At 70.1% G+C, this 55,641-nt stretch carries 52 protein-coding genes and 4 tRNA genes (1 of these 56 cut by a window edge); 31 read left to right on the top strand and 25 right to left on the bottom strand.

Annotated features, from left to right (window positions below):
* Nucleotides 1-33: 33 nt before the first annotated feature.
* Nucleotides 34-975, bottom strand: a complete 942-nt coding sequence (gene ligD, locus ACZK5D_RS10660; protein WP_458994077.1) for a non-homologous end-joining DNA ligase — start codon at nt 973-975, stop codon at nt 34-36.
* Nucleotides 976-1,055: 80 nt separating this feature from the next.
* On the opposite strand from ligD, the gene ACZK5D_RS10655 reads away from it, so the two are divergent.
* Genes ACZK5D_RS10655 through nudC form a run of 3 tightly spaced genes read left to right on the top strand, consistent with a single transcriptional unit; the run spans nt 1,056 to nt 8,154 of the window.
* Nucleotides 1,056-4,151 (top strand): PD-(D/E)XK nuclease family protein, encoded by a 3,096-nt coding sequence (locus ACZK5D_RS10655; protein WP_463665270.1) that lies wholly within the window; start codon nt 1,056-1,058, stop codon nt 4,149-4,151.
* Nucleotides 4,148-7,324 (top strand): ATP-dependent helicase, encoded by a 3,177-nt coding sequence (locus ACZK5D_RS10650; protein WP_463665269.1) that lies wholly within the window; start codon nt 4,148-4,150, stop codon nt 7,322-7,324. Before ACZK5D_RS10655 ends, ACZK5D_RS10650 begins: the two co-directional genes overlap by 4 nt.
* Nucleotides 7,321-8,154, top strand: a complete 834-nt coding sequence (gene nudC / locus ACZK5D_RS10645) for an NAD(+) diphosphatase (RefSeq protein ID WP_463665268.1) — start codon at nt 7,321-7,323, stop codon at nt 8,152-8,154. The genes ACZK5D_RS10650 and nudC overlap by 4 nt, the downstream gene beginning before the upstream one ends.
* Here nudC and ACZK5D_RS10640 read toward each other — a convergent pair.
* Nucleotides 8,144-8,341 (bottom strand): DUF7455 domain-containing protein, encoded by a 198-nt coding sequence (locus tag ACZK5D_RS10640; RefSeq protein ID WP_458994073.1) that lies wholly within the window; start codon nt 8,339-8,341, stop codon nt 8,144-8,146. The two genes, nudC and ACZK5D_RS10640, sit on opposite strands and share 11 nt — an antisense overlap.
* 87 nt (nt 8,342-8,428) lie before the next feature.
* On the opposite strand from ACZK5D_RS10640, the gene ACZK5D_RS10635 reads away from it, so the two are divergent.
* On the top strand, nt 8,429-10,507 hold the full coding sequence (locus ACZK5D_RS10635) for a DNA gyrase/topoisomerase IV subunit B (protein WP_463665267.1): 2,079 nt from the start codon (nt 8,429-8,431) through the stop codon (nt 10,505-10,507).
* Between the two features lie 9 nt (nt 10,508-10,516).
* Here the strand turns inward: ACZK5D_RS10635 and ACZK5D_RS10630 are convergent, their stop codons facing one another.
* From ACZK5D_RS10630 to ACZK5D_RS10615, 4 genes are read right to left on the bottom strand one after another with little or no spacing between them, the layout of a single operon-like run.
* Complete coding sequence (locus ACZK5D_RS10630; protein WP_463665266.1) at nt 10,517-11,200, bottom strand: LutC/YkgG family protein; 684 nt, start codon at nt 11,198-11,200, stop codon at nt 10,517-10,519.
* Nucleotides 11,164-12,639: a LutB/LldF family L-lactate oxidation iron-sulfur protein gene (locus tag ACZK5D_RS10625; protein ID WP_463665265.1), complete on the bottom strand. Its 1,476-nt coding sequence runs from the start codon at nt 12,637-12,639 to the stop codon at nt 11,164-11,166. Before ACZK5D_RS10625 ends, ACZK5D_RS10630 begins: the two co-directional genes overlap by 37 nt.
* Complete coding sequence (locus ACZK5D_RS10620) at nt 12,636-13,388, bottom strand: (Fe-S)-binding protein (RefSeq protein ID WP_463665264.1); 753 nt, start codon at nt 13,386-13,388, stop codon at nt 12,636-12,638. Before ACZK5D_RS10620 ends, ACZK5D_RS10625 begins: the two co-directional genes overlap by 4 nt.
* A gap of 15 nt (nt 13,389-13,403) precedes the next feature.
* Nucleotides 13,404-15,119, bottom strand: coding sequence for an L-lactate permease (locus ACZK5D_RS10615; RefSeq protein WP_463665263.1), 1,716 nt, complete (start codon nt 15,117-15,119; stop codon nt 13,404-13,406).
* A gap of 83 nt (nt 15,120-15,202) precedes the next feature.
* Between ACZK5D_RS10615 and ACZK5D_RS10610 the strand changes: the two genes are divergently transcribed.
* On the top strand, nt 15,203-15,886 hold the full coding sequence (locus ACZK5D_RS10610; RefSeq protein WP_463665262.1) for a FadR/GntR family transcriptional regulator: 684 nt from the start codon (nt 15,203-15,205) through the stop codon (nt 15,884-15,886).
* A 72-nt stretch (nt 15,887-15,958) separates the two neighbouring features.
* Here the strand turns inward: ACZK5D_RS10610 and ACZK5D_RS10605 are convergent, their stop codons facing one another.
* The 3 genes from ACZK5D_RS10605 to ACZK5D_RS10595 are packed head-to-tail and all read right to left on the bottom strand — an operon-like array spanning nt 15,959 to nt 19,980.
* Entirely contained in the window at nt 15,959-16,450 is a 492-nt protein-coding gene (locus tag ACZK5D_RS10605; protein ID WP_458994066.1) for a beta-class carbonic anhydrase, read from the bottom strand.
* Nucleotides 16,451-16,477: 27 nt separating this feature from the next.
* Nucleotides 16,478-18,925 (bottom strand): DNA gyrase/topoisomerase IV subunit A, encoded by a 2,448-nt coding sequence (locus ACZK5D_RS10600; protein ID WP_463665261.1) that lies wholly within the window; start codon nt 18,923-18,925, stop codon nt 16,478-16,480.
* A 26-nt stretch (nt 18,926-18,951) separates the two neighbouring features.
* A complete protein-coding gene (locus ACZK5D_RS10595) occupies nt 18,952-19,980 on the bottom strand; it encodes an App1 family protein phosphatidate phosphatase (protein WP_458994064.1) in 1,029 nt (342 codons plus the stop codon).
* A 36-nt stretch (nt 19,981-20,016) separates the two neighbouring features.
* Here ACZK5D_RS10595 and ACZK5D_RS10590 point away from each other — a divergent pair, with 36 nt between their 5' ends.
* The 4 genes from ACZK5D_RS10590 to ACZK5D_RS10575 are packed head-to-tail and all read left to right on the top strand — an operon-like array spanning nt 20,017 to nt 23,585.
* Nucleotides 20,017-20,580: a DUF5998 family protein gene (locus ACZK5D_RS10590; RefSeq protein ID WP_458994063.1), complete on the top strand. Its 564-nt coding sequence runs from the start codon at nt 20,017-20,019 to the stop codon at nt 20,578-20,580.
* Nucleotides 20,580-21,701 carry an alkaline phosphatase family protein gene (locus ACZK5D_RS10585; RefSeq protein ID WP_463665260.1) on the top strand — a complete coding sequence of 374 codons (1,122 nt, stop codon included), beginning with the start codon at nt 20,580-20,582 and terminating at the stop codon, nt 21,699-21,701. The genes ACZK5D_RS10590 and ACZK5D_RS10585 overlap by 1 nt, the downstream gene beginning before the upstream one ends.
* The gene (locus ACZK5D_RS10580) at nt 21,698-22,942 is read left to right on the top strand and encodes a glycosyltransferase (RefSeq protein WP_463665259.1); all 1,245 of its coding nucleotides are present in this window, start codon (nt 21,698-21,700) and stop codon (nt 22,940-22,942) included. The genes ACZK5D_RS10585 and ACZK5D_RS10580 overlap by 4 nt, the downstream gene beginning before the upstream one ends.
* Complete coding sequence (locus tag ACZK5D_RS10575; protein WP_458994060.1) at nt 22,935-23,585, top strand: thymidine kinase; 651 nt, start codon at nt 22,935-22,937, stop codon at nt 23,583-23,585. Before ACZK5D_RS10580 ends, ACZK5D_RS10575 begins: the two co-directional genes overlap by 8 nt.
* Before the next feature lie 7 nt (nt 23,586-23,592).
* Here ACZK5D_RS10575 and sepH read toward each other — a convergent pair whose 3' ends face one another.
* Nucleotides 23,593-24,477 carry a septation protein SepH gene (sepH, locus tag ACZK5D_RS10570; protein WP_463665258.1) on the bottom strand — a complete coding sequence of 295 codons (885 nt, stop codon included), beginning with the start codon at nt 24,475-24,477 and terminating at the stop codon, nt 23,593-23,595.
* Between the two features lie 180 nt (nt 24,478-24,657).
* On the opposite strand from sepH, the gene ACZK5D_RS10565 reads away from it, so the two are divergent.
* Nucleotides 24,658-24,954: a DUF4193 domain-containing protein gene (locus ACZK5D_RS10565; RefSeq protein ID WP_182782846.1), complete on the top strand. Its 297-nt coding sequence runs from the start codon at nt 24,658-24,660 to the stop codon at nt 24,952-24,954.
* A gap of 12 nt (nt 24,955-24,966) precedes the next feature.
* Here the strand turns inward: ACZK5D_RS10565 and ACZK5D_RS10560 are convergent, their stop codons facing one another.
* Nucleotides 24,967-25,260 carry a DUF4235 domain-containing protein gene (locus ACZK5D_RS10560; protein ID WP_458994058.1) on the bottom strand — a complete coding sequence of 98 codons (294 nt, stop codon included), beginning with the start codon at nt 25,258-25,260 and terminating at the stop codon, nt 24,967-24,969.
* Nucleotides 25,261-25,320: 60 nt separating this feature from the next.
* On the opposite strand from ACZK5D_RS10560, the gene ACZK5D_RS10555 reads away from it, so the two are divergent.
* Genes ACZK5D_RS10555 through ACZK5D_RS10540 form a run of 4 tightly spaced genes read left to right on the top strand, consistent with a single transcriptional unit; the run spans nt 25,321 to nt 27,290 of the window.
* The gene (locus ACZK5D_RS10555) at nt 25,321-25,770 is read left to right on the top strand and encodes a DUF3093 domain-containing protein (protein WP_463665257.1); all 450 of its coding nucleotides are present in this window, start codon (nt 25,321-25,323) and stop codon (nt 25,768-25,770) included.
* Nucleotides 25,767-26,207, top strand: coding sequence for a dUTP diphosphatase (dut, locus tag ACZK5D_RS10550; protein ID WP_463665256.1), 441 nt, complete (start codon nt 25,767-25,769; stop codon nt 26,205-26,207). Before ACZK5D_RS10555 ends, dut begins: the two co-directional genes overlap by 4 nt.
* A 24-nt stretch (nt 26,208-26,231) precedes the next feature.
* Nucleotides 26,232-26,921: a DUF3710 domain-containing protein gene (locus ACZK5D_RS10545; RefSeq protein WP_463665255.1), complete on the top strand. Its 690-nt coding sequence runs from the start codon at nt 26,232-26,234 to the stop codon at nt 26,919-26,921.
* A 3-nt stretch (nt 26,922-26,924) separates the two neighbouring features.
* On the top strand, nt 26,925-27,290 hold the full coding sequence (locus ACZK5D_RS10540) for an OB-fold nucleic acid binding domain-containing protein (protein ID WP_458994054.1): 366 nt from the start codon (nt 26,925-26,927) through the stop codon (nt 27,288-27,290).
* Here ACZK5D_RS10540 and ACZK5D_RS10535 read toward each other — a convergent pair.
* Complete coding sequence (locus tag ACZK5D_RS10535; protein WP_458994053.1) at nt 27,278-27,949, bottom strand: potassium channel family protein; 672 nt, start codon at nt 27,947-27,949, stop codon at nt 27,278-27,280. The two genes, ACZK5D_RS10540 and ACZK5D_RS10535, sit on opposite strands and share 13 nt — an antisense overlap.
* Nucleotides 27,950-27,956: 7 nt before the next feature.
* Nucleotides 27,957-28,604 (bottom strand): potassium channel family protein, encoded by a 648-nt coding sequence (locus tag ACZK5D_RS10530; RefSeq protein ID WP_458996539.1) that lies wholly within the window; start codon nt 28,602-28,604, stop codon nt 27,957-27,959.
* 110 nt (nt 28,605-28,714) lie between these two features.
* Between ACZK5D_RS10530 and ACZK5D_RS10525 the strand changes: the two genes are divergently transcribed.
* From ACZK5D_RS10525 to dxs, 5 genes are all read left to right on the top strand, one after another.
* Complete coding sequence (locus tag ACZK5D_RS10525; protein ID WP_463665254.1) at nt 28,715-30,706, top strand: APC family permease; 1,992 nt, start codon at nt 28,715-28,717, stop codon at nt 30,704-30,706.
* Entirely contained in the window at nt 30,703-31,857 is a 1,155-nt protein-coding gene (locus ACZK5D_RS10520; RefSeq protein WP_458994051.1) for a class I SAM-dependent RNA methyltransferase, read from the top strand. The genes ACZK5D_RS10525 and ACZK5D_RS10520 overlap by 4 nt, the downstream gene beginning before the upstream one ends.
* Nucleotides 31,858-31,942: 85 nt before the next feature.
* Complete coding sequence (acnA, locus tag ACZK5D_RS10515) at nt 31,943-34,618, top strand: aconitate hydratase AcnA (RefSeq protein ID WP_458994050.1); 2,676 nt, start codon at nt 31,943-31,945, stop codon at nt 34,616-34,618.
* A gap of 90 nt (nt 34,619-34,708) precedes the next feature.
* Nucleotides 34,709-35,098 carry a hypothetical protein gene (locus tag ACZK5D_RS10510; protein WP_458994049.1) on the top strand — a complete coding sequence of 130 codons (390 nt, stop codon included), beginning with the start codon at nt 34,709-34,711 and terminating at the stop codon, nt 35,096-35,098.
* A 47-nt stretch (nt 35,099-35,145) separates the two neighbouring features.
* A complete protein-coding gene (gene dxs / locus ACZK5D_RS10505) occupies nt 35,146-37,065 on the top strand; it encodes a 1-deoxy-D-xylulose-5-phosphate synthase (protein WP_463665253.1) in 1,920 nt (639 codons plus the stop codon).
* On the opposite strand, the gene ACZK5D_RS10500 is transcribed toward dxs, so the two are convergent.
* From ACZK5D_RS10500 to ACZK5D_RS10480, 5 genes are all read right to left on the bottom strand, one after another.
* Entirely contained in the window at nt 37,062-38,267 is a 1,206-nt protein-coding gene (locus ACZK5D_RS10500; RefSeq protein WP_463665252.1) for an HRDC domain-containing protein, read from the bottom strand. The two genes, dxs and ACZK5D_RS10500, sit on opposite strands and share 4 nt — an antisense overlap.
* Nucleotides 38,264-38,845, bottom strand: a complete 582-nt coding sequence (locus ACZK5D_RS10495) for a DUF3000 domain-containing protein (RefSeq protein ID WP_458994046.1) — start codon at nt 38,843-38,845, stop codon at nt 38,264-38,266. The genes ACZK5D_RS10500 and ACZK5D_RS10495 overlap by 4 nt, the downstream gene beginning before the upstream one ends.
* Before the next feature lie 55 nt (nt 38,846-38,900).
* Nucleotides 38,901-39,317, bottom strand: coding sequence for a peptide-methionine (R)-S-oxide reductase MsrB (msrB, locus tag ACZK5D_RS10490; protein WP_458994045.1), 417 nt, complete (start codon nt 39,315-39,317; stop codon nt 38,901-38,903).
* Between the two features lie 30 nt (nt 39,318-39,347).
* Nucleotides 39,348-40,118 carry a sirohydrochlorin chelatase gene (locus ACZK5D_RS10485; RefSeq protein ID WP_458994044.1) on the bottom strand — a complete coding sequence of 257 codons (771 nt, stop codon included), beginning with the start codon at nt 40,116-40,118 and terminating at the stop codon, nt 39,348-39,350.
* Nucleotides 40,119-40,166: 48 nt separating this feature from the next.
* Nucleotides 40,167-40,238: transfer RNA gene (locus tag ACZK5D_RS10480), tRNA-Val, on the bottom strand.
* A 58-nt stretch (nt 40,239-40,296) separates the two neighbouring features.
* Between ACZK5D_RS10480 and ACZK5D_RS10475 the strand changes: the two genes are divergently transcribed.
* The 4 genes from ACZK5D_RS10475 (at nt 40,297) to ACZK5D_RS10460 (ending at nt 41,261) form a co-directional block, all read left to right on the top strand.
* Complete coding sequence (locus ACZK5D_RS10475) at nt 40,297-40,884, top strand: alpha/beta hydrolase family protein (RefSeq protein ID WP_463665251.1); 588 nt, start codon at nt 40,297-40,299, stop codon at nt 40,882-40,884.
* 107 nt (nt 40,885-40,991) lie between these two features.
* Nucleotides 40,992-41,064, top strand: a tRNA-Gly gene (locus ACZK5D_RS10470).
* A gap of 50 nt (nt 41,065-41,114) precedes the next feature.
* Nucleotides 41,115-41,185 (top strand) — tRNA-Cys (locus ACZK5D_RS10465).
* A 1-nt stretch (nt 41,186) separates the two neighbouring features.
* A tRNA-Val gene (locus ACZK5D_RS10460) sits at nt 41,187-41,261 on the top strand.
* Between the two features lie 142 nt (nt 41,262-41,403).
* Here the strand turns inward: ACZK5D_RS10460 and ACZK5D_RS10455 are convergent.
* Nucleotides 41,404-42,411 carry a hypothetical protein gene (locus ACZK5D_RS10455; RefSeq protein ID WP_463665250.1) on the bottom strand — a complete coding sequence of 336 codons (1,008 nt, stop codon included), beginning with the start codon at nt 42,409-42,411 and terminating at the stop codon, nt 41,404-41,406.
* Between the two features lie 221 nt (nt 42,412-42,632).
* On the opposite strand from ACZK5D_RS10455, the gene ACZK5D_RS10450 reads away from it, so the two are divergent.
* Both ACZK5D_RS10450 and ACZK5D_RS10445 read left to right on the top strand, forming a co-directional pair.
* Nucleotides 42,633-42,971: a hypothetical protein gene (locus ACZK5D_RS10450; protein ID WP_463665249.1), complete on the top strand. Its 339-nt coding sequence runs from the start codon at nt 42,633-42,635 to the stop codon at nt 42,969-42,971.
* Nucleotides 42,972-43,083: 112 nt separating this feature from the next.
* The gene (locus tag ACZK5D_RS10445) at nt 43,084-43,890 is read left to right on the top strand and encodes a hypothetical protein (RefSeq protein WP_463665248.1); all 807 of its coding nucleotides are present in this window, start codon (nt 43,084-43,086) and stop codon (nt 43,888-43,890) included.
* A 304-nt stretch (nt 43,891-44,194) separates the two neighbouring features.
* Here ACZK5D_RS10445 and ACZK5D_RS10440 read toward each other — a convergent pair whose 3' ends face one another.
* On the bottom strand, nt 44,195-44,686 hold the full coding sequence (locus tag ACZK5D_RS10440) for a septum formation family protein (protein WP_463665247.1): 492 nt from the start codon (nt 44,684-44,686) through the stop codon (nt 44,195-44,197).
* Nucleotides 44,687-44,949: 263 nt separating this feature from the next.
* Here ACZK5D_RS10440 and ACZK5D_RS10435 point away from each other — a divergent pair, with 263 nt between their 5' ends.
* The 3 genes from ACZK5D_RS10435 (at nt 44,950) to ACZK5D_RS10425 (ending at nt 47,287) form a co-directional block, all read left to right on the top strand.
* Nucleotides 44,950-45,726 carry a DUF1801 domain-containing protein gene (locus ACZK5D_RS10435; RefSeq protein ID WP_463665246.1) on the top strand — a complete coding sequence of 259 codons (777 nt, stop codon included), beginning with the start codon at nt 44,950-44,952 and terminating at the stop codon, nt 45,724-45,726.
* Complete coding sequence (locus ACZK5D_RS10430) at nt 45,723-46,472, top strand: PIG-L deacetylase family protein (RefSeq protein ID WP_463665245.1); 750 nt, start codon at nt 45,723-45,725, stop codon at nt 46,470-46,472. Before ACZK5D_RS10435 ends, ACZK5D_RS10430 begins: the two co-directional genes overlap by 4 nt.
* Before the next feature lie 119 nt (nt 46,473-46,591).
* Nucleotides 46,592-47,287: a DUF937 domain-containing protein gene (locus tag ACZK5D_RS10425; protein ID WP_463665244.1), complete on the top strand. Its 696-nt coding sequence runs from the start codon at nt 46,592-46,594 to the stop codon at nt 47,285-47,287.
* 100 nt (nt 47,288-47,387) lie between these two features.
* Here ACZK5D_RS10425 and ACZK5D_RS10420 read toward each other — a convergent pair whose 3' ends face one another.
* Genes ACZK5D_RS10420 through ACZK5D_RS10405 form a run of 4 tightly spaced genes read right to left on the bottom strand, consistent with a single transcriptional unit; the run spans nt 47,388 to nt 49,722 of the window.
* Nucleotides 47,388-48,008, bottom strand: a complete 621-nt coding sequence (locus ACZK5D_RS10420; protein WP_458994037.1) for an L-threonylcarbamoyladenylate synthase — start codon at nt 48,006-48,008, stop codon at nt 47,388-47,390.
* 19 nt (nt 48,009-48,027) lie between these two features.
* The gene (locus ACZK5D_RS10415) at nt 48,028-48,918 is read right to left on the bottom strand and encodes an aldo/keto reductase (RefSeq protein ID WP_463665243.1); all 891 of its coding nucleotides are present in this window, start codon (nt 48,916-48,918) and stop codon (nt 48,028-48,030) included.
* 10 nt (nt 48,919-48,928) lie between these two features.
* Nucleotides 48,929-49,357, bottom strand: coding sequence for a TadE/TadG family type IV pilus assembly protein (locus ACZK5D_RS10410; protein ID WP_463665242.1), 429 nt, complete (start codon nt 49,355-49,357; stop codon nt 48,929-48,931).
* Nucleotides 49,354-49,722: a hypothetical protein gene (locus ACZK5D_RS10405; RefSeq protein ID WP_463665241.1), complete on the bottom strand. Its 369-nt coding sequence runs from the start codon at nt 49,720-49,722 to the stop codon at nt 49,354-49,356. The genes ACZK5D_RS10410 and ACZK5D_RS10405 overlap by 4 nt, the downstream gene beginning before the upstream one ends.
* 133 nt (nt 49,723-49,855) lie before the next feature.
* On the opposite strand from ACZK5D_RS10405, the gene ACZK5D_RS10400 reads away from it, so the two are divergent.
* The 3 genes from ACZK5D_RS10400 to ACZK5D_RS10390 all read left to right on the top strand — a co-directional run bounded on the left by ACZK5D_RS10400 (nt 49,856) and on the right by ACZK5D_RS10390 (nt 55,540).
* Entirely contained in the window at nt 49,856-51,100 is a 1,245-nt protein-coding gene (locus ACZK5D_RS10400) for a pyrophosphate--fructose-6-phosphate 1-phosphotransferase (RefSeq protein WP_463665240.1), read from the top strand.
* A 94-nt stretch (nt 51,101-51,194) separates the two neighbouring features.
* Nucleotides 51,195-53,231, top strand: coding sequence for a beta-galactosidase (locus ACZK5D_RS10395; protein ID WP_463665239.1), 2,037 nt, complete (start codon nt 51,195-51,197; stop codon nt 53,229-53,231).
* Nucleotides 53,228-55,540 (top strand): glycosyl hydrolase family 95 catalytic domain-containing protein, encoded by a 2,313-nt coding sequence (locus tag ACZK5D_RS10390; RefSeq protein ID WP_463665238.1) that lies wholly within the window; start codon nt 53,228-53,230, stop codon nt 55,538-55,540. Before ACZK5D_RS10395 ends, ACZK5D_RS10390 begins: the two co-directional genes overlap by 4 nt.
* Here the strand turns inward: ACZK5D_RS10390 and ACZK5D_RS10385 are convergent.
* On the bottom strand, nt 55,527-55,641 hold the final stretch of the coding sequence (locus ACZK5D_RS10385) for a YhjD/YihY/BrkB family envelope integrity protein (RefSeq protein WP_463665237.1). Its footprint extends 1,070 nt past the window's final position; 115 of the gene's 1,185 nt are visible here — the last part of the coding sequence; its start codon lies off the right edge, out of view; its stop codon occupies nt 55,527-55,529. The genes ACZK5D_RS10390 and ACZK5D_RS10385 overlap by 14 nt on opposite strands.

The following is a 55,641-nucleotide window of genomic DNA, read 5'->3' as shown; positions in this document are numbered from 1 at the left end:
CCTCCGTCCCGGCCTGAAGTTGGCACCATCTTGTCAGAACTGCGCGTCCGGCAGGGCCGGGGACCCGGCGGTGGGGAGCGCGCCGGCGAACAGGTCACCGTGTTCGGCCACCCGTTCGAGCATCTGGGAGGGGCTCACCCTCACCGGCGTCTCGGGGGTCAGCGCGGCCACCTCCTCCCAGGTGAGGGGGGTGGCCACCGACGGTGACTCGAGGCCCCGCACGGAGTACGCCGTCACAGTGTTGCGCGCGGCCAGGTTCTGGCCGTAGTCCACGAAGAGCAGATCCGCCCTGGCCTGCTTGCTCATGATCGCGACGAACTGCTTCGGATAGCGCTGGGCGAGGTGCTGGGCGAGGCCGGCGGCGAACGCGTGCACCTGAGAGGCGGGCGTGGGCTGGATGGGCACGCTCAACTGGAGGCCCTTGTTGCCGGAGCTCTTGGGGTGGGCCTCGAGCCCGAGCTCCGCCAGAGCCGTCGCCGCGAGGATCGCACCCCTGGCCGAGTCCGCAGGGGTGACCCCCGGGCCCGGATCGAGATCGACCACCAGCGTGGTGGCCCGCGGCTCGTCGTCCCCGGACAGGATGAGCCCCTCCGGGGAGGCGGTCGCGTCCTGGACGCGCCATTGGGGGGTGTGCAGCTCCACGGAGGCGAGGTTGGCCAACCAGGCGAGATCCGCGCGATGCCGGGCGGTGACGTAGCTGACGGTGCCGGCCGACGTGGCCACGTCCACCGTCGCCACCCATGAGGGGGCACCCGGGGGCAGATTCTTCTCGTAGAACGACCCTCCCGCGGTCCCGTCCGGGAACCGGACCCTGGTGATCGCGCGGTCCCGGAGGTGGGGCAGCATCGTCTCGGCGATGCCCACGTAGTAGGCGATGAGCTCGCCCTTGGTGAACCCGGATGGAAACAGCGGCTTGTCGAGGTTGCTCAGGGTCAGCACCAGGCCGTCGATCTCCGTGGCGATGCGCTCACTCATGCGGGCCTCCTCCCGGGCACGGGGCCAGCTTGCCACGGCGCGGTGTGGAATTGTCGCAGCCAGCTGGTTGCATAGGACCCATGCACTACCGGGTCCTCCAGTCACCGCCGGCCGAGACGTTCGCGCTGAGCAGCGAGCAGAGCGCGGCTGCCGCGCCCTCGCGCGGGGTCTCCGTGGTGATCGGGGGGCCGGGCACCGGCAAGACGGCCGTCCTCGCGGCCGCGGCCGCCAACCGCGTCGCGGCCGGCAGCAGCCTGGAGCGGATCATCGTCCTGTCGCACTCCCGCGCAGCGGCGCAGCTGGTCAGGCGCCAGATCAGCCGCCGGCTGGACCGGGCCCAGACCTCCCCGCAGGTGACCACCGTCCACGGGCTCTCGCTCGGCCTCCTCAGGCGCTACTGGCCGCACGAGTCCAGCCCTTGGCGGCTGCTGCGGGCCCCCGAGCAGGAGCGGCGCATCCGGGAGCTGCTCGCGGGCATGCCCCAGGAAGCCTGGCCGGAGGAGGTCAGGCCCGCCCTCGGCACCAGGGCCTTCTCGCGCCAGCTGCGCGAGGTGCTCGCCCGCACCCGGCAGCTGTCGATGGATCCCGAGCTGCTCGCCGCGCACGCCTCCGCCGCGGGCGACGAGCTCTTCGCGGCCACGGCCCGCTTCGTCGAGGAGTACCTCACCGTCGGGGACTTCTCGGGCACCCTGGACTACGCCGAGTTGGTGTACCGCAGCCGCCTGCTGCTCACCGAGCCCGGTGTCGCGGCAGGGGTCACCGCCGCGTTCGACGCGGTGCTCGTCGACGACGTGCACGAGGCGGATCCCGCCCAGATCGGCCTCCTGGCGGACCTGGCCGCCCTCGGCCTCCCCCTGCTCGCGCTGGGGGACCCGAGGCAGCGGATCGGCGGATTCCGCGGGGCCAGCCCGACGGCGCTGGCAGACCTGGCCGCCCTGCCGGGAGCCCGGATCACGGCGCTGGAGCGGGGCTTCCGCGCGTCGGTCTCCGTCGGCGCTTCCCTGGAGCTGCTGAGCGGGAGGATCGAGGCAAGGATGGCGCCCCCGTCGCCTGAGCCGCGGTCAGGTCAGGGGGAGGTGCGTGCCAGGGTCTTCGACGACGTGACCGCCGAGCTCGCGCATGTCGCGGCGGAGCTGCGCCAGGCCGTCGCCGTCGACGGATGCGCCTGGTCGGACCTCGCGGTCGTGGCGAGGGCCGGGCGTGCCCAGCTCAGCGCCGTCGCGAGCGAACTGGTCAGGCTGGGGGTTCCGGTGGACGTGTCGGGGGACGAGATCGCGCTCTCGGAGTACCCAGCCGTCGCCACTGTGCTGCTCGCCCTCGCGGTCTCCGCCCGGGCCACCGGGCCGGAGGCGGATGAGGCGCGCCTGCTCATGTCATCGCCGCTGTGCGGGCTCGACGGCGTGGCCCAGCGACGCCTGGGCCGGGCCCTGCTGGCCCGACATCGGAGCATGGGCACCTCCGTCGCGCTGCTCGGTCGCTGCCTCGCAGAGCCGGCGCTGCTCGACGGCATCGCGACGGAGGAGGCGGACGCTGGGCGGGCCCTGGCTGCGCTGCTGGCGGAGGTCCGTGCCGCCCTGGCCCGCGGCGCCGAGGTTCAGGAGGCGTTGTGGGCGCTGTGGGACGGCACGCCCTGGCCCGCCCGGCTCCGGGAGCGGGCCCTGCGCGGATCCAGAAGGGCGAACGCGGACCTGGACGCCATCGTCGAGATCTTCGACCTGGCGGCCAGGCATGAGGACCTCCGTGGGGCGGCCGGCGCCGAGACGTTTCTGCGGGAGGTGTCGGGGCAGGAGATCCCGGCAGACACCGGGCGGGAGCTCACGGTGGGGGGGCGCGGTGTCCGGGTCGTCACCGCCCACCGGACACGCGGACTGGAATGGGAGCGGGTCTGGGTGGTCGGCGCGCAGGAGGGCCTCTGGCCGCGGCTCACCCGCCCCGGGCTGCTGCTGGACGCGGAGCGCGTGCGGGCCGACGAGTTGGCCCCGGCGGGATCGGCTCCTCAGCTGGCGGCAGAGCGCCGGCTCTTCTACGTGGCCTGCTCCCGGGCACGCCGTTCACTCCACGTCAGCGGGGTGCAGGGGATCGAGGGCGAGGGGGGCCGGCCGTCGAGGTTCCTGGCCGAGCTCGGCGTCGAGGTGGAGCGGATCTACGGCCGGCCGGACAGGCTGCTCTCCGTCGCGGCGCTCGTCGGCGATCTGCGCCGGGCGCTGGAGGACGAGGCCACCTCTCCAGGGCTTCGTCGAGCCGCGGCGCTCCGTCTCGCGGACCTCGCGGCGGTCGTCCAGCCCGAGGGCGCCGCAGCCTTCCCCGCTGCGGACCCGTCGCGCTGGTGGGGGATCGCCGGCAGCAGCTCCGGCTCGGCGGCACCGTCCGGGCCGGTGGTCATCACCGGCTCGTCGCTGGAGACGCTCCTGCAGTGCCCGCGGCGGTGGTTCCTGTCCAGGCGGGCGAAGGCAGACACGGGCAGGGTCTCCAAGGCCTCCGTCGGCGATGTGGTGCACCTCCTCGCCAAGCATGCCGCCACCGAGCACCTCACGGCGGAACAGATGCGGGCCAAGCTCGACGACGTCTGGGCACGGATCCCGTTCGAGACCGAGTGGCTCTCGGCCACCGAGCGCACCGAGATCGACCAGGCCGTCGAGAGGTTCGCCGCCTACCACAGCCACAACCCCAACGTGCTGCTGGCGGTCGAGCGCCGGTTCCGGGTGCCGGTCGAGATCGCCGGCCGCGAGGTGGTCCTGGACGGCACGGTGGACCGGCTGGAACAGCAACCGGACGGGCGCCTCCGCGTCGTCGACGTGAAGACGGGGCGCCGGATCCTCCGGGAGGCGGAGGTCGCCGACCATGCGCAGCTCGGCATCTACCAGCTCGCCGCGTCCCTGGGCGCCTTCGACGACCTCGCTCCCGGCGCCCGGGCGGTGGCGCCTCCGGCCCTGTTGTTCCTCCGCGACGGGGAGGCTCTGCCCACCCTCGTGGCGCAGCCGTCCATCGACGACGTCCCGGCGCTCCCCGACGAGGACCTCTCTGTGGGACCCACCTGGGTGCACGACAGGATCGCCACCGGCGTGGACATCATCACCGACGGCAGGTTCGATGCCATGGAGTGCGACGCCTGCCGGTTCTGCGCCTTCGCCACGTCCTGCCCGGCGATGGGCCCGCGGACCGGAGCGCAGCGGTGAGCGTCGTTCCCCTCCGCCGGCGGCTGCTGTCCTCTCCTGAGCAGCTCATCGACGCGCTGCAGATCCCCTTCTCGCCGGAGCAGCTGGACGCGATCACCGCTCCGCTCGAGCCGGCCGTCATCATCGCCGGAGCAGGCAGCGGCAAGACCACGGTCATGGCGGCGCGTGTCGTGTGGCTGGTGGGCACCGGCCAGGTCCGCCCCGAGGAGGTCCTCGGGCTCACCTTCACCCGCAAGGCGGCCGCCGAGCTGGGCACGCGTGTCGCGGCGGCACTGGAGAGGGCGGGGGTGCTCGCCGGGCTGGAGGGCGAGGGGGCGGAGCTCGTGATGACCTACGACTCGTTCGCGGCCCGGCTGGTCAGCGAGTTCGGGTTGAGGATCGGCATCGACCGGGATCCCGTGATGGTCACCGGCGCGAGTCGCTTCCGGCTCGCCACCCGTGTGGTGGCCAACGCCCCGGGGCCGTTCCACAGCATCAGCCGGCTGAGCCACCACTCCATCCCGGAGCGCGTGCTCGCGCTGGACGCCGAGATGCAGTCGCACCTTGTGTCGCCCGAGGATGTGCTGGCCGAGTGCGAGCGCGCCGAGCGCCGCTTCGCGGAGGCTCCGCTGTACCGCGGCAAGACCATGCGTGACGTGGAGAAGGCGCTGGACGCCACCGCCGAGCGGAGGGAGCTCCTGCAGCTGGTCGGCGCGTACCAGGAGCTCAAGCAGGGTCTGGGCGTGGTGGAGTTCGCCGACCAGCTCCGGGAGGCCGTGCGCCTCGTCACGAGCGTTCGCTCCGTGGGCGAGGAGCTCCGCAGGCGGTTCAGGGTGGTGCTGCTCGACGAGTACCAGGACACCTCGTCGGCCCAGGCGCGCCTCCTCCGCGAGCTGTTCACCGGCTCCCCGTTCGGCGATGCCATGGGGTTTCCGGTGACGGCCGTCGGAGACCCGTATCAGGCCATCTACGGGTGGCGGGGTGCCGCCTCCGGCAACATCCTCGAGTTCCCGATGCAGTTCCGCCGCAGCGACGGCGCCCCCGCCGCCCGCTACACGCTGAGCGTCAACCGGCGCAGCGGGCAGCGGATCCTGGACGTCGGCAACGCGCTCGCACGGGACCTCGCCGCCGCTCCCGGCGAGAGTGGCGTCTCGCTGCGCGCCCCGGAGGGCGCCCCGCCGGGGATGGTGGCCGCAGCCACGTTCGACACGTTCCGCGACGAGGTGGACTGGATCGCCGAATCGGTGGTGGCCAGGCACGAGACGGGCACAGGCTGGGCCGAGCTGGCCATCCTGGTGCGCCGGAACGCTCTGCTCGCGCCGCTGTTCGAGGCGCTGCGCGAGCGCGACGTCCCCGTCGAGATCGTCGGGCTCGGGGGCCTGCTCGCGCTGCCGGAGATCGCCCCGATCGTGTCCACGCTCCGGGTGATCGACGATGTCGCGGCCAACCCGGCTGTCGCGGCCCTCCTGTCGGGGCCCCGCTGGCAGCTGGGACTCGCTGACCTGGAGCTGCTGGGGGAGCGGGCGAGGCGGCTGGCTGGATCCCCCACGCCGCCGTCGGACATGGGCGAGGCGCTGGTCCACGCCGTGACCCAGGCGGATCCCGGCGAGGCGGTGTGCCTGCTCGACGCGGTCGCCGACCCTGGCGACCTGCCGTTCAGCGAGGGCGCACGCGATCGCCTCAGGCGGTTCCACCAGGAGGTGGCCGAACTGAGGCGGCACTCGGCGGAGCCGGTGGCGGACCTGGTCACCCGGGTGATCGCAACCCTGGGCCTGGAGCCGGAGCTGATCGCCTCCGGTGCGGAGACGAGCCAGGTGGCCCGGTTCGTGGCAGAGGTGGCGGGCTACACCGATGTCGACGGAGACGGCAGCCTCAGCGGCCTCCTGGCATATCTCGACGCCGAGGAGGACTTCGGGGAGGGCCTTCAGCAGGCGGTGCCCAGCGAGGCGGACTCGGTCAAGCTCCTCACCGTCCACCGGGCCAAGGGACTCGAGTGGGACACCGTGTTCCTCCCGAGCCTGGTGGACAAGGTGTTCCCGTCCGAGCCTAGGTCCGGGATCTGGCCCACGCGGGCCGAGACCCTCCCCGCGACGCTGCGCGGGGACTCGTCGAGCATCCCGCAGCTGCGCGAGTACACCAGGAACGGCCTGGCCGCCTACCGGGAGGCCAGCCGTGCGGACCATCGGCTGGCGGAGGACCGCCTGGCCTACGTGGCGGTCACCAGGGCGAAGCTGCTGCTGGTGGCCTCCAGCCACGTCTGGACGCCGGGCAACATCCGGCCGAGAACCGAATCGCCCTACTTCACCGTGCTGCGCGAGGCGGCCGAATCCGCCCAGTGCTATCTCGACGAGGCAACGCGCGGGACCGACACCAACCCGGTGCCGGCCGTGCCCGCGCGGGCCGCGTGGCCGGCGGCGCTCGACGCGGACGTCGTCGCGTCCCGGGCCGCCGCCGCCGAACTGGTGGCGCAAGCGGGTGCCCTGGTCGGTGCCGGCGAGGAGGAGCGCACCGGGTGGGTGTGGGAGTCCGGGCTCCTCACCCCGGACGAGGAGGCGCGCATCTCGTCCTGGGACGAGAGCGCGCGGCACCTGGCCGCACTCGCGGGCAGGCGCGGGGGCCGAGAGGTGGCCCTGCCGGAGGGGCTCTCCGCCACGGCCCTGATGTCGCTGCGGCGGGACCCGTCGGGGTTCGCCGCCTCACTCCTGCGGCCCATGCCGCGGCCCCCGTCGATGGCGGCCAGGGTGGGCGACCGGTTCCATGCCTGGGTGCAGCAACGGTTCGAGCTCCCGGCGGCGCTGGACGAGGTCGAGGCTGAGCCCGCGGCGGACCCGGCCCAGCTGGGGCCGCTCATCGCCGCCTTCGAGGCCGGGCGTTTCGCCGATCTCGCGCCCGTCGGCATCGAGGTGCCGTTCGTCATGTCGTGGGGCACGCAGGTCCTCCGCGGCCGGATCGACGCCGTCTACGGCTGGGAGCGCGACGGGATGGACTACCTCGTCGTGGACTGGAAGACCTCCGACCGCCGGGCGGACCCGCTCCAGCTGGCCGTCTACCGCCAGGCCTGGGCACAGGCCCGGGGCGTGGACCCGTCGCGGGTTGGCGCGGCGTTCTACCATGTGCTGGCAGACCAGTTGCGCCTCGTGGAGGCCCCGGCCTCCCTGATCGACGATGCGCTGAAGGCGGGAGTGGAGACATGACGAACCACTGGAGCGTGCCGTCCGGGCTGGACCGCGCACCCGTCGCCCGCGCAGACGCGGACGTGGACGCCTCGTGGGCCGCCGCTGTGGTGCTCGAGGTGGACCCGGACGGCAACGTGTCGTCACGTGACGGGCGTCCCCTCCCGGTGCCCCGGCCGGGGCCCCGTCGCGCTGAGGACATCCTGCTCGGCTGGTTCCAGGGCCGGCCGTGGTTCGCCCGGCCCGCCGCGGTCATCGACGGCGAGACGCTCGGCTGGCGGGACGTGGACCCGGCGGACTACGACCCCCTCGCGGCCGCCGTCGCCCTCACCAGGTGGCACCTCCAGGCCCCGGCCTGCGAGCGCTGCGGGGCCACGACGCGCCCAGACCAGGCGGGAGCGCGGCGGGCATGCGACGCGTGCGGCGCCCTGGCCTTCCCCCGCATCGACCCGTGCGTCATCGTGGCCATCACCGACCCGCATGACCGGCTGCTCCTGGCCAGGCAGCGGCAGTGGCAGGCGCGGCGGGTCTCCATCGTCGCCGGGTTCATCGAGGCCGGCGAGTCGGCCGAGCAGGCGTGCCACCGCGAGGCCGGGGAGGAGGTCGGCGTGGTGCTGGAGCGGTTGGAGTACGTGTCCAGCCAGCCCTGGCCGATGCCGCGCTCGCTCATGCTCGGATTCAACGGGCGGGCGGCAGACTCCCGGATACGCGTCGACGGCGACGAGATCGCTGAGGGCGCGTACTACACCCGCGCGGATCTCGCCGCCGCCGTCGAGTCCGGTGACGTCATGCTCCCGGGGAGGGCGTCGATCGCCCGCCACCTGATCGAGCGGTGGTTGGCTACCGGCTGAGCCTGTCCGTCTCGTCCTGGATCCTGCTGGCCACTTCGGTCAGCTTCTCCCGGTGCTGCGTCGCGTGATGCGCGCAGAACAGCAACTCGCCACCGGAACGCAGGAAGACGCGGAGATATGCCTGCGCCCCGCAGCGATCGCAACGGTCGATCGCGGTGAGCGTCGGGTCCATGGTTACTTCAGTCATCGTGGGCTCCTCACCTTTCTGCTTCTTGGTAGTCAAACGTAGCGGGGCGTCACAATGTTCCCTCAACTGCGTGGGTAATCTGGGCCGGTGCAGACCCCGAAGAGCAAGCAGCCGCATTCCCGAGACTACGAGGCCAAGAATCTGCTGGTCCTCGAAGGGCTCGAGGCCGTACGCAAGCGCCCTGCCATGTACATCGGCTCGACGGACACCCGGGGGCTCATGCACTGCCTGTGGGAGATCATCGACAACGCGGTGGACGAGGCGCTGTCCGGATTCGGGGAAGCGATCCAGGTCACGCTGGGCGCGGACGGGTCCGTGGCGGTCACGGACCATGCCCGCGGCATCCCCGTCGACACGGAGCCGCGCACAGGCCTGTCCGGCGTCGAGGTGGTGTTCACCAAGCTCCACGCCGGGGGCAAGTTCGGCAACTCGTCCTACAACGCCACCGGAGGCCTGCACGGGGTGGGGGCGTCGGTGGTGAACGCCCTCAGCTCCAGGCTCGATGTGGACGTCGACCGCAACGGCGCCACCTGGTCGATGAGCTTCCGCCGCGGTGTCCCCGGGGTCTTCGACGGCGACGGCCCGGACGCGCCGTTCACGCCCGGGGGAGGCCTCCGCAAGTCGGGACGGGTGGCGAAGGGCACCACCGGCACCCGGGTCCGCTACTGGCCGGACCGGCAGATCTTCCTCGCAGACGCGGAACTCTCGCTCACGCACCTCCATGACCGCGCACGGCAGACGGCCTTCCTGGTGCCCGGGTTGCGCATCGACGTCGACGACTCGCGCGACGGCGAGCCTGCGCGGGAGTCCTTCGTGCACGTCGGCGGGATCACCGAGTTCGCCGACTTCCTGGCCACCGACGCCCCGCTGACCGATGTGATCCGGCTCCAGGGGCGGGACTCGTTCGTCGAGACGGTACCGATGCTCGACGAAGCCGGGGCCATGACGCCCACCGACGTGGAGCGTGATCTCGACGTCGACATCGCCGTCCGGTGGGGCACCGGCTACGACGCCCACGTCAAGTCGTTCGTCAACATCATCGCCACCCCGAAGGGCGGCACGCACGTCACCGGATTCGAGCGGGGCCTCACGCGCGCGTTCGTGAAGTCACTCGACGGCACCCGCCTCCTCAAGGCGGGCGAGGAGGTCCTCAAGGACGACTGCCTCGAGGGCCTCACCGCCGTCGTGACGGTGCGCCTGGCCGAGCCCCAGTTCGAGGGGCAGACCAAGGAGGTGCTCGGGACCCCGCCCGTGCAGAAGCTCGTGGCCGGGATCGTGGAGCGGGAGATGGGCGAGTTCCTCACCAGCACGAAGGCCGCCATCCGTCCCATCGCGCGCACTCTGATGGAGAAGGTCGTCAACGCCTCGCGCACGCGGGTGCAGGCGAGGGCGCACAAGGACAACCAGCGGCGCAAGAACGCACTGGAGTCCTCGGCCCTCCCGACGAAGCTGAAGGACTGCCGCTCCAACGCCGTGGACGCCACCGAGTTGTTCATCGTCGAGGGCGATTCCGCCCTCGGCACGGCCAACGTGGCCCGGAACTCGGAGTTCCAGGCGCTGCTGCCCATCCGCGGCAAGATCCTCAACGTGCAGAAGGCCTCGGTGGGCGCCATGCTCGAGAACGCCGAGTGCGCCTCCATCATCCAGGTCGTCGGCGCCGGGTCCGGCCGGACCTTCGACGTGGAGGCGGCCCGCTACGGCAAGGTGGTGTTCATGGCGGACGCGGACTCCGACGGGGCCCACATCCGCTGCCTGCTCGCCACCCTGTTCTTCCGCTACATGCGTCCCCTGGTGGAGGCAGGCCGGGTGTACTCGGCGGTGCCCCCTCTGCACCGGTTCGAGCTGATCAACCCGAAGCGGGGCTACGAGAAGTACATCTACACCTACTCGGACGCCGAGTACCAACGCAAGGCCGCTGAGTTGACCAAGCGCGGGCAGGCCTTCAAGGAGCCGCAGCGGTACAAGGGCCTGGGCGAGATGGACGCGGACCAGTTGGCGGACACCACGATGAGCCCCAGGCACCGGACCCTCCGGCGCCTCACCGTCGACGACGCGGCGGGCGCCGAGCGGGTGTTCGAGATGCTCATGGGCAACGAGGTGGCGCCCCGCAAGGAGTTCATCATCCAGGGTGCCTACGCCGTGGAGGCCGACCGCATCGACGCGTGACGCCCGGGCTCAGTCGACCAGCACCACCGACAGGTGGCGCGGGCCGTGCACCCCTTCGACCCGGCTGAGTTCGATGTCGCTCGTGGCGGATCCCCCGCTCAGCCAGGTCACAGGCCGGCGCGCCCGCAGGGCGGGGGTCAGCCGCGCGATCCCCTCCGGAACGTCGCTGACCACCTGATCCGCCCGCACCACGCAGATGTGACGGTCGGGGAGCAGCGTCAAGGCACGCCGGCCCTGGCCCTCGGAGTGGTCCAGGGCGATGGTTCCCGAGTCGGCCATGCCCACCGCGCAGGTCGTGACCACGGCGTCGATCGTGTTGAGCTCGGCGTGGGTGAGCTGGGGATCGTCGCGATGGAGGATCATGCCCGCCGCGACGAGCGCTTCAGCCCACGGTCGTGGGAGACCGTCCGGCCACGCGACGCTGGTGGCCCCGAGGTCCCTGAGGGCAGAGACGAGAGACTGACCCACCTGGGGTTCGGCGCACCGCACGACGACGGCCTTGTAGTCCTCCACCTTCTCCACGAAGTCCGCCAGGACGTCCGCGGTGGCCAGGGGCCTGCCGTAGGTCCAGTCCACGGGAACGTCGACCTCGGGTCTGGCCTCCGTCACGTCCGCGGTGGCCCTTCGTACCCGGCCGAGTACCTCGTCGCGCGCGCTCACTGCTCGTCTCCTTCGCGGTTCTGCTTCCACCATCGGCGGAAGGTCTGTGTGGGTGGCGCCTCGGTGTCGCGGGCGTCCAGCCAGCGGGAGGCGATCGGGATCGGCATCGGCCCGAGCCACCGCCCGTTGAACACCCGCCCGGCCAGGCGGCTGCCGGCCTGCGCTGCGGCGAGGTGGGACCCGTCGGACATCACCCAGCCGGCGCCCTTCATGAGCGCCTGCTCACCCGTCGGGTGCTTGGCCGTCTTGTGTTCGACCGCACGTCGGCGAAGGTGCACCAGGATGTCGGTGAAGGGGATGCGCACGGGGCACACGTCGTTGCAGGCCCCGCACAGGGTCGAGGCGAACGGAAGAGCGCGATCGTTGGCGCTGTCCATCCCGCGGAGCTGGGGGCCCAGCACAGCCCCGATCGGGCCAGGGTACGGGGACCCGTAGGCGTGACCCCCCACCCGCTCGTAGACGGGGCAGATGTTGAGGCAGGCGGAGCAGCGGATGCACCGCAGTGCGGCCCGGCCCTCGGGATCAGCCAGGGCGTTGGTGCGGCCGTTGTCGAGCAGGATCACGTGCAGGTCCTGGGGCCCGTCGCCCGGGGTGACGCCCGTCCAGAAGGAGGTGTAGGGATTCATGCGCTCGCCGGTGGAGGATCTGGGGAGGAGTTTGAGGAAGACCTCCAGGTCCTGCAGCGTCGGGAGGACCTTCTCGATGCCCACCACCGAGACGAACGTCTCGGGCAGCGTGAGGCACATGCGTCCGTTGCCCTCGGATTCGACGATGACCAGGGTGCCGGTGTCGGCGATGATGAAGTTGCCGCCGGAGACCCCCATCCTGGCGCGGAGGAACTTCTCCCGCAGGTGGGCTCGGGCGGCGTTGGTGAGTTCGGTCGGATCGTCCGAGATCCCCTCGGGCGCGGGGACGCCGTAGCGCCCCATCTCCTCGGTGAAGATCTCCCGGACCTCGGACCGGTTCCGGTGGATCGCGGGCACGAGGATGTGACTGGGAAGGTCGTGGCCGAGCTGGACGATCAGCTCGGCCAGATCGGTCTCCCATGCCGCGATGCCCTCCGCCTCGAGGTGCTCGTTGAGATCGATCTCCTGGGTGACCATCGACTTGATCTTCACCACCTCGTCCACGCCTTTGGCCTTGGCGAGGTCCGAGATGATCCGGTTCGCGTCGGCGGCGTCCCTGGCCCAGTGCACGGTGATCCCAGCCGCCGTCATGGCGGCCTCGGCCTGGAGGAGGTACTGCTCGAGGTGCCTGGCGACGCGGTCCTTGATCTGCGCGCCGGCGGTGCGCAGCTGTTCCCAGTTCTCCACCTCGGCCGCACGCAACACGCGCTTGTCTCGGATGGTTCCGGTGGCGTGGCGCAGGTTCTTGCGCTGCTCGGCGTTCTCCAACCCGGCCTTCGCGGCCTTCGGGAACGGCGGGATGCCGAGCCAGGAGCCGGGCTCCGGGGTGCGACGGATGGTGGTCATCGCTCTTCCTCCTCGGTGGTGGCCAGGATCTCGGCCAGGTGGATGGTCCTGATGCCCGCGCGCTGACGGTGCAGCACCCCGCCGATGTTCATCAGGCAGGCGTGATCCCCGGCCACCAGGTACTCGGCGTCTGTGGAGCGGACGTGCCGGGCCTTGTCGGAGGCCATCGCCACCGAGACCTCGGGGTTCTTGACCGAGAAGGTGCCGCCGAAGCCGCAACACTGGTCGGCCTTGGGAAGATCGACGAGGTCGATGCCGCGGACGTTGCGCAGCAGCCGGAGCGGCCTGTCGCCGACCCTGGCCACGCGCATGGAGTGGCAGGTGGGATGGTAGGTGACCCGGTGGGGGAAGTAGGCGCCCACGTCCGTGACGCCCAGGACATCGACGAGGAACTCGGACAGTTCGTAGGTGCGGGCGGCCACTGCTGACGCCTCCGCCTCGAGACCCTTGTCGCCGGCGTGGCGTGCCAGCATCGCGTGCTGTTCGCGCACGGACCCGACGCAGGAGCCCGACGGCGCCACGATGTAGTCGTAGCCGCCGAAGCTCGCGGCGTAGTTGCGCACCGTCGGGAGTGCCTCCTTCCAGTACCCGGTGTTGGTCATGATCTGTCCGCAGCAGGTCTGCCTGTCGGGGTAGGAGACCGTGCAGCCGAGCCTCTCGAGGAGCTTCACGGTGGCGATCGGGATCGACGGCTTCATCGTGTCTGTGATGCAGGTGGCGAACAGCGCGACATGGGGTGAGGTGGTCATCGTTAGGCCTTTCGATCAGGGGAGCAGCCAGCTGAGCACCGGCGTGGACATCAGGCCTGAGATCAGGCACAGGAGGGCGAGGAGGACGAAGCTCCACTTGATGATCCGACGCAGGATCACGGATTCGGCCCCGGGGATGCCGATCGAGGTGGCGGCGACGGTGAGCGACTGCGGTGAGATCATCTTGCCCACCACACCGCCGGCGGCGCTGGATCCGACGAGAAGCGCACGCATGTCGTCGGTCCCGAGGTGGCTGCCGGGCCCGATCTCGGCGCCGACGCCGGACTGCAGGCCGGAGAACAGGATGTTGGCCGAGGTGTCGGATCCGGTGACGTAGACGCCGATCCAACCCAGGACCGGGGCGACGAAGGGGTAGGCCATGCCCGCTCCGGCGAAGAAGAGCCCGAGGGCCAGCGTCTGGCCGGAGTCTCCCATGACGTAGGCGAGAGCGACGACCGAACCGATGGTCAGCATCGCGAAGCGCAGCTTCTTCACCTGTGCGGACAGGACGCCGAAGATCTGCGTGAGCGGCATGCGGTAGATGAGTCCGGTGGCGATCGCCACCAGTGCCAGCAGGATGCCGGGCGTGGAGGCCCAGGCGAGCGTGTAGGTCTGGTGAGAGGCCGGCTCGCCCGCGACGTTGAGCATCCCGGACAGGCCCGGCCAGGCGATCCTGACGTCGGTGGAGACGAGGGCGGCCTTGACGGCGGGGAGGGCGGCGACGGCGAACACGATGATGACCAGGATGTAGGGCACCAGGGCCATGAGGATCCGGCGACCGGTCAGCGGCATGGCGCCCTCGTCGGTGGCCATGGTGTGCGCCGCGTGGCCCTCGATCTCCGGATCGAGCGGGATCCCGATGCGGCCCGTGGCGCTCTCGCCGCCGGTGGGATGCCAGAAGCGGAGGAAGGCGATGGCCACGCCCACGCTGACGACGGCGGCGAACACCTCGGTGAGGTTGTAGAGCGGTGTGGCCGACACGATCCACTTCGTCACGCCGAAGCTGATCCCCACCACGAGCCCGAAGGGCCACACCTCCCTGAGGCCGCGCCGGCCGTCCATGACTGCGAGCAGGAGGAAGGGCACGACGAGGCACAGGATGGCGGTGAGGCGGCCGGTGATGGGGGAGATGGCCAGGACATCGTCGAAGCCGCCCGCCTTGGCGGCCATCAGGACCGGCAGGCCCACGGCGCCGAAGGCCACCGGAACGGTGTTGGCCAGCAGGGCGGTCAGCGCGGAGCGGATGGGGGAGAAACCGATGGCCACCAGCATCGCGGCGGTGATGGCGACGGGGGCACCGAAGCCCGCGAGCGCTTCGAGGAGTCCCCCGAACGAGAAGGCGATCAGCAGAGCGAGCACGCGCGGATCGTCGCTGATGAGGAAGAAGGTGCGGCGGAGGTCGTCGAAGCGGCCCGAGGCCACCGTGACCTCGTACATCCAGATGGCGGTCAGCAGGATCCACACGATGGGGAAGATGCCGTAGACGAAGCCGTGTGCGCTGGTGGCCAGGGCGGTGGTGACAGGCATGCCGAAGGCGGTGACCGCGACCAGGAACGCCAGCGCCCAGGAGAACGGGCCCGCGTGGTGCGCTCTCCAGCGAAGCAGCCCGAGGGTGACCAGCATCCCCGCGATCGGGACGGCCGCGACCAGGGCGGAGACCCATTGGGCGCCGAGAGGGTTCGTGTCGGGTTGGAAGGATTCCAAGAGCATGGGGTGAACTCCGTCGTTCATTTTGGTCAGACCTATTCGTCTGGTCTGACCATATGGAGTCCTCGGTTGAATGTCAATACGTTTCCATGCGACACAATGGGCCCATGACCACCGGAGGTTTCGAGACCGTGCTGGACTTCCTCACCGGCGAGATCCTCGCCGGACGGGTGGCCCGAGATTCGCGGCTGCCCAACGAGCGCGAACTCGCGGCCCAGCTGGGCGCCAGCCGCAGCGCCGTGCGGGAGGCCATCAAGGTCCTGCAGGCGCAGGGCGTCATCACGTCGAACACCGGTCCCGGGCGTGGCACCCGGGTGGCCGCCAGCCAGGGCGCGGCCCTCGGGCGGATGCTCAAGCTCCACGTGGCGCTGGACGCCATCTCGTTCGACGAGCTCACCGAGACCCGGGTGGTGCTGGAGCGCGCCGCCGCCGAGGCAGCGGCGATCCACGGTCAGGAGGCCGCGGTCGAGGAGCTGCGGGTCATGTCGGCAGGGATGGTCGAGGTGACCGATGCCGCACTGTTCAACGAGCTCGACACCGCGTTCCATGTGGCGATCGCCGGCCTGGGGGCGAACCGGCTGATCCGCGACATGACGATCGCGATCCGTGAGGCGGTGGCCGCCCCCATCCTGAGCGCGGAGGCCCGGCTGGCGGAGTGGGAGGTGTTGCGCCGACGGCTGGTCGACGAGCACGCGCGCATCCACCGGGCGATCGCCAACCACGACGGGCCGGGCGCCGCAGACCTCTGTGAGGCGCACATCCGTGGCGCGCACCGGGTGCTGCTCCCCTAGTGGGGGAACAGCCGATCACCCACGCTCTGCCGGCGACCGGGACTGATCGGTGCGGTCACCCGCGACGGCGGGTCAGATGACCTGGGTCAGCCTGCCGGTGTCCACGTCGTACATGAAGCCGCCGACCTCCGCGTAGCCCTTGATGAGGGGGTGGCTCGCCACCATGTCCACATCGGCCTGCAGCCGTGCCTGCTGGTCCGGGTGGGCGCCGAACGAGATCCACGACGTGTCGTGGCCGGTCCGCTCCGCGATGGTGCGGCGGATGTCCGCGTCGGTGCCGGAGGCCATGGCGCACCGGGTGTGGGGCACGATCATGATCCGGGTCACATTCAGGAGCTGAGCGCTCAGCACGCAGCCCGTGAGCACCGACGTCGAAACGCGACCCCCGGGGGAGCGCAGGATCTTCGCGTCACCCAGCCGCAGCCCCAGCATGGCCAGGGGCTCGATCCGGGAGTCCATGCAGGTCACCATGGCGATGCCCGCCTTGGCGATGCCGTCGAAGCCGCCGTCGGTGAACGCGTCGGCGTAACGCTTGTTGTTGGCCAGCAGATCCTCGAAGCTCATGGGGCCTCCCTTCCGTCGGCGATGCTACTAGCTGTCGGCGTCCGACCGGCCGCGTCCCGCCAGTGCGGACACCGGCTGCGTGAGCGGGGTGCCCGATCCGTCACGGCGGCCGTGCGCCGCCGGGAGCTCGACGGGGGACCCGCTCGCGGCGGCCGCGACCATGGGAGCGGGGCCGATGGCGGCCATCAGCAGCGTGTCCTCACCTCGGAGGAACCGGTGGGCGCGGACGCCCGCGGTGGCGCGTCCCTTGGCCGGGAACTCGCTCATGGCGGTCACCTTGGCCAGGCCCGTCTCGGTGCCTGGGAGGGAACTCGACGACCCGGAGATGGTGACCGCCTCGTCGGCTTCGGGATCCACGGCGCCGAACCAGATGACGCGCGCGCCGGCCGACAGCTTGATGCCCGCCATGCCTCCACCGGCTCGTCCCTGGGGCCGAACGCCGGAGGCGGGGAAGTGCAGCAGTTGGGCGTCGGAGGTGACGAACGCCAGGTGGGCGTGATCGTCGCCCAACTCCACCGCGCCCACCACCTCGTCTCCCGGCTTCAGCGCGATCACGTCCCAGGAGTCTTTGGCGAGATTCTCGGGGTTGACGCGCTTCACCACGCCCTGGGCGGTGCCCAGGGCAAGGCCCGGGGACCCGTCCGCGAGCGAGGTCAGCCCCAACGGCCGTTCCCCGGCCGCCAGCGGCCAGAGCTCGTGCGCAAGGCTGCCGCCCTGGAGGCTGGGTGCAGCCGCGGTGAGGGGAACTGTGGGGAGCTCGATCGCGCGGCACCGGATCAGCCGGCCGCGGTTGGTCAGCACCCCGAACTCGCCGTGGGCGGTGGTCCTCACCCGCGCCACCACCACGTCGTGCGCGGATCTGCCGTCGGCCGGCAGCGCGTGATCCGAGTCGGTCCGGGCCACGAGCCCCGAGCCGCTCAGCAGCACCCAGCAGGGATCGTCGGCCATCTCCAGTGGGGCACGCGCCGCGGTGGGTACGCCGGACGAGGCGAGCAGCACCGTTCGACGGGGCGTGCCGAACTGGCGCCCCACCTCAGCCAGCTCGCCGCTCACGACACGGCGCAGGACGGCGTCGTCGTCGATGATCTCGCGCAGCCCGGCGATGGTCTCGGCCAGACCGGCCGCCTCCTTCTCCAGTTCGATGGTGGAGAACTTCGTCAGCCTGCGCAGCTGCATGTCGAGGATGTAGGTGGCCTGGGTCTCGGTGAGGTCGAACGCCCCGATCAGCCTGGCCCGAGCCTCCGCGGCGTCCTCGGACGAGCGGATGATCGCGATGACGTCGTCGATGTCGGCGATGGCGATCATCAGCCCGCGCACCAGGTGCAGGCGGTCCTCAGCCTTCCTGAGCTGGAACTGCGATCGTCGAAGCGTCACGGTGAGGCGATGATCCAGGAAGACCTCGAGCATCTGCTTGAGGCTCAGGGTGCTGGGCTGCCCCTCCACGAGCGCCACCGCGTTGATGGCGAAGGTGTCCTCCAGCTTGGTCACCTTGAACAGCTGCTCCAGCAGCGCCTCGGGGTTGATGCCGTTCTTGACCTCGATGACGAGCCGGGTGCCGTTGGCGAGGTCCGTCAGGTCCTTGACATCGGCGATCCCGGTGAGCTTCTTGTCGTCGACGCCCTTCTTGATCTGCTCGATGATCTTCTCGGGACCCACCATGTAGGGCAGTTCGGTGCACACGATGCCCATCCGGCGGGGCGAGACCTTCTCGATCCGTGTGGTGGCCCTCAGCTTCAGGGTTCCTCTGCCGGTGGCGTAGGCGTCGCGGACGCCGTCGAGGCCGACGATCTTGCCGCCGGTGGGGAAGTCAGGGCCGGGGATGTGACGCATGAGGTCGTCGAGCCCGATGGCGGGGTTGCGGATCAGCTGCTGCAGCGCCGCGACCACCTCGACCAGGTTGTGGGGTGCGATGTTGGTGGCCATGCCCACCGCGATGCCGGCCGCGCCGTTGACCAGCAGGTTGGGGAACGCGGCGGGGAGGACCACCGGCTCCGACTCCTTGCCGTCGTAGTTGGGCTTGAAGTCGACGGTGTCCTCGTCGAGCCCCCTGGTCATGGCCACGGCCGGGGTGGCCATGCGGCACTCCGTGTAGCGCATGGCGGCGGGACCCGCGTCGAGCGAGCCGAAGTTGCCGTGCCCGTCGATGAGCGGCAGGCGCATCGACCACGGCTGCGCCACGCGCACCAGCGCGTCGTAGATGGCGGTGTCGCCGTGGGGGTGCAGCACGCCCATGACCTGCCCCACGACGCGGGCGCACTTGACGTGGCCACGGTCAGGACGGATGCCCATGTCGTCCATGGAGAACAGGATGCGCCGCTGGACGGGCTTCAGGCCGTCCCGGGCATCCGGGAGGGCCCTGGAGTAGATGACGGAGTAGGCGTACTCGAGGAAGCTGGTCTCCATCTCCTCGGTGACGTCGACGTCGAGGATGTGTTCCTCCTCGTTGACTTCGTCGTCGATCGTCGACCTGGCCATCCTGGCCGCCTCCTTGCTCGGGGTCCTTACAGCAACCCGCGCAGCTTATCGCCCAATCCGTCACCGTCAGGGGCACGCACCTCCACCGCCGTGTCCGGCTCCCACCGGTCCTCGGTGGCAGGGACCTCCATCGGCAGGCCGTGGGCGAGGGCGTGCTCGCCGGGCGTGAGCTGACGGATGGCCCGCGCCCGGACGTGCTCGGGCTGCAGGGAGGCGAACTCCGCGTAGAGGTCCGGGTCGTGCTGCCCGTCGTCGCCGACGAGCAGCCACTTGATGTGCGGGAGGTCGCGAGCCAGCTCGCGCAGGCAGCGCCGCTTGTGGTCGGTGCCGCTGCGGAACCAGCCGGTATTGGTCGGCCCCCAGTCGGTGAGAAGCATCGCGCCCTGGGGGACGCCGTGGCGTGCCGTGAAGCGCTGGATCATCGGGTAGGTGTTCCAGGCCCCCGTCGACACGAAGATGATGGGAGATCCCGGGTTGGCCGCCAGGAGCTGCTGGTAGAGCCGGGCCATTCCGGGCACGGCCTGGCGGGCCTGCTCGGTCAGGACGAACGAGTTCCACGCCGCCACGAGGGGCCGGGGCAGCCAGGTGGACAAGATGGTGTCGTCGATGTCGCTGACGATCCCGAAGTCCACGTCGTCGGCGATCACCTGGACGCTGGCGAGCGCGGACGATCCGCCCTCACCCTCCAGCGTCACCGAGTGCCATCCGGGTGGGAGCCCCGGATTGCGGACCCGCACGTCGATGTAGCCTCCGCGATCGGCGCGCACCGGGATCCGGACGTCCCCGATGACCACCGACACGCTGGCACCCACCCTGGGCGCGTTGAGGAAGTTGCGCCACCCCCGGCGGTAGATCAGGGCTGAGGCTGCCTGGATGATCCCGAGGTCCGCCGACGGCCTCAGGACCACCCTGCCGAGGATCCGCAGCTGCTCCGATGTGCCGTAGCCGGTGAACGCCAGGATGGACTCCTGCCATCCCCGGCGCTGCAGCGCGCGGTTGACCAACCAGTTGATCCGATCCTCGATGCGGGCGGCGATGAAGGGGCGGGAGGGCATGAGCCCAAACGTAGTGCAACGTGCCAGAATGGGCAGGTGCCTGAGTCTGTCGAGAGTGTGAAGACCCTGCCGCCGCGGCTCATGGCCGAGATCGCCGAATGCAGCTTCTATCCGAGCCTGGTGGCGGAGACCGTCGGCCTGGGGCTGGGGGAGCGGGAGGTGCTGGACCATCTGGTGCAGCACGAGGCCACCTTCGCCGGCCACGAGCTGCATCGGCACATGACGGTGCTGGTCCGCACCGAGCGGCAACTCCTCATCTGTCACATCGACGAAGGTGAGGGCAACCGCACCGAGGCCGTCGCCACCACCGAGATCGTGGCCCTCCGCGCGATCGACTCGGTGGTCCTGACGCGGGCCCTGCAGGATCCCGAGAACCGCTCGGGACTCAGCGAGGCCTGGCTGACGATCGTCTGGGGTGCGGCCCGCCGTGTCGATCTCGGCCCCGCCGGCTGCGACGACCCGGCCTGCGAGGCCGACCACGGCTACACGGGTGTCATCCAGCCCGACGACCTCACGGTGCGCATGAGCCCTCAGGCGGACGGCGACAACGCCAGGCGGCTCGTCGCCTTCGGCACGCGCCTCCAGGCGGTCGTCGGTTGATGCGGTCGGACTTCGTCGAGCCCCGGTACGAGGATCTCGCGCTGGCCAACCTCCTCCCCAGCGTCATGGCCGCGCTGGACGGCGGTGTGCCGGTGATCGGCCTGCCGTGCGCCTCGAAGTACGTCGTGCTGCTGGTCGACGGCCTGGGCTGGCATCAGCTCCTCGAGCACGCGGACCACGCCGACACCATGGGCGGGCTCACGCGCGGCGCGTCCCGGCTCACCTGCTCGGTGCCGTCCACCACGGCCACCTCGCTCACGTCCCTCGGCTGCGGCGTGCCCACCGGCGAGCACGGCATCACCGGCTACACCTTCTTCGAGCCCACCGTCTCCCGGGTCATCAATGCCCTCACCTGGGAGGGCGGCCCCGAGGATCTCGGCACCTTCGCGCAGACCCCGACGCTCTTCCAGAGGCTGGCCACGGCCGGTCGACCCTCGGCCGCGGTCACGCTCGGCCGGTTCGCCGGGAGCGCGCTGACCAACCTGGCCTTCAGCGGCAGCACCCTGTACCCGGTCGGCAGGGAGGGGGACCCCGACGAGTTCGCCGGCCTGGTGGTGGAGGCGCTCGGGCAGGCCGACGTCGTCTACTGCTACGAGCGGATGCTCGATCACGACGGGCACGGGCACGGCGTGGGGTCCTGGCAGTGGCTGGACCGCCTCGCCATGGTCGACGATCTCGTCGCGCACCTCGTCGAGCAGCTCCCGCGTGACACCTGCCTGATCGTCACGGGTGACCACGGCATGATCAACGTTCCGGGCGCGTCGCGCATCGTCGCGGAGGACGAGCCGCGCCTCTCGGGGTACTCGTTCCTGGGCGGGGAGCCCCGATTCCGGCACGTCTACGGCGACGACGCGCGAGCGTTGGCCTGGGCGTGGGAGAGCGTCCTGGGGGAGAGGGCGCACGTGCTGCGGCGCGAGGAGGCCGTCGAGGCCGGCTGGTTCGGGCCGCAGGTCACCGGGTTGAGCGCGGCCAGGATCGGCGACGTCGTGGCCGCGATGACCTCCGACTTCGCGGTGATGAGCCAGCGCACGCCCGGCGAGTTCTCGCTGGTCGGGATGCACGGATCCCTCACGGCGGCCGAGATGGAGGTCCCGCTCCTCATCCACGGCGGTGAGCGGTGAGGCTGCGGATCGCGATCCTCATCGACGACTTCTACCCCGCCTCCGGCGGCATCGGGCGCTCGGTCGAGACCCAGCTCGAGGAGCTCACCGCACTGGGTCACGAGGTCACCCTGATCGCGCCGGACCGCCACCTCCAGAAGCCGCGCCGTGGCCGCATCATCGAGTGCCCCACCGTCTACATGGAGGGACTGCCCGCTCATCTGAGCGTGCTCCACTGGTCGCTGCGGCGTGCGCGGTTGATCAGCGACATCGCCACGTTCGACGTCGTGCACACGCAGACCGAGCGCGGCGCGCTGATTCTGGGGGCAAAGATCGCCCGGCTGCAGGGGGTGCCGCACCTGCACACGTTCCACGCCAACATCGCCGGCACCCACCAGACGGTGCGCGGCTCGGTCTTCGGCACCCTCGGCTACCAGGCGCTGATCCTGCCGGCGCTGCGCCGCGTCCGTGGCGGGCCCCCAACCTCGGCCGGGCTCCCTGCCGCAGTGCGGGAGACCGGCGGGCTGGCTGCCCGGACGGACTGGATGTCCTTCGCGACGATCGCCCAGATGGTCGACGGGTACGCGGTGCCGTCGCCGTTCATGAGCGAGCTGATCGACGAGGCGGCCGGCCGGCACCTCAACGGGTACGTGGTGCCCACCGGCTACAACCGCCGGATGAAGCGCGCCATTGACGAGACGCCGCGCGAGCGCGACGACGACGCCGTCCGCTTCCTGTCGGTGGGCAGGCTGGCGAAGGAGAAGCGCCTCGACGTGCTCATCAAGGCGTTCCGTCGCGCCAACATCCCCAACGGGGAGCTGGTGATCGTCGGCGACGGGGATCAGAGGGACCAACTGCGGGCCCTGGCGAAGGGCTGCGACGCGATCGACTTCCGCTGGCACCTCGCCTCGACGAGTGCGCTGGCCTACGAGTTCCGCAACGCCGACGCCCTGGTGCTGAGCTCCTACCGCTTCGACTCGCAGGCGCTGGTCATCGCGGAGGCGGTCTCGGCCGGCCTGCCGGTCATGTACTGCGACGACCGGCTCACCGTAGGGCTGTCCCCGCAGAGCTCGCTGCTGACCGGCCCGGACGTCGCGTCGATGGCGGCGGGCCTGCGCACCCTGACGGATCCTCAGACCAGGGCCTCCATGGCCGCCGCGACGGCAGATCTCATGGCGGACCTGGCCCCGGAGCGCACAGCCGAGCGGTACGTGGCCGCCTATACCGACCTCATCGAGCGAAAGGCGGGGCGGCGTGGCTGAACTCGTGTTCCACACCGGGCCCATGGATTGCGGGAAGTCGACGCTGGCCCTGCAGCTGGACTACACCCAGTCCACGCACGGCAGGCAGGGGCGGGTGTTCACCTCCCAGGACCGCGCAGGGGAGGGCGTCATCGCCTCTCGCCTGGGGCTGAGCGCCCCGGCACTGGAGGTGGATGAGGGCTTCGACTTCTGGCGCTACATCATCGCCGAGCTCACCAGCGGCAAGCGTGTGGACTACATCATCTGCGACGAGGCCCAGTTCTACAGCTCCGGCCATATCGACCAGCTCGCCCGGATCGTCGACGAGCTGCAGCTCGACGTCTACGCCTTCGGGATCCTGTCGGACTTCCGCACCAGGCTCTTCCCGGGGTCGCAGCGGCTCATCGAGCTGGCCGACCGGGTGGAGTCGCTCCCTCTCGGGCCGCTCTGCTGGTGCGGGGCACGCGGAACCCACAACGCCCGCACGGTGGACGGCCTGATGGTCACCGAGGGATCGCAGGTGGTGGTCGGTGACACCGCGGAGGGTGGAGAGGTGCGCTACGAGGTGCTGTGCCGGGCGCACCACCGCCGCAGGGTGACCGCGCGCAAGGCCAAGGCGACCCTCTCCCCGGATCCCCTCCCCTTCGATCCGGCCGACTTCTAGCGCCGCTCTAGGGCGTGGGGGTGGGGCCGCCGAACATGATCTCGTCCCAGGTGGGGATCTTGGCCCGGCGCCTGCGTGGCCGCGGCTTCTTCGGCTCGTCCCCGGCCTCGACCAGGGGCTCCTGCGTGGGCTCGGCCACCTCGTCAGGGGTGGCGGCGACGCCGTCGGCCTGTTCCGCGGACACCGGGATCGCGGCGTCCTCCAGCTCCTCGTCCGCCGACTCGCTGCCCTGCGGCTCCGGCACCGCGTCCTCGTCGAGGATTCCGGTGTAGATCCGCACCGAGTCCTCGCTGATGCCGCTCAGCATGTCGTAGAGCCGGTCGAGTTGAGAGGTGTCCTCGTTGCCGTCGTGCATGAGCTCGGAGGCGGGGACGTCGTCGCCGGGGGCGCCGGGCTCGGGGGTAGAGATGGCCCGCACCAGCGCCATCTCGTCCTTGAAGTCGACGGTGTTTTCCTCGTCCGCGCGGCCGTCCGGCGACTCCTCGCCGATCATCCAGCGGGCGTCGGCGTTGTGGGCGACGGAGAAGCGCGCCTTCGGGTCGAAGATGAACTCGGCGGAACGGGTCTCGGCCTCGAGGGCGAGCAGGCCCAGGACCCGCCACTTGAGGTCCGGCTGACGCCAGGCGTCCCACTCGATCGAGTCGGCGTCGATCCCGCGGGACCGCAGCCGCTGCCCGATGAGGTCCCCCAGCCGGCGGTGGGTCCCGGCTTCACCACGCCGCCGGACCGTGGCGGTCTGGGCTGACTGCGCCATGTGCTCGCGCTCTGCCAGCACCGGCCCGGCGAACGCCTCGATGCGCTCGAGATCCATGCCCGTCTCCTCGGCGACCTCGGCGACGGAGGCGCCCGAGCGTATCCGTAGCTGGATCTCGCGGGGGGTCAGAGCATTCACGTTGTTCCTCGTCCGGTCGGGTTCCTTCGGGCAAACTTACCAGCGCGCCACCGCCGGGGGGTCCGTGACTTGCGTGGGCACGCACAATGGGGCCGAGAACGGCGGCAGGCCGGTGTACCGCCGCGGCCGATCATGTGATACACATAGGGCCGTTCGCGGCACAGGAAGGGACACTGACGGATGGCAACCGATTACGACGCACCCCGCAAGACCGACGAAGAGATGAGCGAGGACTCCATTGAGGAGTTGAAGACGCGTCGCAACGACAAGAACTCGGGCAAGGTCGACGAGGACGAGGTGGAGGCCGCGGAGTCCTTCGAACTCCCGGGCGCGGACCTGTCCCACGAGGAACTGACCGTTCGCGTGCTGCCGCGCCAGGCCAACGAGTTCACCTGCGCTTCGTGCTTCCTCGTGAAGTCCCAGAGCCAGCTGGCCGAGGTCAGGGGCGGGCAGAGCTACTGCGTCGACTGCGTCTGAGGCCCCTGGGCCTCAGAGGTCCAGCCGGCTGCGCAGCTTGCTCGGCCCCACGTGCGAGAACGTCGAGACCCAACGCCGCTGGATGAAGCGGTTGATGACGATCTGCGACATCCCCACGCCCAGGCCGCTGGCCGCCGCCCAGATGAAGGCCCGGGCCATCGGCGTCTCGGGGTCGTTGATGTCGGGGACGGGCTCGCCGGTGGAGGCCTCCCACACCTTGGTCACCAGCTTCTGGGCGATGAGCGTGGTCAGGGCGCCGAGCACCCCGGCATAGATCTTCCACATCAGCTTCTCGGTCAGGGCCATGGGGTTCCTTTCGCTGGGACCATCACCGCCACCTTAGGTGCTTCGGAGTAGTGTGGAAAGGTGACCTACCGCGAACGTCTGTACATCCCCTGGTGGTGGGTGGTGATCGCTCTGCTGTTCTGGCTCAGCCTCGCAGTGGCCGTCCTTGCCTACATCCCCGCCGGCCCTGCCATCGCGTTCTCGGCGCTGGCGGCGCTCGGGATCGGCCTGGCGCTGGTGGCCTACAGCCTCACGCTGGTCGGTGTGGACAACGGCACCCTCACCGCCGGACGCTGCAAGGTTGAGGGGGAGTACATCGCGGGGGCGGTGCCGCTGAGCGGGGAGGACGCACGCGTCGCGGCCGGCCCGGGGGCAGATCACCGGGCGTTCCTCTTCACACGCCCCTTCGTATCGGGGCTCGTCCGGGTGGATCTGGCGGATCCGGCCGATCCTCATCCGTACTGGCTCGTCAGCACGCGCAGGCCCCACGAGTTGGCGGCGGCGCTCGACTCGGTCAAGGGTCGCCCGTGATCATTCCCACCATCGCGGATGCGTCGCAGCTGCCCACGTACGCCCACCCGGGGGACGCGGGCGCGGATCTGCGCGCCACGCACGATGTCACCCTGCAGCCGGGCCAGCGCGCCCTCGTCGCCACCGGCGTGCGCGTGGCGCTGCCGGAGGGCCACGTCGGACTCATCACCCCACGCTCCGGCCTGGCCGCACGCCACGGGCTCAGCGTCGTCAACTCGCCCGGCATCATCGACTCGGGCTACCGGGGAGAGATCAAGGTGAGCCTGATCAACCTGGACCCGGCCGAGCCGCTCACCCTCCTCGCCGGGGACCGCATCGCCCAACTTGTGGTCCTGCCGTTCGTCTCGGCCACCTTCACCCAGGTGGACACCCTCGATGACACCTCGAGGGGCGCGGGTGGCTATGGTTCTACGGGCGGATTCACCACTTCCTCCTAGCCAGTTAGTTAAGGACACACACCAGTGATCTTCGGACGCAAGAAGCGCAACGAGAACGTCGACGACGACATCGAGGGCGGGGAGGCCGTCGTCGAGGTCGACGAGCAGGGCCCCGCCGTCGGTGAGGCGGAGCGCTGGGACGCGGAGTTCAGCCGCGACGAGGGCCCCTTCGACATCTCGGAGGTGGACCTGGAGGCAGACGAGCACGAGGTCAACAGGCTGGACCTGGGCACCCTGATCATCACGCCCTTCCAGGACATGACCATGCAGCTGCAGGTCAACCGCGAGAGCAACCAGGTCCAGTCCATCCTCGTCGGCGACGGCCAGTCGGCGCTCGAGGTGGCCGTCTTCGCGGGGCCCGCGAAGTCGTCGATGACGGGCGAGATCCGTGATGAGGTGCTCGAGTCCACCCGGCAGCAGGGCGGGCGGTGCCAGGCCGTCAAGGGCCCGTTCGGCACCGAGCTGCGCCGGGCGCTGCCCGTGAAGGATCCGAACGGGAACCCGGCGATGCATCTGTCGCGGACCTGGCTCGTGCCCGGGCCCGGCTGGGTTCTGCGCGGCGTCCTCCTCGGGAAGGCCACCTTCTCCCCGGATGACGAGGACGCGCAGCTGCACCTCTTCGAGTTCTTCAGCAACCTGGTGGTCCGTCGCGGGTCGACGCCCGCGGCCCCGGGCAGCCTCCTGCCCATGAAGGTCCCCGAGGCGAAGGGCTGACCGATGGGCAAGCGTTCGGTTGCGGAGCGGCTGCGGCGCTACTTCCTCTCCCACGAGGAGCTGGAGGCCACGGAGCTGCGCGAGCAGGCGGAGGTCAGCGGCGCCCAGCCCCTGACGTCGTGCCAGATGCGGTCGAGGGTCATCCTCCAGGGCACCATCACGGCGGTCACCTCTGACGCCGCGCACGGGTGGCTGGAGGCGGAGGTCACGGACGGCTCCGGGACGGTCAAGCTGGTGTGGATGGGCCGAAGCCGCCTCGAGTGCCTGCTGCCCGGCCGCCACATCCGCGTCGAGGGCCGCCTGGCGCAGGCCGACGGGGACTGTGTGATGTTCAACCCCGACTTCGAGATCGTGCCTCAGTCGTCGTAGTCGTCGGCGTCGAAGAGCGCCGCGAGGTCGGCCTCGGACTCCTGCGTGACCAGGAAGAGCAGCTCGTCGCCGCCTTCGAACGCGCGGTCCCGCTCGGGGGTGAGCGGCGCACCGTCGCGGATGATGGCCACCAGCACCGTGTCGCCGGGCAGCTCAACGTCGCGGAGCCTGCGTCCTGCCAGGTGGGAGGACTGGGGGAGGGTCACCTCGGACAGGTGCGTGGTGGACTTGTTGAAGGTCAGCAGCCGCACGAGGTCGCCGGTCGAGACCGCCTCCTCCACGAGCGCCGACATGAGGCGGGGCGTCGACACCGACACGTCCACGCCCCACTGGGCGTCGAAGAGCCACTCGTTGCCCGGGTGGTTGACTCGGCCCACCGTGCGCGGCACGCCGAACTCGGTCTTGGCCAGCAGCGAGTGGACGAGGTTGACCTTGTCGTCCCCGGTGGCGGCGATGGCCACATCGCAGTTCTCCAGTTCGGCCTCCTCCAGGGACTGGAGCTCGCAGGCGTCGGCCTGGAACCAGTCGGCCCCTGGCACCGAATCGGGCTTGATGGCGGCCGGGTCCCGCTCGATGAGGAGCACCTGGTGCCCGTTGGCGATGAGCTCGCGGGCGATGGACCGGCCCACATTGCCGGCCCCGGCGATGGCGACGCGCATGATTCTCCTAGTGCTTGGCCGGGGGGTTTGCGAACAGGGTCTCGAGCTCGTCGGTGCGGTCCGTGTGGCACGCGATGTAGACGAGGTCTCCGTCCTGGAAGATGGTGTCGCGGTCCGGGACGATGCCGCGTCCCACGCGCTGGATGAACGGGATGGGGGTGCCCGCGGCCGCCTGGAGTTCGCTGATCCGGCGCCCCACCCAGCCGTTGTGGACCTTGATCTGCAGGAGCCGCGCGGTTCCCGTCGGGTCCCTCCACACCGGCTCGCTGCCCTCTGGCAGCAGCCTGCGCAACACCTGGGTGACCGTCCACTTCACCGTCGCGACGGTGGGGATGCCCAGCCGTTCGTACACGGCGGCGCGGCCCTGGTCGTAGATGCGCGCGACGACGTTGTCGACGTGGTAGTTCTCGCGCACCACTCGAGCGGCCAGGATGTTGGAGTTGTCGCCCGACGAGACGGCCGCGAAGGCGTCCGCCTTGCGGATCCCTGCGGCCTCGAGCACTTCGCGGTCGAACCCGACGCCCTTGATGGTCAGGCCCTTGAAGTCCTGCCCCAGCCGGCGGAACGCGTCGACGCTGACGTCGATGATGGCGACACTGTGGCCGCGCTTCTCGAGGCCCGTGGCGAGCATCGAGCCGACCCGGCCGCAGCCCATGATGACGATGTGCACCCTTGACTCCTTCGGAGACTGTCGTCACAGAACCTACACCCCGACGGCAGGGGGCGCGCGATGACATTGGGGGACAAGAGGTCTACCGTAACCCCGTGAACGTGATGTCGGCGCTCAAGCGCATGGTGGTGGGGCGGCGACTCACCAACGCCCAGATGGGTGAGACGCTTCTGCCGAAACGGCTGGCCCTCCCGGTCTTCGCCTCCGACGCGCTCAGCTCCGTCGCGTACGCCCCGGACGAGATTCTCATCACCCTGTCCCTGGCGGGCATGGCAGGGTTCATGTTCTCCTGGCAGATCGGCGTGGCGGTCGCGGTCGTCGTCGCCGTGGTGGTGATGTCCTACCGGCAGACCGTGCACGCCTACCCCAACGGCGGCGGTGACTACGAGGTGGCCCGAGAGAACCTCGGACACGCCGCCGGGCTGACGGTGGCCGCGTCGCTGCTGGTGGACTACGTGCTGACCGTGGCGGTGTCCGTGTCCGCCGGCGTGATCAACGCCAAGGCGATGGCGCCGTTCCTGGACGGCTACGAGGCGTGGACCGCGGTCGGCGTCATCGTGTTCCTCACCCTGGTCAACCTCCGCGGCGTGCGCGAGTCCGGAACGGCTTTCGCCATCCCCACCTATGTATTCATGACCTCGATGCTGCTGATGATCGCCATCGGCCTGTTCCGCATCTTCGTCCTGGGCGAGACGCTCAACGCCGAGACCGCGGACCTCATCGTCATCCCGCCGGAGGGCAGCCCAGAGTTCGCGGGGTGGGCCATGATCGCCATCCTGGCGCGATCGTTCTCCTCCGGCGCGGCCGCGCTGACCGGGGTCGAGGCCATCAGCAACGGCGTGCCCGCGTTCCGCAAGCCCAAGAGCAGGAATGCTGCCACCGTCCTGACCATGCTGGGCGCCCTGGCCATCACGATGCTGCTCGGTATCGTGGCGCTGGCCAACCTCACCAGGGTCCACCTCATCGACGAGCTCAACGGCACGCACTACGTCAACGCCGCGGGCGAGACCATCCACAGCGCCGCCCACACCGTCACGGGCCAGCTCGCCCGCGTCGTGTTCATGGACTGGTTCGAGCCCGGCTTCTACATCGTGATCACGGCCACGATGCTCATCCTCTTCCTGGCCGCCAACACGGCATTCAACGGGTTCCCGTCGCTCGCCTCGATCCTGGCCAAGGACGGCTTCCTGCCCCGCCAGCTGCACACCCGCGGAGACCGCCTCGCCTATTCCAACGGCATCGTGATGCTGGCGATCGCCGCGATCGTGCTCGTGATCGCGTTCGACGCGTCGGTGACCGCGCTCATCCAGCTGTACGTCGTCGGCGTCTTCCTGTCCTTCACCCTGGGCCAGATCGGCATGATCATCCACTGGACCCGTGCCCTGGCGACGGAGCAGGACCCGGCGGTCCGTCGTCGCATGGTCCGGTCGCGGGTGATCAACACCATCGGGGCCACGGCCACGGGGGCCGTGCTCATCGTCGTGCTGATCTCGAAGTTCGTGCACGGCGCCTACCTGGCCGTGGTGGCCATGGCGGTGCTGTTCGGGCTCATGATGGCCATCTCCAAGCACTACCGTGCGGTCGAGCAGGAGGTCGCGCTCAAGCCGGAGTCCGACCGCGCGCTGCCGAGCCGCGTGCGTGGCGTGGTGCTGGTGCAGCGGGTGAACCTGCCCACGCTGCGCGCCATCGCCTTCGCCCGTGCCGCCCGGTCCACCACGCTGACCGCGGTCACCGTCGCCGTCGACGACGACGAGGTGGAGCGGATCCTCGACGAGTGGGAGGCCGAGGACTTCGGCATCCCGCTGAAGGTGATCGCCTCCCCCTACCGGGAGATCACGAGCCCGTTCATCAAGTACGTCAACGAGCTGCGCAGCGAGAACCCTCGCGACGTGGTGATCGTCTACATCCCGGAGTTCGTCGTGGGCCACTGGTGGGAGCAGATCCTGCACAACCAGACGGCCCTGCTGATCCGCACGCGCCTGCACTTCATGCCGGGCGTCATGGTCACGAGCGTGCCGTACCAGCTGAAGTCGTCGTCGAAGGCGAAGGCGGCGGCGAACAAGGCATCCGAGCCGCGCCGCCGATGACCGTCGAGGTGACGCTCGAGCGCGTGGCGCATGGCGGGTACGTGGTAGGCCGTGCCGACGGGAAGGTGCTGTTCGTCACGGGTGGGCTGCCGGGCGAGCGCGTGGTCGCGGAGATCACGGAGACCGGCAGCCGGTTCGACCGCGCGAGGGTGGTGGAGGTGTTGGAGCCCGCCGCGGGGCGGGTGACGCCGCCGTGCCCCGTCGCGGCCCGCTGCGGCGGTTGCGACTGGCAGCACGCAGACCACCCCACGCAGCTGGCGCTGAAGGGGGCGGTGGTGGCCGAGCAGCTCCAGCGGCTGGCCGGGATCGCCTGGGAGGGGTCGGTCGAGGCCGCCCCTGGGGGCCTGACCGGCTGGCGAACCCGCGTGCGCTATGCGGTCGACGAGTCTGGTCGGGTGGGCTTGCGGGGTCGCCGATCCCACGAGGTGGTGCCTCTCCCCGAGCAGGGGTGCCTCATCGCCGCGCCTGGGCCCACCGTCGGCGAGCTCGTACGTGCCGGGCGGCCGGGGACCGACCTCGAGGTGACGGTCGCCGACGACCGCACCGTCCTGGCCGTCGCCGGCGCATCCCGCGGGGAGCCCCCGGTCCTGCAGCACGTGGGTGGCCGGACGTTCGAGGTGGACCCGGGCGGGTTCTGGCAGGTCCATCCGGACAGCGCGGCGATCCTGACCGGCGCGGTGCTCGAGGGGCTTCGTCCCGAGCCGGGGGAGCGGGCGCTGGACCTCTACTGCGGGGTGGGGTTGTTCGCCGGGGCCCTCGTCGACGCCGGCTGCGTGGTGATGGGGGCGGAGTTGTCCAGGGACGCCGTGCGGCTGGCCCGGCGCAACGTGCCCGAGGCCGACTTCGTGGCCGGGGCCCTCGAGCGGGGGCACCGGGACCTCCCGGAGTGGGCCGATCTCGTGGTGCTCGACCCGCCGCGCAAGGGGGCGGGGGCCGCAGTGGTCCGCGCCATCGCGGAGCGCCGGCCACGCGCGGTCGCCTATGTGGCCTGTGACCCGGCCGCCCTCGCCCGCGACCTCGCCACCTTCGCGGACCTCGGCTACGCGGCCACGTCGATCAGGGCGTTCGATCTGTTCCCGATGACCCACCATGTCGAGTGCGTGGCGATCCTGCACCCTCGTCCTGACACCGGCGTTCACCCCCTAGACTGAACCCGACCGGCGATGCCGCCGTGCGTGCACCTGCATGGTATCTTGATATCAAGACAGTTTGGCGAGCGCCAAGTGAAGGAGAAGGATGAGCGTCAACAGTTTCGGGGCCAGGACCAGCCTCGACGTCAACGGCACCACGTACGAGATCTTCAGGCTCGATGCGGTCCCGGGCTCCGAGAAGCTGCCCTTCAGCCTCAAGGTTCTGCTCGAGAACCTCCTGCGCACGGAGGACGGCGCCAACATCACGCGTGCGGACATCGAGTTCCTCGGCAACTGGGACCCCACCGCTGAGCCGGATCATGAGATCCAGTTCACCCCCGCGCGCGTCATCATGCAGGACTTCACCGGCGTGCCCTGCGTGGTGGACCTCGCCACCATGCGTGAGGCCGTCGTCGCCCTCGGTGGGGACGCGGCCAAGGTCAACCCGCTGTCGCCCGCGGAGATGGTCATCGACCACTCCGTCATCGCCGAGGTGTTCGGCACCCCGCAGGCCTTCCAGCAGAACACCGACATCGAGTACCAGCGCAACCGCGAGCGCTACCAGTTCCTGCGCTGGGGCCAGACCGCGTTCGACAACTTCAAGGTGGTGCCCCCGGGCACCGGCATCGTGCACCAGGTCAACATCGAGCACCTGGCGCGCGTGATCTTCCCGCGCGTCGTCGACGGCGTGCTGCAGGCCTACCCGGACACCTGCGTGGGCACCGATTCGCACACCACGATGGTCAACGGCCTGGGCGTCGTCGGTTGGGGCGTGGGCGGCATCGAGGCGGAGGCCGCGATGCTCGGTCAGCCGGTCTCCATGCTCATCCCGCGCGTCGTCGGCTTCAAGCTCTCCGGCAAGCTGCAGGAGGGCACCACGGCCACCGATCTCGTGCTGACCATCACCGAGATGCTGCGTGCGCACAAGGTGGTGGGCAAGTTCGTCGAGTTCTACGGCGAGGGCGTCTCCGAGGTGCCGCTGTCCAACCGCGCCACCATCGGCAACATGAGCCCCGAGTACGGCTCCACCATCGCCGTGTTCCCGATCGACGACAAGACCACGGACTACATGCGCCTCACCGGCCGCGACGAGCAGCAGATCGCGCTCGTCGAGGCCTACGCCAAGGCGCAGGGTCTGTGGCACGAGGCGTCGCACGAGCCCGTGTTCTCGGAGTACATCGAGCTCGACCTGTCGACGGTGGTGCCGTCCATCGCCGGCCCGAAGCGCCCCCAGGACCGCATCCAGCTGATCGACGCGAAGGCCAACTTCGAGGCCGCCGTCGGGTCCTACACCCCGGACCCGGCCAAGGTGGTCCCGATCACGCTGGCCGACGGCACGTCGTTCGAGCTGGCCAACGGCGCCGTCACGGTCGCCTCGATCACCTCCTGCACCAACACCTCGAACCCGAGCGTGATGATCGGCGCGGCCCTGCTGGCGAAGAAGGCCGTCGAGCGCGGGCTGACCCGCAAGCCGTGGGTGAAGACCTCGCTGGCTCCCGGATCGCAGGTGGTCACCGACTACTACGAGAAGGCCGGCCTGACGAAGTACCTCGACGCCATCGGGTTCAACCTCGTGGGCTACGGGTGCGTCACCTGCATCGGCAACACCGGTCCCCTCATCCCCGAGGTCTCGCACGCGGTCAACTCCGAGGACCTGGCGGTCACCGCCGTCCTCTCGGGCAACCGCAACTTCGAGGGCCGCATCAGCCCCGACGTCAAGATGAACTACCTGGCCAGCCCGATGCTCGTCATCGCCTACGCCCTGGCCGGCACCATGGACGTGGACCTCCTCACCGATCCGATCGCCCAGGGCGCCGACGGCAGCGACGTGTACCTCAAGGACCTCTGGCCCTCCCAGGCCGAGATCGAGGAGGTCGTCGGCTCGTCGATCTCCGCGGACATGTTCGCCTCCCGCTACGCGGACGTGTTCACCGGTGACGAGAGGTGGCGGTCGCTGCCCACCCCGGAGGGCAACACCTTCGAGTGGGACGAGGACTCCACCTACGTCCGCAAGGGCCCGTACTTCGATGGCATGCCGGCGGAGCCGAACCCCGTCGAGGACATCTCAGGGGCCAGGGTGCTGCTCAAGCTGGGAGACTCGGTCACCACCGACCACATCTCCCCGGCCGGCAACATCAAGGCGGACTCGCCCGCCGGGCACTACCTGTCGGAGCACGGCGTGGAGCGCCGCGACTTCAACTCCTACGGCTCACGGCGCGGCAACCACGAGGTCATGATCCGTGGCACCTTCGCCAACATCCGGCTGCGCAACCAGATCGCACCCGGCACCGAGGGCGGCTTCACGCGCGACTTCACCCAGGCCGACGCGCCGGTCACCACCGTCTACGACGCCTCCGTCAACTACGCGGCGGCCGGCGTCCCGCTGGTGGTGCTCGCGGGCAAGGAGTACGGCTCGGGCTCCTCGCGTGACTGGGCGGCCAAGGGCACGGCCCTGCTGGGCGTGCGCGTCGTCATCGCCGAGAGCTACGAGCGCATCCACCGCTCCAACCTGATCGGGATGGGCGTCCTTCCGCTGCAGTTCCCGGAGGGGCAGTCGGCGCACTCGCTCGGCCTGTCCGGCGAGGAGACGTTCTCCGTCCGTGGCGTCACGGCCCTCAACGACGGGGTGACGCCCAGGACCATGACGGTGACCGCGGCGAAGGCCGACGGCAGCGTCGTCGAGTTCGAGGCGCTCGTGCGGATCGACACGCCGGGGGAGCGCGGCTACTACGTCAACGGAGGCATCATGCAGTACGTGCTGCGGAACCTGGCCAAGAGCTGACACCAGCACTCGGAGAGGCGGTCCCGCTGAGGGGCCGCCTCTCGTGCTTTCCCGTTGCTTTTGTCCGCGCGGTGGGATTCAATAGAACACATGTTCGACGATGATGACACCATCCGCGTGTACGTGCCCCCTGGCTGGCCCGGCTCGGTCCGGCCGCCCGGCTCGCAGGGCTGGTTGTCCTCAGCCGAGGTCTTCCTCCTGGACTGCTGTCCCGCCGAGTACCGGGGCTATCCGGTGGTGCGCCGCCATCCGGTCGTGCTGGCGCGCCTGGCGCAGGAGTTCGTCGCCTCGCAGCTGGTCGCCACGCGCAGTGGGCTCACGGGGCTCAGGGCCTCCCTGTCGGGAGTGGTGGACGCGGACACCGCAGACCAGGCGGCCGGGGTCCTCCAGCAGGAGGAGGCGCGGCTCACGCGGGTGGCAAGAGGGGTGGATCTGGTGGAGCAGGCGCTGCGGGACGCCAGGTTCAAGCCGCGGCTCTAGCGGCTCGCCCCCGGGATCGCCCTGGAAATGGCCCTACTATTGAGCGCATGCCCTTGATGGAATCGATCCAGAGCCCACGCGACCTCCGTGCGCTCTCGAGGCGGCAACTCGTGCAACTCGCCGCCGAGATCCGATCGTTCCTCATCACCAAGGTGAGCCGCACCGGGGGGCATCTCGGGCCCAACCTGGGCGTCGTGGAGCTGACCATCGCCATCCACCGGGTGTTCGATTCGCCGTCGGATCCCATCATCTTCGACACGGGCCATCAGAGCTACGTGCACAAGATCCTCACGGGTCGCGCCCCCGGCTTCGACACCCTGCGCCAGCGTGGCGGGCTCTCCGGCTATCCCGAGCCGGCCGAGTCCGTCCACGACTGGGTGGCCAACTCGCATGCCTCCACGGCCCTGTCCTGGGCTGAGGGGCTGGCCAAGGGCTACCGCCTGCGCGGCGAGCAGCGCACCGTGGTGGCCGTCGTCGGCGACGGCGCCCTCACGGGAGGCATGGCATGGGAGGCGCTCAACAACATCGCGGCCGCACCCGGTCTCAGGCTGGTGGTGGTGGTCAACGACAACGGCCGCTCCTACACGCCCACCGTCGGAGGGCTGGCCAATCACCTGGCAGGGCTGCGCACCGACCAGAGGTACGAGAAGACCCTCAGCCTGATCAAGCGCACCGTCAAGCGGATGCCGGTGGTGGGCCGCCCCATGTACGACCTCATGCACGGGGTCAAGACCGGGGTCAAGGACGTGCTCGCGCCCCAGTCGATGTTCTCGGACCTCGGGATCAAGTACATGGGACCGCTCGACGGGCACGACATCACGTCGCTGACCAACCACCTGGAGCAGGCCCGCCACTTCGGCGGCCCCGTTCTGGTGCACTGCGTCACCCGGAAGGGTCGCGGCTTCCAGGCGGCCGAGGAGCACGAGGAGGACCGCTTCCACGCCGTCGGCAGGATCAACGAGATCACCGGTGAGCCCCTCTCCGCCTCGGTGCAGGCCACCTGGACCGACGCGTTCGCCGAGGCCATGGTGCAGATCGGCCAGCGGCGGCCGGAGGTGGTGGCCGTCACGGCCGCGATGCTCCATCCCACGGGCCTTGGCCGCTTCGCCGCCGCCTTCCCTGAGCGCACGTTCGACGTCGGCATCGCCGAACAGCACGCCGTCGTGTCGGCGGCCGGGCTCGCCCGGTCCGGGCTGCACCCAGTGGTGGCGCTGTACGCCACGTTCCTGAACAGGGCCTTCGATCAGGTGCTGATGGACGCGTCACTGCACGGCGTCGGCCTCACCATCGCGCTGGACCGGGCCGGGATCACGGGCACCGACGGTCCCAGCCACAACGGGATGTGGGACATGAGCCTGCTCGGTGTGGTGCCGGGCGTGCAGCTGGCCGCGCCCCGGGATCAGGCGAGGCTCGTCGCCGCGCTGGACCGGGCCGTCTCCGTGGACGACGCGGTCACCGTGGTGCGCTACTCCAAGGAGCGGCTCCCGGACGAACTGCCCGAGGTGGCCCACCTGGGCGACGGCCTGTCCCGGGTAGACGTGCTCCGCCGGGCGGAGGGTGCGCGGCTCCTGATCGTGGCCTATGGCCAGTTCGCGGGCATGGGCCTGGCGGTGGCCGACCGCCTGGAGGACCAGGGCGTCGCTGCCTCCGTGGTGGATCCCTTGTGGGCGCTGCCGGTCAGCGCGGAGCTGGTTCGCATGGCGGGGGAGTACGACCTCGTGGTGACGCTGGAGGACAACCTGGTCGAGGGCGGGGTCGGGCAGAAGCTCCGCGCCCGGCTCGCGGAGGCCGGCGCGGAGGCGAGGGTGCTGACGTTCGGTATCCCGCAGCGGTTCCTGGCCCACGGGTCCCGCGAGGAGGTGCTCGACGAGATCGGGTTGACCGCAGCCAAGGCCTCCCTGGAGGTGCTGGGCGTCGTCCTCAGCGGCGCCGACGTCGACGAGGAGGAGGCCGCGCGCCCGGCCTAGGTCTCCAATGCCTCCGCGATCAGGGGTTCCAGGAACTCCGCCTGCCAGGGCCTGGCCCCCAACGAGATCAGGTCGTCGCGGGTGATCGCGCTGTGCTCGAAGAGCGCGGCGTGCAGGGCGGCCGGCGGCGCCACCAGGCTGGGCTGCAGGCCGCCCAGATCGCAGGCAAGGGCGTCGACGGCTGGGCGCACCTTCGCCCACCGTTCGGCCGCCTCCGGGTTGATACGGTCCCACGTACGGGGGTGCGGGACCCCGGAGTGGGGCCCGCGCCTGGAGGGGTAGTCGCTCTCCGGCATGGCACGCACGGTGTCCAGGGCGGTCAGCCAGTTGGTGAGGAACCGCTGCCCGGGTGGCGCGCCGAAGCCCTTGAGCGCCTGAAGCTGGCCTCGGGTGGGCACGGCATCCTTGGCGCGGGTGGCGATGTCGATGATCGCCGAGTCGTGGAGGATCCATCCCGGAGGGCGGTCCCGACGCTGCGCGATGGCATCGCGTTCGAGCCACAGCGCGCGGGCCACCGCGTACTGGCGCGGCGTCCGCAGGGAGGTGACCCCGGAGAGGCGTCGCCAGGGATCCACCCTGGGCTCCGGCTCCGCCGTGTGGCGCGAGAGGGTGTCGGCGAACTCCTGTTGGGCCCACTCGTCCCTGCCGACCTGGGAGAGTTCCTCCTCGAGGACGGCAGCCAGTTCGAGCAGGTAGTCCACGTCCAGCGCCGCGTAGGTCAACCACGCCTCGGGCAGCGGCCGCTTCGACCAGTTGTCGGCGGAGTGAGCCTTGCGCAGCCGAACATCCAGCTCCGCGAGGAGGAGGGCGCCCAGGCTGGCTCCGGGCTTGCCGAGGAGCCGAGCCGCCAGTTCGGTGTCGAAGATGCGTGGCGGGATCACGCCGATGCCGCGCATGCAGGGGAGGTCCTGGCTGGCGGCGTGGATGATCCAGGTGGCGTCGCCGCAGGCCTCGACCAGCGAGCCGAGGTCGGCAGCGCCACCAGACTCGAAGGCGACGGGGTCGATCAGCCAGGTGCCCGCGCCCTCGCGCCGGATCTGGAGTAGGTAGGCCTTCGGCCAGTAGCGGTGGCCGTGCGCACGCTCCGTGTCGAACGCCACAGGGCCCTCGGCCCCGTGGAGGGCGGAGAGGCATTCATCAAGGGCGGCGCTGTCCGCGACCACTGGGCGCAGCGGCTCTCGGCTGTCTTCGACGTAGGTCACGAGCGACGCCCGAGGGGGAGAGGGGCCACGCCCGGGGGGAGTGGGGGTTGACCGGCGACCTGCCCCATGAGGTCCTCCCAGGCGGCCAGGTGCGCAGTGAGGGCGTGCCGGGCGTCCAGGGTGGGGGTCCAGGAGCAGCGCAGCTCCACCTCGGCGCGATCCTCGTGGGCCATCTCCCCGAATCCCTTGCCGTAGGAGGCGGTGACGGTGCCGGCAAGCGCATGGGCGACGCAGCCCCGGCTGTCCAGTGCCTCGGTGAACCAGGACCATGCGACATCGGGCAGGAAGGGATCGGTCACCATGTCCATGTCGACGTCGGCCCGGACGTAGGTGACGAGCCGGAACGTGCCCGCCCAGGAGTCGTTGCCTGCCGGGTCGTGCAGGAGAATGAGGCGCCCGGAGGCCAGCGGCTCGTCGGGCCCGGCCAACTCTGCCTCGATGGCGACCGAATGGGGGGCGATCCGCTGGGGGGAGCCGATCTCATCGGTGCTGAATCCGCGGCGCCAGGTCATGGCATCGAGCTCGCGCAGGGCCCTGGCGAAGGGCTCAGGTGGCGCGGGGGTCACGTTCGCTGGCACGCACCCACACTAGGCCGGGAGCGTGCACTCCCGACGGTGACGCGCCGCAGGGGGCTCACGGGCGCCGAAGGCGCAGGCTCACCGAGTTGATGCAGTAGCGCAGGTCTGTGGGGGTGTCGTAGCCCTCGCCCTCGAAGACGTGCCCCAGGTGCCCGTCACAGGCGGCGCAGCGGACCTCCACGCGGGCCCGTCCGGGGATGGACTCGTCCCGGAGATAGCGCACCCGTTCTTCGGCGAGGGGGGAGAAGAAGCTGGGCCACCCGCAGTGGGAGTGGAACTTCTCGGTGCTGCGGAACAGCTCGGCGCCGCAGCCGCGGCACTCGTAGACGCCCTCGTCCTCGGTGTCGGTGTACTCGCCCGTGAACGGCAGCTCCGTGCCGGCGAGGCGGAGAACCTTGAACTCCATCGGCGAGAGCTCGGCGCGCCACTCATCGTCGGTCTTGGTCACGGGGGCGACGTACGGCTCGGTCATGCCACCGATCTTAGGAGGGCGTGACAAGCCTCAGGAGTCGTCGCCGTCGAGATCGTCCGGCAACCGGGTGGGCGTGCCGTCCAGCAGCTCCATGGCGCCGAAGGCGTACCGGGCCAGGATGAGCTGGCACAGGTGCGGATTGTCCCCGATGGGTGCCGTCACCGCGACAGCACCAGCCCGCATGGCCGCCTGGGCATGCGCCTGATAGGCGGGCGTGGGAGTCAGGTGGAGGCTCCCGACGGCGATGTGTCGACGCCCCTGCATGCGCAGGGACTGCACTGCTGCCGCGGTGGCCCGGCCGTCGCCGTCCTCGACCGCGAGCTGCACAGGGAGGCGATGATGCGCCGACCACTGCCTCGCGCGTCTGGCCAGCAGCGACCCGCCGCGGACGTCGCCTCCTCCGGGCGCGGTCAGGACGAGGCCGTCGATCTCGAGGGCGCCACCGCGGTGCAAAGCCTCCCGGACGCGCTCGTCGAGGATGTTCAGCACCTCTCCGGCCGGTCCGACGGGGCGGCTGATTGCCAGACGGATGTCCTTGGAGTGGGAGAAGCTGTCCAGTTCGGCGGCGTGTCCGGCCGCTGACACCAGGTCCAGGGGGATGATGACGGCCTCGGCCACGTCGTCGGCGGCGAGGGCCCCGATGACCTCCTCGACGCTGGGGAAGAGTCCTCCCAGGCGGGCGAGGTGGACCCGGAGGTCAGGGCGAGTCAGTTGGAGTGCGCGTGCAATGCCCCGCAGTGCGTCCGTCACCGGCGCTTCGTCCGGGCCATCAGCCACGAGCACGATTGCCGGCGCGGTCATTGACTCTCTCTCATCGGGCCACCAGGGTGGCGGTTCGGAGATCTAGAGTGGGCGATGGCGGTTTCGAACCGCCGACCTCTTCGGTGTGAACGAAGCGCGCTACCACTGCGCCAATCGCCCCTAGCGAAAACGGAGTCTAGTGGAATCTGTGGGAGATTGCGAACCGGCTGTGCTGGACATGCAGACGCCGAAGGGTCAGGCCCGCGCCCACCTGGCATGCCCCGACGGCCCCGACCGTGGACTGCTCGTCCTGGGGCACGGGGCGGGCGGGGGCGTGGACACGGCAGACCTCAGGGCGGCTCGGAGCGCCGGCCTGGGCGCTGGATACGTGGTGGCCCTCGTCGAGCAGCCCTACCGCGTTGCCGGCCGCAAGGCGCCCCCGCCCATCGCAGCGGCCGACGCGGCGTGGGTCGCGGCGGTCGGTGAGTTGAGGGCCCTGCACCCAGCCGGTCCTCTCGTCGTGGGAGGACGGTCCTTCGGTGGACGCGTCGCCTGCCGCACCTCCATGGAGGTTGGCGCCGACGCGGTCCTCTGCCTGGCCTTCCCCCTCGTCGCCCCCTCCGGCAGTGACCGTTCGGGGGAGTTGGAGAGCGTTGAAGTTCCGGTGCTCATCGTCCAGGGCCGGAGCGATCCGTTCGGCATGCCGGGCCGGGCGCCGGGGAGGGAGGTCGTGGAGGTGGACGGCAACCACTCGCTCCGGAAGGACGGGGCGGTCATCGAAGGTGCCATCGCGGCGTGGCTTCGGGGGCTGCGAGGTGCCCGCTGAGCGTGGAACCGGGGCCCCACGGCGTGATTTGTGTTCCCCGAGAATCGTGCGCTAATGTTCTCTACGCGCCGAGCGGCAGCCCACAAGGGCAAATGCAGACAGCGCATGCGGACGTGGCTCAGTTGGTAGAGCATCACCTTGCCAAGGTGAGGGTCGCGAGTTCGAATCTCGTCGTCCGCTCGGAGAACAAGACTCTCCCAACCCGCTTGGGGAGCGTGAAACTCCATCCAGGTGGAGTGGCCGAGAGGCGAGGCAACGGACTGCAAATCCGTGTACACGGGTTCAAATCCCGTCTCCACCTCGGGCGGTTGGCGCAGTGGTAGCGCGCTTCCTTGACACGGAAGAGGTCGCCGGTTCAAACCCGGCATCGCCCACCAGACATAACGAGCGCAGGCTCCCGGATTCTACGGATCCCGGGAGCCTTGTTCCGTTTTCGGGGAGGGTCGTCTGACGTTCTGCTAGGCGGTGACGGGTCCCTGCTGCTTGGGCGGGGGACCCGTCACCGGGGTTAGGGGTGGGTCAGTTGATTGTCCATCCGCCGTCGGCGTCAATGACGACGAGCGACGGCCCGGCCAGAAGTGCAGCCTGTGCGGTGGTGGCGCCGATCTTGTTCGCGAGCAGCTTCCACTCGTCACCGTACTGTTCGACGATGAAGTTGCTTGCGCCGGTGTGGGTGAGGGTCGCGGAGCGCGGGTTGCCCATGTACCACAGCACGTCGGGTCCTTGGCCGGTGGCGTCGGTGGTGAACTGCCGGGCCACGGACAGGGGCTTGATCACGATTTGCCAGGCGCCATCCGCGTCGATCTGGAGTTGCCTGATGTCGTCGTAGAGGCCGAAGGCCCCGGTGCCCTGGACGACTGACGTGTCGAGCCAGAGGGGGTAGTCGGCTTCGGCGTTGGCGCTGTCGAGGCCGGTGATGCTGAGGTAGTCGTACTCGTCGGCGGGGGTGAAGGTCGCGGTGACGGTCCCGTTGTCGACGCCGGCGGGGAGGGTGACGATGCTGGTTCCGGTGCCGCTGTATTCGGCGAAGTAGTCGGTGGAGAACCGGACGATGTTGTTGAACACCCAGTCGCTCTTGGTCACGTACTTGGTGGCGCCGGTGGAGGTCTTCGTGGCGGCGATGAAGGTGGACCAGATGTAGGAGCGGCAGGCGTTACGGCCGGTGGTGGGGGTGTCGCATTCGGTGTACCAGTCGCGGCCGCCCTGGGTGAATTCTCCGCTGTTGCCGAGGGGGTTCCCGGTCCACTGGGCTCGGGGCGAGGGAAGGTAGGTGAGGTTGTTGAACACCCAGCCGTTGGTCTGCACGTAGCGGCCGCTGACCAGCTTGACCTGGGTGGCCCAGATCTCGGTGCGGCATCGGGTGACGCTGCTGCTGTACTGGGAACATTCGGTGCGCCATTGACGGCCGTTGACGGTGTGGGTGCCGGGGGTGGTGTAGACGTCGACGGCTGAGGCGGTGGTGGGCGACGTTGCCCAGGAGCCGAGACCGAGCAGCGCGGCCAGGACTCCCACGATTAGTTTCTTCATAACCCGAACGATAGGGGGTGCCCTGGTCCAGGGGCTCAGCGGGGCTGTCTGTCCCGGCGGACGGGGGCCGCGGTGCCGCTGTCGGCTGGGGCGATTCGCTGTGACCTGGCCGTTTCTTGGTGTTTGCGCCTCACGTGACCTGCCGTCTCTGTGATACTACGGCTTGTCATTCTCGTTGGGGGTGCGGTGAGGTCGGCGCGAGGGTGCGTAGGGTTGGGGGAGTGTCGCGGTGGCTGCTTGTCGGGTGGGTGCGCGGGTTGTGGCTTGCGGTGTCGGTGGCGTTGATCGTCGGGTTGGGTGTCGCGTCGCCGGCTCAGGCTGATCCGCAGGACTCACCGCCGGCGGTTGTGACGCGGCCGGATTGGGTGTCGGCGTCGGTGTCGGCGCGCGCTTCGGGTGTGCGGGTGGAGGTGTTGTCGCAGCGTTCGGAGACCACGCAGGTGTTTGTGAACGCGGATGGCACGGTGGTGGAGGAGACGGCGTTCGCGCCGGTGCGGTTCCGTGACGAGGCGGGGCCGGAGGGATGGCGGGAGATTGATACCACTTTGGTCGCGTGCTGACGCGGGTGACTGGCTACATGTATGCAAGGATTCTGGAGTATTCGTTCTTGATGAACCATGTTCGAAAACATGGAGCGTGCCCCCGAGGGAATAGGGCAACAAGGCCGTGCAAATGAACAGTGAATTGCGGCCGTCTTCCGCACCAGCGCCCGATGTATTCAATCTGTCCGCCTTCACAGAGGGCGCCGATCCTGAGGTCACGCGGGGACGCATTGTTTCCAAAGAGCCTGGTCCCGGACCTTTCCCCTGGCCTGAGATCGAGCCTTGGATGGGCAAGGCGCGGTTGCGCAGTCTTCAGGTGGCGGTGCACTTCGGCGGTGCGAAGCCGACGATGGCCCAGTGGCTTGATGAGGGCGAGCGCCGTCTGTGGGTGGATGTTGCGGGGCTCCGCCCCCACCTAAACAACCGTACGGCTTGGGGTTTGGCGCTGATCCGGCATTGTGATGCCGCTCTGCTCGCATTGTCGCGGTATTTTGGCGTGGAGCCCCCTCCGGCGATTCCTCGCATGTCCGAAGAAGCGCAATTGGAGGCGTCGGAGTCTGAGCCGGTACCGGCTGAGATGGTGATGGTGGTCCTGCCGGAGAGTGTGAGACCTGCGTCGAGGGCTCGCTTGTGGGAGGAACTGAGGGTCTTCCTCGCGGACGGGCCGGGGGCGCTCCAAGAGCATTGGCAGTCGATGGATGGAGCATCCTACGTTAGTTTGCAGGCCAGTGGGGTGCGAGAGATTCAACGGTGGGTGAAGGCTGCCCGTTCGGTGACTTCCGATGATGATCCGTACGATCGAGTGCTGCAGGCCGTCCATCTGATAGCACTAGGGCGCGGCGAGTACGACAGAGCGGTCAGGAGTCCCAAACGCTACCTGGATCACTGGCCTGAGAACGGTGGCGAAGAACTGCTCACCGTGTTCGGTATTCCCTGAGGTTCAGGTGGCCGAACTAGCTTGGTACCTGAGCACGAGGTAGCGTGGGCCCAGCAAGCGGGGCCGCTTGGCCCATATCCGCTGCCATGTAAGTCGCCCAAGGGCGCCCCCACCTGCGGTGTTTTCGCACCCTACCGCGATGGTGAACGTGTGACCAGTTATTACATCGGATTATCCAGAGAATCCGATGCAATATACGGGAGGACCATTTGAGAGAACTCGTCGAGCCGCGGTAGGTCGACGATCGACGAGACCGACGTCACAGAGTCGCCGTTCGCCAGGTTCTGACGCTCAGTCGCCGGACCTACCTGGCGGCGCCCTTCAGGGATCCTGAGGTCTGGCCGGCGGGGTCGTACACCGTGCAGATGATCTCGCGGTCGGCGAGTTCGTCCCAGCCCTGCTCGGTAGGTGTGAGGGGGAAGATGTCGAGGGTCGATACGTCGTAGGCCATGCCCACGAATGACTCGAACTCGCTCAGGCACGTCTCCTCGATTGCGGCATCGATCGCCGCCTGGCCGGGGAATTCGCCGTCGGGCATGACGAATGAGTGGTAGACCTCGTTGTCGTGGGCCTCAGCGCACGGCACGGCCGGGACGTCGGAGATCTCCTCATCGGTGGTGTCGTTGAAGCAGTCACCGACCCGCAGCGAGAAGACGTCGGCGGTGCCGGCTTCCGTGACCTCCTGGGAGTCGCCGTCGCGGGTCGCAGTTCCGGAGCAGCCGGCAAGGCCGGTCACGACGATGGTTACGGCGAGGAGCGCGGGCAGTCGGCGGGTGATCGAGCGGGAGATGGCCATGGTTTCGATTCCTTCAGGCGGCGGCGTGGGTGCGGACAAGGCGCGATGCCAGAGGCAGGGTACACCGTAGAGCTGGACATGAGTTCGGCACGCGATAGTGACCGGCGCTACGGAACTGTGTGTCATCCAGTCGCCGGCGCCCCACTCGACGAATGACCGATAAGCAGCATTATGTCATTTTGCAGTGCGCCGGCCGTCCCCCGATCTCTGGTCTGGCGCACTCGAGCCTTGACACCGGGAACCCGCGCGGTGACAGTGGGTCGATGGCCGATGACAGCGTGACCCGTCCCACCGCAGTGCCTGTCGAGGACTTCCTTGCCACCATCCCGGAACGTCGCCGTCCCGAGGCGGATGAACTCATCGCCGTGATGCGCGAGATCACCGGCGAGCCCGCTGTCATGTGGGGGCCGAGCATCATCGGCTTCGGCTCACTGCACTACCGCTACGACACCGGCCGTGAGGGCGACATGCCCCGGCTGGCGTTCAGCCCCCGGAAGGCGACGCTGACGATCTACTTCGAGGGCTTCGACGGCTACGGGGAGCAACTGGCGAAGCTGGGCAGGCACAAGACCGGCGTCTCCTGCCTCTACCTGAACAAGCTGTCCGATGCCGACCCGGCGGTCCTGCGGGAGATGCTCGCCACGTCGTACGCCCGCTCGGGGGCCCCGGCGTCGAAGGTGTCCACCGTCGACGAGTACGTGGCGAACGTCCCGGCGGTGGCGTGGCCCGTGTTCGACGAACTGCGCGCGCTCGTGCGCGACGCTCTCCCCCGCGCCGACGAGGTGTTCAGCTACGGGATCGTCGGCTACAAGCCTGTCAAGGGCCGCGCACGGGTCTTCATCTCGGGTTGGAAGGACCACGTCGCCGTCTACCCCATCCCGGCCGATCCTCAGCTCGCCGACGAGCTGAAGGCCTACACACGCGGCAAGGGCACGCTGTGGTTCCCGTTGGCGGAACCACTCCCCCGTGACCTGATCCGCCGTGTCGTCGCCGCGCTGGTGGCAGACGTCGACCCTGCGGGTGAGGGGCCCCGGTCATGAGTGACGGTGCTCGGCCTCCCCTGCCGGTCCTCCCCGACGGGGACTTCCGCCGGGTCCTGTGCGTGGTGGCGCACCCCGATGATGTCGAGTACGGGCTGTCCGCCTGCGTGCACCGATGGGTCGGTCAAGGCGCTGAGGTGGCCTATCTCCTCCTCACGTCCGGCGAGGCCGGGATGCAGCGCCCACCGTCGGAGGTGGGTCCGCTGAGGGCGGCCGAGCAGCAGGCCGCCTGTGACGAGGTGGGCGTGACGGACCTGGAGATCCTGCAGCATCCCGACGGGATGCTCGTCTATTCGCTCGATCTTCGCCGCGACGTGGCTCGGAAGATCCGGCAGTTCAGGCCGGATGTGGTGGTGACGGGCGCCTGGGATGTCGAGGTGGGCTGGGGGCTGAACCAGGCAGACCACCGGGTGGCGGGCATGGTCACCCTCGACGCCGTCCGCGACGCGGACAACACTTGGGTCCATCCGGAACTGGCTGCCGATGAAGGGCTCGCGAAGTGGGCCACCACCTGGCTGCTGGTGGCTGCGGACAATGCCCCCACGCACGGGGCGGTCCTCACCAGGGAGGACGTGGCCGCCGGCGTCCGCTCCCTTGGGGCGCACGGGGCATACCTGGCCGACATCCCCGGGCATCCGGCACCGCGGGACTTCATCCCCGGGATGCTCGGCGCGCAGGGCCCGGCGATGGGTGCCGAGTTCGCCTGTCTGTTCCGGGCACACCGGCTCGTCGGGCAGGACGCATGACGAGACCCCCCTCGGGCGCGAGGCACGGGTGTTGGCCGATTCGGTCACGCCATCAGGCGTCGTCGCCTAGTTTTGATACGGGCGTGTATCTCACCGCCGATCTCTGACAGGAGTTGCCGATGTTTGACTACGACGAGTTGCTGTCCACTCTCCCGATCGACCAGCTGGCGCAGCGCGTCGGGGCGAGCCCGGAGGATGTCGAGGCCGCCACCCGCAACGCGCTGCCCGCCCTACTGATGGGCATGGGCGCCAACACCCAGGATCCCGCCGGCGAGGCATCGCTGGCCTCAGCGGTCGGCCAGCACGACCCGCGGCTCGTCCAGGGGGGCATCAACCTCGACGACGTGGATCAGCAGGACGGCGCCAAGATCGCCCACCACATCTTCGGCGACAACGAGGACCAGGTGGTCAACCAGCTCGGCGGACTCGGCGGCGGCAACGCGCTGATCCAGAAGCTTCTCCCCATCCTCGCCCCCATCGTGATGTCGTGGCTGGCGGGCAAGCTGATGGGCGCCGACGAGGCCCAGGGCCAGCCCCGCCAGGCGCCCTCATCCGGGGGCGGCGGCCTGGGCGACATCCTGGGTCAGATCCTTGGGGGAGGTGCCTCGGCACCTCAGGCGCAGCCGCAGCAGCCCAGTGAACAGCCGCAGTTCCGGGTGCCCACGGGCCAGGCCGACGACAGCACGCTCAGGATGCCGGAACCCGAGGCGCAACAGCGCCAGAGCCAGCCTCAGCAGCAGACGATGCCGGGTGGGCTCGGCGGTGGGATCCTGGGCGACATTCTGGGCGGGCTGCTCGGGGGTGGCCGCCGCTAGATCGGCCTCGAACGTCGCAGGGCCCCGGGGTTCTCCCGGGGCCCTGCGACGTTCAGCGACGACGGGGCCTCTGCGCCCCCGGCTCGAGCGCTGTGGTGGGTCACTCGAACGGCGACGGGTCTCCTGCCCCCACCCGGGCGATCACGGGCTCGTCGCCGCTCAGGTCCACCACCGTCGTGGGCTCCACGCCGCAGTCACCGGAGTCCAGCACCGCGTCGATCTGGTGATCCAGAAGCTCCTTGATGGTCCACCCATCCGTCAGCGACTCCTCGTGACCCGGCAGCATCAGCGTGGACGAGACAAGCGGCGCCCCGACGGCATCGAGGAGAGCCAGCGTGGTGCGGTGGTCGGGGATGCGTACCCCAACCGTGCGCTTCTTCGGGTGCAGCATCATCTTCGGCACCTCGCGGGATGCCTTGAGGATGAACGTGTACGGGCCCGGCGTGGCCGCCTTCACCGCGCGGAAGACCCAGTTGTCCATCTCGACGTAGGCGCCGAGCTTGGCGAACGAATCAACCACCAGGGTGAAATGGTGCTTGTCATCGAGGTGGCGGATCCTGCGGATCCGTTCGATGCCCTCGGCGTTGCCGAGCGTGCATCCCAGGGCGAAGCAGGAGTCCGTGGGGTAGGCGATCAGCCCGCCGTCGCCCAGGATCCTGGCCACCTGCGCCAGCGACCTGGGCTGCGGGTTGTCCGGGTGAACGTGGAAGTACTGGGCCATGGGCCCAGGCTACCCATCCTCAGAGCACCGCCGCCGAGATGGCCGCCACCTCGTCGTTGCTGAGTTTCAGGTCCATGGCCGCCGCCGAATCCGTGATGGACTCCGGCCGCGACGCGCCCGGGATGACGATCACGTGATCGCCGAGCGCCAGCTCCCAGGCGAGGGTGACCTGCTGCGGAGACACCCCGTGGGCGGAGGCGATCTCCGCCAGGACCGGATAGCGGTTCCCCACGGCCGTGGCTCCACCGCCGGTGCCGCCGAGCGGCGACCAGGGGAGGAAGGCGATCCCCCGCTCTGCGCAGAAGTCCAGCTCCACCTTGCTTGTGTGGTTGAACTTCGGCGAGAACTCGTTCTGCACCGCCGCCAGTTCCCCGAGGCCCAGCACATCGACGGCGATCTGGATCTCCTCGACGTTGGCGTTGGAGATGCCGATCTCGGAGATCAGCCCCTCCTCTTTGAACCCCGCGAAGGTCTCCATGACGGAGGCGTAGACGCGGCTGCGGTCGGGCCGGTGGAGGTAGAAGAGGTCCAGCTTGTCCACGCCGAGCACCAGGAGCGCGGCCTCGAGGCGCCCGCGCAGGTAGTCCGGCGCGGAGTCCCTGCCCCAGCGCTCCCCCACGGACCGGGTGATGCCGGCCTTGGTGGCCACGACGACGTTGCTCACGTCTCCGTCGTAGCTGCGCAGGGCCTTGGCCACGATCCGCTCGTTGTGACCCATCGAGTCCCAGCTGGGGGCGTAGATGTCCGCCGTGTCGATGAGCGTCACGCCGGCGTCGAGGGCGGCGTGGACGGTGGCGATGGCCTGCTCCTCCGCCGGCTTCTCCGGCTTGTCGCTCATGGAGAAGGGCATGGCACCCAGACCCACCGAGGACACTGTGAACTGGCCGATGCGGCGCTGCTTGCTAGTCATGGCTGCCACTCTACCGACCACGCAACGGGTCCACCGGTGAGGTTCTGGCGGCCGTCACCGACACCGAACCGGGGACGAACGGCAGGCTCACGTCCCTCAACTCGACGAGGCACCGGACCTCGACCTCGACGGTGGCGCGCTGCCCCAGCGCACGTCCCGCTCCGGCGGCGTCGACGGCGACATCGGTTGTCCGGCAGGCAACATGACGCTGAGCCAGCGACAGACGGGCCGCCTCCAGCGCCGCGCTGTGGGCGCTGGAGCTGCTGCGCTCGAGCGAGGCCGACCTGGCTGCGGCGGCGGCCGCCGCGCCCACGCTCTGCTCGGCGATCGCGATCCTGGCGAGCGAGATCACCAGGCCGATGAACAGCACCAGAACGGGGAGGATCACCACCGCCTCCACGGACATGGCCAGGCCGCGCTCACCACGGTTCCTCGTCACGAGCCGGTCACCCGCTCCGTCGCCGCGGTGACCGTCTTGCGGATCTCGCGGGGCCACACGATGACGACGGCGCGCCCGCTGACGGTGGCGGTGGTGGTGCGGGCTCCCCTGCTGACGCTCACGCGCACCTGGCTGAGCGAGCCGTTGCCCGCCACCTCGGCCGCGGCCGCCTCCCCGTCGCCCGGCCGCCCGTCATAGGCCGCTGCGACGGCGACCCCCTGCTGGGCGGCGGCCAGCGCCGTCGACTCCGCCCAGTACTGCAACGACCACTGCATCAGGCTGAGCAGGATCCCGATGGACAACGGCAGCAGCACCACAGCCTGGACCGATCCGCTGAGTCCGCGCTGGTCTGTTGGTCGTCTCATGCGCCCATCCTGCCAAGCGGGAGGGTCACCGCTTCCCGGCTGTGGACAACTACGGTGCCCGCCCGCCCTCGCCGCCCCTGGCCCCCGCGGCAACGGCGGGGTGCAATAGGCTGGAGCCGACAACCCCAGCGTCATGCATTCCTATGAAAGGACCCTCATGGTCAAGAAGGTAGCCATCCTCACGGCCGGCGGTTTCGCTCCCTGCCTCTCCTCCGCAATCGGTGGACTGATCGAGCGCTACACGCAGGTGGCCCCCGAGATCGAGATCATCGCCTACCGCCACGGGTACCAGGGCCTCCTCAAGGGTGACTACCTCGTCGTCGACGACAAGGTCCGCGCCAACGCCGCTCTGCTGCACAAGTTCGGCGGCTCCCCCGTCGGGAACTCCCGCGTCAAGCTGACCAACGCCAAGGACCTCGTCAAGCGCGGGCTCGTCGCCGAGGGCGCCAACCCGCTCCAGGTGGCGGCGGACCGTCTGGTGGCCGACGGAGTCGACGTCCTGCACACCATCGGCGGCGACGACACCAACACCACCGCAGCGGACCTCGCCGCCTACCTCGCCGAGCACGACTACGGCCTGACCGTGGTGGGCCTCCCCAAGACCATCGACAACGACGTCATCCCGATCAAGCAGTCGCTCGGCGCGTGGACCGCGGCAGAGCAGGGCGCGATCTTCGCCAAGAACGTGGTGGCGGAGCACAACTCCGGATCGCGCATGCTCATCGTGCACGAGGTCATGGGCCGGCACTGCGGCTGGCTGACGGCCGCCACGGCGCAGGAGTACCGCGCCTGGCTCGACACCCAGGAGTGGCTGCCCGAGATCGGCCTGTCGCGCGCCGCGTGGGACGTGCACGGCGTGTACGTGCCCGAGGGCGTCATCGACATCGCCAAGGAGGCCGAGCGCCTCGGCACCATCATGGACGAGGTGGGCAACGTCACCATCTTCCTGTCGGAGGGCGCCGGCCTCGACGCCATCGTCGCCGAGATGGAGGGCGCCGGCGAGGAGGTGCCGCGGGATCCGTTCGGCCACGTGAAGCTGGACAAGATCAACCCCGGGGCGTGGTTCGCCTCGAAGTTCGCCGAGAAGCTGGACGCAGAGAAGGTCATGATCCAGAAGTCGGGCTACTTCTCCCGCTCCGCCGCCGCCAACGACGCGGACCTGGCCCTCATCAGGCAGTGCACCGACCTCGCCGTCGACTGCGCGCTCCGCGGTGAGCCCGGCGTCATCGGCCATGACGAGGAGAACGGCGACGTGCTGAGCGCCATCGCGTTCGACCGGATCAAGGGCGGCAAGCCGTTCGATCTGAACCAGGACTGGTACAAGGCGATGCTGGCCGACATCGGCCAGGACTTCCCCGTCATCACCGCCGCGCACTGACCACCGACGCGGGTCTCCCGCGTCACGCAGAGGCTCGTCGCCCCACTCCACAGGAGTTGGGACGGCGGGCCTCTGCCGCATGTAGAGTGGACGCGTGAGCATCGAACCGTTTCGACAAGTGCACTCCCCCGGCGTCTGGTTCGGTGGGGACTACAACCCCGAGCAGTGGTCCAGGACGGTCCTGGACGAGGACCTCCGCCTCATGCGCGAGGCGCACGTCAACACCGCCACCGTCGGCGTGTTCTCGTGGTCCTCTCTCGAGCCGGAGCCCGGACGCTACGAGTTCGGCTGGCTCGACGACGCGATGGACCGGCTGCACTCGTCGGGTGTCAGGGTGATCCTGGCCACGCCGACGGCCTCTCCCCCGCCGTGGTTCTCCCGCCTCCATCCGGAGGCCCTCCCTGTCACGGCCGACGGCGTGCGTCTCATCCACGGAAGCCGCGACACCTACAACCCCGCGGCCCCCGCCTACCGCAATGCCGCTGTGCGCATCACGCGCGCGCTGGCCGAGCGCTACGGCACCCACCCGGGCCTGGCGATGTGGCACCTGCACAACGAGTACGGCACGGTGTCCTACGGTCCGGTGACCGACGCGGCCTTCCGCACGTGGCTGGCTGGACGCTACGGGGACCTCACGGCACTCAACGCGGCCTGGAACACGGCATTCTGGTCCCAGGGGTACTCCGACTGGCGAGACGTCCACGCGCCGCAGGCCACGCAGTACCTGCCCAACCCCGCACACGTCCTCGACTTCAAGCGCTTCAGCGCGGACCTCCTCCTCGACTGCCTCCGGGAGCAGGCGACGGTGGTCCGCGAGCTCACCCCGCACGTGCCCACCACGACCAACTTCATGCTGCCCACGTGGAACCACTACGACCAGTGGGCGTTCGCCCGCGAGATCGACGTGGTCTCGATCGACCACTACCTCGACGACGCCGGCCCGGCCGGGGAGACCCACGTGGCCTTCGGCGCGGACCTGGCCCGCTCCTTCGCCGGTGGGCGGCCGTGGCTCCTCATGGAGCAGTCCACGAGCCTGGTCTACGACTACGCCGGCGGCCGGATGCTGCCCAAGGAGCCGGGGCGGATGCGCCGCAACACCTACCAGTACCTGGCCCGCGGCGCCATGGGATCGCTCTTCTTCCAGTGGCGCTCACCGCTCGTGGGCGCCGAGTTCTTCCACTCGGCGATGGTGCCGCACGCCGGCCCGGACTCGCGGATCTTCCGCGAGCTGGCCGCGCTGGGGGCGGAGCTGGAGGCCGTTGCCGAGGCAGTGGCGGACCCCGCCGCCGGCCCTGTGGTCGAGGCCCGGGTGGGCATCGTCTGGAGCGCCGACGCCTGGTGGGCGGCGCAGACCCCCGCGATGCCCTCGAACGACGTCGACTTCCTCCCCGCCGTCCGCGCCGTGCACACGGCCCTCTGGGAGCTCGGCGTGGTGGCCGACGTGGTGTCCCCCGACGGCGACCTCGGGCGCTACGACGTGATCCTCGTGCCCAGCCTCCTGGCGGTCAGCGACCACCAGGCGGAGGCGTTCGCCCGTTTCGTGGACGGTGGCGGCCATCTCGCGGTCTGGCACTTCGCCGGCTCCACCGACGAACACCTGCGGGTGCGGCACGGCAGCTACTCGGCAGCCTTCGCGTCCCTGGCCGGGATCCGCGTCGAGGAGCACGTGCCGCTGGCCCCCGGCGGCTGCGTGACACTGTCCGACGGGGCCTCGGGGAGCTCATGGACCGAGCTCCTCCAGCTCCATAGGGCCGAGGCCGCGGCCACCTACACGGGCGACGCCCACCCCGTCATCGGGACCGGATCCCCCGCGGTCACGCGCCGGATCCTCCCGGGCGGGGGCCGCGTGCACTACCTGTCGACGCGGCTGACGGGCGCGGACCTCCGCTCCTTCGTGGGACGGGTGCTGGCCGAGGCACACGTCCCGACGCCGGGCTACGAGGGGGTGGAGGTGGTCCGCCGTCGAGCCGGCTCCTCCAGCTACCTGTTCGTGATCAACCACGGCACGGCTCCCGCCACCGTCCCCGCCGCGGGCACGAACCTGCTCGACGACCAGCCGGTGACCGGCATCCTCACGCTCGTGGCCGGCGACGTCGCCGTCGTCCGCGAGGACCGGGGGGACGCGTCATGACCAGCCTCACGTATCACCGCCCGTCGCGGTCCTGGCTGGACCGCCTCCCGCTTGGCAACGGGCGCCTGGGCGCCATGGTCGGGGTCGAGGACGGCGCGGTGCGGATCGGCCTCAACGAGTCGACGGCCTGGTCCGGTGGGGTGGGCTCGGCCGTGCGGAACCTGGTCCACCCTTCTGTGGCGGCTGAGGCCCTCGCGGACGCGCGCGCGCTCATCGAGGGCGACGACCCCGTCGGGGCCGAGGAGGCCCTGCGTCCGCTGCAGCACGGCTACGCGCAGGCGTTCCTGCCCGTGGGCGAGCTGGAGGTCCGCCTCGAGGGGGCCGACGGCGCCGGCGTCGTCCGGTCCCTCGACCTGGCCACCGGCGTCCACACCGCGACACTCTCCGACGGCGCGCGCACCTGGCAGATGCGCACCGCCGCCTGCCTGGGCGACGACGTCCTCGTCCACACGGTGCGGTCGACGCAGCCGGGCGATCTCCGCATCAGTGTGGCCACGCCGCTGCGGGTCGAATCGCTCGAGGCGACCGACGGCGCGGTCACGCTGGTCGCGGCGCTGCCGGCCGACGTCGCCCCGGGCCACGAGCCCGACTCCCCACCCCTCACCTGGGAGGTGCCCGGAGTCGATCCGGTCCGCGTGGCCCTGCGGCTGCGCGTCACCTCCGACGGCGAGGTGGGCGTGGACGACGGGGCCATTGTCGTGCGCTCAGCGACCTCAACGGAGATCGTGCTCGCGATCGAGACCACCTACACCTCCCCTACCCTGCCCCCAGGCCCCGTCGAGGACGCCCTCGGGCGGGCGATCCGTCGCGCGGAGGCACACGCCGAGTCCGCACTCGCCCGGCACGCGGCCGCGCACTCCGAGCGGGCGGGGACCTTCTCCGTCCGCCTCGGAGGCACCAGTCCCCTGGCCGATCCCGACGAGCGGGTCAGGTCCGCGGCGCTCACGGACGTGGCCGCCACGGACCCGTCGCTGGTGGCGCTGCTCCTCGAGTACTGCCGCTACCTGCTGCTCAGTTCCAGCCGCGACGGCGGCCTCCCGGCCAACCTCCAGGGGATCTGGAACGCCGAGCTGCAGCCGCCCTGGTCGTCGGCGTACACGCTCAACATCAACCTGCCGATGAATTACTGGGGAGCCGAGACCACCGGCGCATCAGGCTGCCACCGCTCCCTGCTGCCGCTGCTGGAGTCGCTGGCCGAGCGGGGCGGGGACACCGCGCACCGCCTGTACGGCGCGCGGGGATGGGTGGCCCACCACAACAGCGATGCCTGGGCCTTCACGCTCCCCACCAACGGGGACGCGTCCTGGTCCCAGTGGGCGATGGGCGGGGCGTGGCTGGTGCGCCAGTTCGACGAGCAGCGGCGCTTCGGCGCGATGGACGATGAGACACTCCGCCGGTTCTGGCCCGTCGCCCGGGGCGCAGCGCGCTTCCTCCTGGACTTCCTGCGGGCCGACGCCGACGGGGTCCCGCAGACGATTCCCTCCACCTCACCCGAGAACCGCTTCCTGCACAGAGGGGTCCCGGCGTCGCTGACCCGATCCTCCGCGATGGACCGCGCCCTGGTCCGCGACGTGCTGCTCATCGCGGCGGAGCTTGCCTCGACCTTCGCCCCGGAGGACCCGATCGGCGCCGAGGCGTCGGCGACGGCGGCCCGGATCCCCGGGCCGCGCGTCTCGTCGGACGGCACGATCGCGGAGTGGGGCGAGGACCGCGTGCAGGAGGAGCCGTTGCACCGCCATCTCTCCCACCTCCTCCCGTGGTTCCCGGGTGACCTGGACCCGGCCGGCCACGCCGCCGCCGTGGCCGCGACACTCGACGCCCGAGGCGACGACTCCACCGGCTGGTCGCTGGCGTGGAAGATCGCGCTCAGGGCCAGGCTCGGCGACGGCCAGGCCGTGGGGCGGCTGCTGGCCCTGGTGGTGCGCCCGGCGGACGACGGCCCCGGCTTCGCCCAGCGCGGCGGGCTCTACGCAAACCTCTTCGCCGCCCATCCGCCCTTCCAGATCGACGGCAACCTCGGATTCCTGGGAGCCTTCGTCGAGGCGCTGCTCCAGAGTCACCGCCCCGGCCGGATCGACCTGCTGCCGGCGCTCCCCCCGCACCTGGACGACGGCGAGGTCACCGGGCTGGTGGCCAGGCCCGGCGTCGCCGTGGACCTCGAGTGGCGCGACCGGCGCCCGCACAGGCTGACTCTCCGAGCCCTCACTCCGGCGGCCGCGGGCACCTATGCCCTCGTCCACGACGGCGTGTCGCGGCCGGTGACGGTGCCGCCGGAGGGCTCGCTGGTGGTGGGGTTCAGCGACGCCTGAGCCCGCGGACCACCCCGGCCAGCAACGCGCCGAGACCGAGCCCCGTGGCCGCGCCGACGCCGTAGCCCAGCCGGGTCCCGATCCGGACGCTCCGTGCCGCC

The organism is Tessaracoccus yangjingae, assembly GCF_055326235.1.
The sequence above is the reverse complement of the archived record's forward strand: the minus strand, read 5'-3'. Positions and strand labels throughout refer to the sequence as shown.

Coding starts and splice junctions, on each gene's coding strand:
- ACZK5D_RS10620 (WP_463665264.1), bottom strand. CDS start 13,388: ATGACCACCTCACCCCATGTCGCGCTGTTCGCCACCTGCATCACAGAC.
- ACZK5D_RS10640 (WP_458994073.1), bottom strand. CDS start 8,341: ATGACTGAAGTAACCATGGACCCGACGCTCACCGCGATCGACCGTTGC.
- msrB (WP_458994045.1), bottom strand. CDS start 39,317: ATGACCGAGCCGTACGTCGCCCCCGTGACCAAGACCGACGATGAGTGG.
- ACZK5D_RS10400 (WP_463665240.1), top strand. CDS start 49,856: ATGCATTCCTATGAAAGGACCCTCATGGTCAAGAAGGTAGCCATCCTC.
- ACZK5D_RS10390 (WP_463665238.1), top strand. CDS start 53,228: ATGACCAGCCTCACGTATCACCGCCCGTCGCGGTCCTGGCTGGACCGC.
- ACZK5D_RS10595 (WP_458994064.1), bottom strand. CDS start 19,980: ATGCCCTCCCGCCCCTTCATCGCCGCCCGCATCGAGGATCGGATCAAC.
- ACZK5D_RS10420 (WP_458994037.1), bottom strand. CDS start 48,008: ATGGCCCAGTACTTCCACGTTCACCCGGACAACCCGCAGCCCAGGTCG.
- ACZK5D_RS10475 (WP_463665251.1), top strand. CDS start 40,297: ATGCAGACGCCGAAGGGTCAGGCCCGCGCCCACCTGGCATGCCCCGAC.
- nudC (WP_463665268.1), top strand. CDS start 7,321: ATGACGAACCACTGGAGCGTGCCGTCCGGGCTGGACCGCGCACCCGTC.
- acnA (WP_458994050.1), top strand. CDS start 31,943: ATGAGCGTCAACAGTTTCGGGGCCAGGACCAGCCTCGACGTCAACGGC.
- ACZK5D_RS10485 (WP_458994044.1), bottom strand. CDS start 40,118: ATGACCGCGCCGGCAATCGTGCTCGTGGCTGATGGCCCGGACGAAGCG.
- ACZK5D_RS10530 (WP_458996539.1), bottom strand. CDS start 28,604: ATGGGCTGCGGCCGGGTCGGCTCGATGCTCGCCACGGGCCTCGAGAAG.
- ACZK5D_RS10535 (WP_458994053.1), bottom strand. CDS start 27,949: ATGCGCGTCGCCATCGCCGGGGCCGGCAATGTGGGCCGGTCCATCGCC.
- ACZK5D_RS10630 (WP_463665266.1), bottom strand. CDS start 11,200: ATGGTGGAAGCAGAACCGCGAAGGAGACGAGCAGTGAGCGCGCGCGAC.
- ACZK5D_RS10565 (WP_182782846.1), top strand. CDS start 24,658: ATGGCAACCGATTACGACGCACCCCGCAAGACCGACGAAGAGATGAGC.
- ACZK5D_RS10585 (WP_463665260.1), top strand. CDS start 20,580: ATGCGGTCGGACTTCGTCGAGCCCCGGTACGAGGATCTCGCGCTGGCC.
- ACZK5D_RS10415 (WP_463665243.1), bottom strand. CDS start 48,918: ATGACTAGCAAGCAGCGCCGCATCGGCCAGTTCACAGTGTCCTCGGTG.
- ACZK5D_RS10560 (WP_458994058.1), bottom strand. CDS start 25,260: ATGGCCCTGACCGAGAAGCTGATGTGGAAGATCTATGCCGGGGTGCTC.
- ACZK5D_RS10440 (WP_463665247.1), bottom strand. CDS start 44,686: ATGGCCATCTCCCGCTCGATCACCCGCCGACTGCCCGCGCTCCTCGCC.
- ACZK5D_RS10510 (WP_458994049.1), top strand. CDS start 34,709: ATGTTCGACGATGATGACACCATCCGCGTGTACGTGCCCCCTGGCTGG.
- ACZK5D_RS10625 (WP_463665265.1), bottom strand. CDS start 12,639: ATGACCACCATCCGTCGCACCCCGGAGCCCGGCTCCTGGCTCGGCATC.
- ACZK5D_RS10445 (WP_463665248.1), top strand. CDS start 43,084: ATGAACAGTGAATTGCGGCCGTCTTCCGCACCAGCGCCCGATGTATTC.
- ACZK5D_RS10405 (WP_463665241.1), bottom strand. CDS start 49,722: ATGAGACGACCAACAGACCAGCGCGGACTCAGCGGATCGGTCCAGGCT.
- ACZK5D_RS10605 (WP_458994066.1), bottom strand. CDS start 16,450: ATGAGCTTCGAGGATCTGCTGGCCAACAACAAGCGTTACGCCGACGCG.
- ACZK5D_RS10425 (WP_463665244.1), top strand. CDS start 46,592: ATGTTTGACTACGACGAGTTGCTGTCCACTCTCCCGATCGACCAGCTG.
- ACZK5D_RS10540 (WP_458994054.1), top strand. CDS start 26,925: ATGGGCAAGCGTTCGGTTGCGGAGCGGCTGCGGCGCTACTTCCTCTCC.
- dxs (WP_463665253.1), top strand. CDS start 35,146: ATGCCCTTGATGGAATCGATCCAGAGCCCACGCGACCTCCGTGCGCTC.
- ACZK5D_RS10655 (WP_463665270.1), top strand. CDS start 1,056: ATGCACTACCGGGTCCTCCAGTCACCGCCGGCCGAGACGTTCGCGCTG.
- ACZK5D_RS10455 (WP_463665250.1), bottom strand. CDS start 42,411: ATGAAGAAACTAATCGTGGGAGTCCTGGCCGCGCTGCTCGGTCTCGGC.
- ACZK5D_RS10610 (WP_463665262.1), top strand. CDS start 15,203: ATGACCACCGGAGGTTTCGAGACCGTGCTGGACTTCCTCACCGGCGAG.
- ACZK5D_RS10520 (WP_458994051.1), top strand. CDS start 30,703: ATGACCGTCGAGGTGACGCTCGAGCGCGTGGCGCATGGCGGGTACGTG.
- ligD (WP_458994077.1), bottom strand. CDS start 975: ATGAGTGAGCGCATCGCCACGGAGATCGACGGCCTGGTGCTGACCCTG.
- ACZK5D_RS10600 (WP_463665261.1), bottom strand. CDS start 18,925: ATGGCCAGGTCGACGATCGACGACGAAGTCAACGAGGAGGAACACATC.
- ACZK5D_RS10615 (WP_463665263.1), bottom strand. CDS start 15,119: ATGAACGACGGAGTTCACCCCATGCTCTTGGAATCCTTCCAACCCGAC.
- ACZK5D_RS10430 (WP_463665245.1), top strand. CDS start 45,723: ATGAGTGACGGTGCTCGGCCTCCCCTGCCGGTCCTCCCCGACGGGGAC.
- ACZK5D_RS10435 (WP_463665246.1), top strand. CDS start 44,950: ATGGCCGATGACAGCGTGACCCGTCCCACCGCAGTGCCTGTCGAGGAC.